Annotated in this window: 51 protein-coding genes and 1 pseudogene (1 of these 52 running past the window's edge); 29 read left to right on the forward strand and 23 right to left on the reverse strand. The window is 61.4% G+C overall.

All coding sequences use genetic code 11. From position 1 onward, the window contains the following. Nucleotides 1-211: 211 nt before the first annotated feature. Both DVT68_RS14690 and DVT68_RS14695 read right to left on the reverse strand, forming a co-directional pair. Nucleotides 212-1,750, reverse strand: a complete 1,539-nt coding sequence (locus DVT68_RS14690; RefSeq protein WP_114825864.1) for a DUF1254 domain-containing protein — start codon at nt 1,748-1,750, stop codon at nt 212-214. 232 nt (nt 1,751-1,982) lie between these two features. Beyond that, nucleotides 1,983-3,440 carry a DUF1254 domain-containing protein gene (locus DVT68_RS14695; protein WP_114825865.1) on the reverse strand — a complete coding sequence of 486 codons (1,458 nt, stop codon included), beginning with the start codon at nt 3,438-3,440 and terminating at the stop codon, nt 1,983-1,985. A 283-nt stretch (nt 3,441-3,723) separates the two neighbouring features. Here DVT68_RS14695 and DVT68_RS14700 point away from each other — a divergent pair, with 283 nt between their 5' ends. Continuing rightward, nucleotides 3,724-3,987 (forward strand): hypothetical protein, encoded by a 264-nt coding sequence (locus DVT68_RS14700; RefSeq protein WP_114825866.1) that lies wholly within the window; start codon nt 3,724-3,726, stop codon nt 3,985-3,987. A gap of 58 nt (nt 3,988-4,045) precedes the next feature. On the opposite strand, the gene DVT68_RS14705 is transcribed toward DVT68_RS14700, so the two are convergent. From DVT68_RS14705 to DVT68_RS14715, 4 genes are all read right to left on the reverse strand, one after another. Next, a complete protein-coding gene (locus DVT68_RS14705; protein ID WP_233523493.1) occupies nt 4,046-4,402 on the reverse strand; it encodes an AAA family ATPase in 357 nt (118 codons plus the stop codon). Nucleotides 4,403-4,571: 169 nt separating this feature from the next. Beyond that, a complete protein-coding gene (locus DVT68_RS20740; RefSeq protein WP_233523494.1) occupies nt 4,572-5,285 on the reverse strand; it encodes a chromate transporter in 714 nt (237 codons plus the stop codon). Next, entirely contained in the window at nt 5,267-5,797 is a 531-nt protein-coding gene (locus DVT68_RS20745; RefSeq protein ID WP_233523495.1) for a chromate transporter, read from the reverse strand. Before DVT68_RS20745 ends, DVT68_RS20740 begins: the two co-directional genes overlap by 19 nt. Then, nucleotides 5,794-7,272, reverse strand: a complete 1,479-nt coding sequence (locus DVT68_RS14715; protein WP_114825867.1) for a multicopper oxidase family protein — start codon at nt 7,270-7,272, stop codon at nt 5,794-5,796. The genes DVT68_RS20745 and DVT68_RS14715 overlap by 4 nt, the downstream gene beginning before the upstream one ends. A gap of 269 nt (nt 7,273-7,541) precedes the next feature. On the opposite strand from DVT68_RS14715, the gene DVT68_RS14720 reads away from it, so the two are divergent. The 6 genes from DVT68_RS14720 (at nt 7,542) to DVT68_RS14745 (ending at nt 12,410) form a co-directional block, all read left to right on the forward strand. Further along, nucleotides 7,542-7,919 carry a hypothetical protein gene (locus DVT68_RS14720; protein WP_114825868.1) on the forward strand — a complete coding sequence of 126 codons (378 nt, stop codon included), beginning with the start codon at nt 7,542-7,544 and terminating at the stop codon, nt 7,917-7,919. Nucleotides 7,920-8,144: 225 nt separating this feature from the next. Then, complete coding sequence (locus DVT68_RS14725) at nt 8,145-9,536, forward strand: cytochrome C (protein WP_114825869.1); 1,392 nt, start codon at nt 8,145-8,147, stop codon at nt 9,534-9,536. Next, nucleotides 9,472-10,155: a c-type cytochrome gene (locus DVT68_RS14730; protein ID WP_114825870.1), complete on the forward strand. Its 684-nt coding sequence runs from the start codon at nt 9,472-9,474 to the stop codon at nt 10,153-10,155. Before DVT68_RS14725 ends, DVT68_RS14730 begins: the two co-directional genes overlap by 65 nt. 263 nt (nt 10,156-10,418) lie before the next feature. Continuing rightward, entirely contained in the window at nt 10,419-10,958 is a 540-nt protein-coding gene (locus tag DVT68_RS14735) for a cytochrome b (protein ID WP_114825871.1), read from the forward strand. Between the two features lie 28 nt (nt 10,959-10,986). Then, on the forward strand, nt 10,987-11,682 hold the full coding sequence (locus DVT68_RS14740; protein ID WP_114825872.1) for a VIT1/CCC1 transporter family protein: 696 nt from the start codon (nt 10,987-10,989) through the stop codon (nt 11,680-11,682). Nucleotides 11,683-12,023: 341 nt separating this feature from the next. Then, nucleotides 12,024-12,410, forward strand: coding sequence for a DUF302 domain-containing protein (locus tag DVT68_RS14745; RefSeq protein WP_114825873.1), 387 nt, complete (start codon nt 12,024-12,026; stop codon nt 12,408-12,410). Nucleotides 12,411-12,480: 70 nt separating this feature from the next. Here DVT68_RS14745 and DVT68_RS20750 read toward each other — a convergent pair. The 10 genes and pseudogenes from DVT68_RS20750 to DVT68_RS14795 all read right to left on the reverse strand — a co-directional run. Beyond that, nucleotides 12,481-12,686 (reverse strand): annotated as a pseudogene (locus tag DVT68_RS20750) (transposase); the annotation flags it as partial. Nucleotides 12,687-12,873: 187 nt separating this feature from the next. Further along, entirely contained in the window at nt 12,874-13,986 is a 1,113-nt protein-coding gene (gene lptG, locus DVT68_RS14755) for an LPS export ABC transporter permease LptG (protein WP_233523496.1), read from the reverse strand. Continuing rightward, nucleotides 13,983-15,494 (reverse strand): ArnT family glycosyltransferase, encoded by a 1,512-nt coding sequence (locus tag DVT68_RS14760; RefSeq protein WP_114825875.1) that lies wholly within the window; start codon nt 15,492-15,494, stop codon nt 13,983-13,985. The genes lptG and DVT68_RS14760 overlap by 4 nt, the downstream gene beginning before the upstream one ends. Nucleotides 15,495-15,517: 23 nt before the next feature. Then, on the reverse strand, nt 15,518-17,419 hold the full coding sequence (gene asnB, locus DVT68_RS14765) for an asparagine synthase (glutamine-hydrolyzing) (RefSeq protein ID WP_114825876.1): 1,902 nt from the start codon (nt 17,417-17,419) through the stop codon (nt 15,518-15,520). 27 nt (nt 17,420-17,446) lie between these two features. Beyond that, nucleotides 17,447-18,976, reverse strand: a complete 1,530-nt coding sequence (locus DVT68_RS14770) for an ArnT family glycosyltransferase (RefSeq protein ID WP_114825877.1) — start codon at nt 18,974-18,976, stop codon at nt 17,447-17,449. Continuing rightward, nucleotides 18,973-19,302 (reverse strand): lipid-A-disaccharide synthase N-terminal domain-containing protein, encoded by a 330-nt coding sequence (locus tag DVT68_RS14775; RefSeq protein WP_114825878.1) that lies wholly within the window; start codon nt 19,300-19,302, stop codon nt 18,973-18,975. The genes DVT68_RS14770 and DVT68_RS14775 overlap by 4 nt, the downstream gene beginning before the upstream one ends. Next, on the reverse strand, nt 19,299-19,589 hold the full coding sequence (locus DVT68_RS14780; RefSeq protein ID WP_199536079.1) for a lipid-A-disaccharide synthase N-terminal domain-containing protein: 291 nt from the start codon (nt 19,587-19,589) through the stop codon (nt 19,299-19,301). The genes DVT68_RS14775 and DVT68_RS14780 overlap by 4 nt, the downstream gene beginning before the upstream one ends. Before the next feature lie 52 nt (nt 19,590-19,641). Beyond that, entirely contained in the window at nt 19,642-20,727 is a 1,086-nt protein-coding gene (locus tag DVT68_RS14785) for a glycosyltransferase family 9 protein (protein ID WP_147281742.1), read from the reverse strand. Between the two features lie 329 nt (nt 20,728-21,056). Beyond that, on the reverse strand, nt 21,057-21,554 hold the full coding sequence (locus DVT68_RS14790) for a type 2 periplasmic-binding domain-containing protein (protein ID WP_114825881.1): 498 nt from the start codon (nt 21,552-21,554) through the stop codon (nt 21,057-21,059). An 11-nt stretch (nt 21,555-21,565) separates the two neighbouring features. Then, complete coding sequence (locus DVT68_RS14795; protein WP_147281743.1) at nt 21,566-22,663, reverse strand: hypothetical protein; 1,098 nt, start codon at nt 22,661-22,663, stop codon at nt 21,566-21,568. Nucleotides 22,664-22,886: 223 nt separating this feature from the next. On the opposite strand from DVT68_RS14795, the gene DVT68_RS14800 reads away from it, so the two are divergent. Both DVT68_RS14800 and DVT68_RS14805 read left to right on the forward strand, forming a co-directional pair. Further along, nucleotides 22,887-24,635, forward strand: a complete 1,749-nt coding sequence (locus tag DVT68_RS14800) for a sensor histidine kinase (RefSeq protein WP_114825883.1) — start codon at nt 22,887-22,889, stop codon at nt 24,633-24,635. Further along, complete coding sequence (locus tag DVT68_RS14805; RefSeq protein ID WP_114825884.1) at nt 24,632-25,999, forward strand: sigma-54-dependent transcriptional regulator; 1,368 nt, start codon at nt 24,632-24,634, stop codon at nt 25,997-25,999. Before DVT68_RS14800 ends, DVT68_RS14805 begins: the two co-directional genes overlap by 4 nt. A 46-nt stretch (nt 26,000-26,045) precedes the next feature. Here DVT68_RS14805 and DVT68_RS14810 read toward each other — a convergent pair whose 3' ends face one another. Both DVT68_RS14810 and DVT68_RS14815 read right to left on the reverse strand, forming a co-directional pair. Beyond that, nucleotides 26,046-26,417, reverse strand: a complete 372-nt coding sequence (locus tag DVT68_RS14810) for a hypothetical protein (RefSeq protein ID WP_114825885.1) — start codon at nt 26,415-26,417, stop codon at nt 26,046-26,048. Between the two features lie 579 nt (nt 26,418-26,996). Then, nucleotides 26,997-27,617, reverse strand: a complete 621-nt coding sequence (locus tag DVT68_RS14815) for a phosphatase PAP2 family protein (protein ID WP_114825886.1) — start codon at nt 27,615-27,617, stop codon at nt 26,997-26,999. A gap of 1,453 nt (nt 27,618-29,070) precedes the next feature. On the opposite strand from DVT68_RS14815, the gene DVT68_RS20570 reads away from it, so the two are divergent. The 10 genes from DVT68_RS20570 to DVT68_RS14865 all read left to right on the forward strand — a co-directional run bounded on the left by DVT68_RS20570 (nt 29,071) and on the right by DVT68_RS14865 (nt 39,318). Next, nucleotides 29,071-29,337 (forward strand): hypothetical protein, encoded by a 267-nt coding sequence (locus tag DVT68_RS20570; RefSeq protein ID WP_199536080.1) that lies wholly within the window; start codon nt 29,071-29,073, stop codon nt 29,335-29,337. Between the two features lie 652 nt (nt 29,338-29,989). Further along, a complete protein-coding gene (locus DVT68_RS14825; RefSeq protein WP_147281744.1) occupies nt 29,990-31,093 on the forward strand; it encodes a site-specific integrase in 1,104 nt (367 codons plus the stop codon). Next, nucleotides 31,075-32,871, forward strand: coding sequence for a hypothetical protein (locus DVT68_RS14830; RefSeq protein ID WP_147281745.1), 1,797 nt, complete (start codon nt 31,075-31,077; stop codon nt 32,869-32,871). Before DVT68_RS14825 ends, DVT68_RS14830 begins: the two co-directional genes overlap by 19 nt. 341 nt (nt 32,872-33,212) lie before the next feature. Beyond that, entirely contained in the window at nt 33,213-34,631 is a 1,419-nt protein-coding gene (locus DVT68_RS14835; RefSeq protein ID WP_158543511.1) for a site-specific integrase, read from the forward strand. Then, nucleotides 34,621-35,211, forward strand: coding sequence for a hypothetical protein (locus DVT68_RS14840; protein ID WP_114825890.1), 591 nt, complete (start codon nt 34,621-34,623; stop codon nt 35,209-35,211). Before DVT68_RS14835 ends, DVT68_RS14840 begins: the two co-directional genes overlap by 11 nt. Before the next feature lie 153 nt (nt 35,212-35,364). After that, the gene (gene ssb / locus DVT68_RS14845) at nt 35,365-35,934 is read left to right on the forward strand and encodes a single-stranded DNA-binding protein (protein ID WP_114825891.1); all 570 of its coding nucleotides are present in this window, start codon (nt 35,365-35,367) and stop codon (nt 35,932-35,934) included. Between the two features lie 290 nt (nt 35,935-36,224). Further along, a complete protein-coding gene (locus tag DVT68_RS14850) occupies nt 36,225-36,644 on the forward strand; it encodes a type II 3-dehydroquinate dehydratase (RefSeq protein WP_158543512.1) in 420 nt (139 codons plus the stop codon). Nucleotides 36,645-36,746: 102 nt separating this feature from the next. Next, nucleotides 36,747-36,986, forward strand: coding sequence for a hypothetical protein (locus DVT68_RS14855; protein ID WP_114825893.1), 240 nt, complete (start codon nt 36,747-36,749; stop codon nt 36,984-36,986). Between the two features lie 80 nt (nt 36,987-37,066). Further along, nucleotides 37,067-38,551 carry a DUF4118 domain-containing protein gene (locus tag DVT68_RS14860; RefSeq protein WP_158543513.1) on the forward strand — a complete coding sequence of 495 codons (1,485 nt, stop codon included), beginning with the start codon at nt 37,067-37,069 and terminating at the stop codon, nt 38,549-38,551. Further along, nucleotides 38,548-39,318, forward strand: a complete 771-nt coding sequence (locus DVT68_RS14865) for a response regulator (RefSeq protein WP_114825895.1) — start codon at nt 38,548-38,550, stop codon at nt 39,316-39,318. The genes DVT68_RS14860 and DVT68_RS14865 overlap by 4 nt, the downstream gene beginning before the upstream one ends. Here DVT68_RS14865 and DVT68_RS14870 read toward each other — a convergent pair. The 5 genes from DVT68_RS14870 to DVT68_RS14890 form a co-directional block, all read right to left on the reverse strand. Continuing rightward, a complete protein-coding gene (locus DVT68_RS14870; RefSeq protein ID WP_158543514.1) occupies nt 39,283-40,077 on the reverse strand; it encodes a TorF family putative porin in 795 nt (264 codons plus the stop codon). The two genes, DVT68_RS14865 and DVT68_RS14870, sit on opposite strands and share 36 nt — an antisense overlap. A gap of 153 nt (nt 40,078-40,230) precedes the next feature. After that, entirely contained in the window at nt 40,231-41,946 is a 1,716-nt protein-coding gene (locus DVT68_RS14875; protein ID WP_114825897.1) for a hypothetical protein, read from the reverse strand. A gap of 11 nt (nt 41,947-41,957) precedes the next feature. After that, nucleotides 41,958-42,299, reverse strand: a complete 342-nt coding sequence (locus DVT68_RS14880) for a hypothetical protein (protein WP_114825898.1) — start codon at nt 42,297-42,299, stop codon at nt 41,958-41,960. Nucleotides 42,300-42,420: 121 nt separating this feature from the next. Continuing rightward, the gene (locus DVT68_RS14885) at nt 42,421-44,619 is read right to left on the reverse strand and encodes a toll/interleukin-1 receptor domain-containing protein (RefSeq protein WP_114825899.1); all 2,199 of its coding nucleotides are present in this window, start codon (nt 44,617-44,619) and stop codon (nt 42,421-42,423) included. Nucleotides 44,620-44,828: 209 nt separating this feature from the next. After that, nucleotides 44,829-45,302 carry a hypothetical protein gene (locus DVT68_RS14890; protein ID WP_147281747.1) on the reverse strand — a complete coding sequence of 158 codons (474 nt, stop codon included), beginning with the start codon at nt 45,300-45,302 and terminating at the stop codon, nt 44,829-44,831. Between DVT68_RS14890 and DVT68_RS20805 the strand changes: the two genes are divergently transcribed. The 10 genes from DVT68_RS20805 to DVT68_RS14935 form a co-directional block, all read left to right on the forward strand. Next, complete coding sequence (locus DVT68_RS20805; protein ID WP_267897420.1) at nt 45,301-45,435, forward strand: hypothetical protein; 135 nt, start codon at nt 45,301-45,303, stop codon at nt 45,433-45,435. The two genes, DVT68_RS14890 and DVT68_RS20805, sit on opposite strands and share 2 nt — an antisense overlap. Before the next feature lie 635 nt (nt 45,436-46,070). Then, nucleotides 46,071-47,111, forward strand: a complete 1,041-nt coding sequence (locus DVT68_RS14895; RefSeq protein ID WP_233523498.1) for an HAD family hydrolase — start codon at nt 46,071-46,073, stop codon at nt 47,109-47,111. 101 nt (nt 47,112-47,212) lie between these two features. Further along, entirely contained in the window at nt 47,213-48,883 is a 1,671-nt protein-coding gene (locus tag DVT68_RS14900) for an arylsulfatase (protein WP_114825902.1), read from the forward strand. Between the two features lie 127 nt (nt 48,884-49,010). Next, entirely contained in the window at nt 49,011-51,539 is a 2,529-nt protein-coding gene (locus DVT68_RS14905; protein WP_233523514.1) for a fused MFS/spermidine synthase, read from the forward strand. A gap of 164 nt (nt 51,540-51,703) precedes the next feature. Continuing rightward, nucleotides 51,704-52,684: an AAA family ATPase gene (locus DVT68_RS14910; protein WP_114825904.1), complete on the forward strand. Its 981-nt coding sequence runs from the start codon at nt 51,704-51,706 to the stop codon at nt 52,682-52,684. A gap of 9 nt (nt 52,685-52,693) precedes the next feature. After that, the gene (locus tag DVT68_RS14915) at nt 52,694-53,644 is read left to right on the forward strand and encodes a DUF58 domain-containing protein (RefSeq protein WP_114826125.1); all 951 of its coding nucleotides are present in this window, start codon (nt 52,694-52,696) and stop codon (nt 53,642-53,644) included. Nucleotides 53,645-53,647: 3 nt separating this feature from the next. Beyond that, nucleotides 53,648-54,154: a DUF4381 domain-containing protein gene (locus DVT68_RS14920; protein WP_114825905.1), complete on the forward strand. Its 507-nt coding sequence runs from the start codon at nt 53,648-53,650 to the stop codon at nt 54,152-54,154. Then, nucleotides 54,141-55,163: a VWA domain-containing protein gene (locus tag DVT68_RS14925; protein ID WP_114825906.1), complete on the forward strand. Its 1,023-nt coding sequence runs from the start codon at nt 54,141-54,143 to the stop codon at nt 55,161-55,163. Before DVT68_RS14920 ends, DVT68_RS14925 begins: the two co-directional genes overlap by 14 nt. A gap of 3 nt (nt 55,164-55,166) precedes the next feature. Continuing rightward, nucleotides 55,167-56,810 carry a VWA domain-containing protein gene (locus tag DVT68_RS14930; RefSeq protein WP_114825907.1) on the forward strand — a complete coding sequence of 548 codons (1,644 nt, stop codon included), beginning with the start codon at nt 55,167-55,169 and terminating at the stop codon, nt 56,808-56,810. Further along, nucleotides 56,807-57,671: the 5' portion of a BatD family protein gene (locus DVT68_RS14935; protein ID WP_158543515.1), read on the forward strand. It continues 491 nt past the right edge of the window; 865 of the gene's 1,356 nt are visible here — the first part of the coding sequence; its start codon is at nt 56,807-56,809; the stop codon falls past the right edge of the window. The genes DVT68_RS14930 and DVT68_RS14935 overlap by 4 nt, the downstream gene beginning before the upstream one ends.

Here is a 57,671-nt window from a genome sequence, read left to right on the forward strand (position 1 = left end):
TGTGCAGTCGACACGGACGCCAGAGCTAGGGGATGCTTGGCAAAGGGGAGGAGTCCATATACGGACCTAAACGGGAACAGATTCGTGTCGATCGATCACGAGGAAGCGGCACACTTGGCACCGCCTTTCTTGTTGGTTGGATGCACGAACCCATGCCGACAGCCGTTCGCTACGTCGGGATTCGCCCCGTCATCCAGGCTATGGGTGAGCCTCACTTCACTTTTTCAATATCGCCGGGCTTCCAAGAGCCATCAATGGCAGCTTGCTGCGGCAGGTACAGGCGAAGAATGACGAAATAGCCTTGGCCGGGTACGGTCGCCAGCCAATTGCCTTTGGCATCGGCCGGGGCTTTGGGCCCGAGATACAGGACGGTGCTGCCATCACCCTGTTGCGCCGGCTTATTGAGCTTGCCCAGCGAAGGGAACGGCTGTCCGTTCTGCACACCCGACGCGTTGGCGGCTTGGTAGAGCGTCACTGACCAGAAGAGATCGGCGGGAATATTCGGCGGCAGCTTCAATGTGTAGCTGTTCTCACCATTCAACGGACTGCCGGTGGAGTCCGAAAACGCGATCATGTAGTACGCGCCCTTGCCGGGTGTCATGGACACCATGCCCGGGCTGATCGAGTAATAGTCGGTAAAGAACCAGGCTCGGGCATCCAGGTCCCGGTAGCCGCTGCGCGTCATGAAGTCCAGCCCGATCGGGGTATTGGGCCAGCGAGCGGTGACGTTGTTGATCGGATTCACCCATTGGCGATCCTTGTAAACATGAAGGTCAGTCTTGCCCTGGGCGGTCTGTGTGCCAATGACACGGCTCGTGTTGTAAGCGGTCTTGGCTGCCGCACTCAGTATGGTTTGCGTGCGCGCGTCCGGCTCAAAGGGCTGGCCTTTGACAATGCCCAAGCCAGCGAGCATGCCAAGCCAGTCGGGGTCAGCAAGGTTGTCGCCCTCGCTATCAACCAGCCACTTCAATTCCTTGAACGCCGCGACATCCGTGCGGGGGAGCATTTCGTGAGGTTTACCCGAGGCGTCGTGAAACACCATCTTCTTCGCGCTGTCTTTCTTGCCTAGCGGGTAAAGCACGGACTTCTTCAGCACATCAGTGGCGGGTCCGATGTTGGAGAGGTCCTGATAAAACGAGCGGAGGAAAATGAAAACGTTGTTGGTGCCGGAGCGATAGACGTAATAGCCATCGGGCACATTGCCCTTGTACCCGGGCGGCAGGATCAGAAACTTGCCACCCGCTCCGGCGTCAGGCCCTGGAAGGCCAATGTCACCGAAGAATTTTCCGCTGCTCTCGGGGATGGGCCGCTGCCAGAAGTCCAGCAAGATACCCTGCAGTTTCGGCGGGGCTTCGAAGACAAGCGGGCCCGTGTCAGCCAAGTTGACAAAGACCATGCCATAGATCAAATCGGAATTGGGCGTGGTGATCCGGGTCTTTGCGTCAAGGCGCTTTTCCCAGATGGCCATCACGTTGTAACCCGTGCCGAACGCATCGGCGAATCCATCGCGCATGCCCACGGTGTTGAGTAGCGGTAGCGCCCAGAGATAAGTCTGGGAAGCGCGCTGAAACAGCAGTTCCTCCTTCAGCGCTTTTGCGGTATCCGGGGTCGCGCGGTTGTGATCTTCCGGCAGGTTCGCCAACGCTTCGTAGCGATCCTGTTGGGCGTGGGCCGCGCCGGGGAGCGCGCTGGTGGAAGCGACCATGGCGGCCAACAGGGCGGGCGCAACGCTTAGATGCAGGTGCTTCATGAAGCCTCCAGAGCGAATATGGATTAGTGGCCACCTGGAGATTGAGGCAGCCACGCGTCGCGCGCATCGGAAAAATGTTGGAGTTTTCTTGCGTAAAGCTACGTTATAGGTCTTAACCAGGAAGGCACTGTTGGCAATGATCGCCTCCGACCAATAGCGGACACTGCGAGTAGACAGGCCCGACACCGCGCATGGTCGGGAGACATAGTTGTCTGCCGACCATGCGACTGGCTCAGTTCACTTTCTCGAAATCCGGCAATGCCCAAGATTTGTCAAAGAAAGCTTGGGTTGGTCCATAGAAACGGAAGTAGGTAAACCAGCCTTTGCCCGGTAAGGTTTGTACCCAGTTCGCTTCCTTGCCTGCAGGAGCTTTCGGGCCAAAGTAGACATCGATGGAGCCATCGCTGTTCTTCACAAGATCTTCCTTTCGGGATGAAAGATCAGGGCGACCTTGTGGCGTCGCGATCATCCGACGGGTGTCTTCGTCGTAGTAAGTCACCGACCAGAACTGTGTCACCGGCGGGTTGGCCGGGACATGCAACTTGTAAGTGTTGCTGCCGTTGAGCCAGTGGCCATCCTTGTCTTGATAGCTGGCAATGTAACGCTGGCCAAAGCCTGGCGTTGTTGTCAGCATGCCGCGTGAAATGACGACAGCCTCGTAGAACCAGGCCGCGCGCTCGTCGAGTTGGTCGTAATTAGGCGCCCTCTGGTCGGTCGATACAACCAGCGCGTGCTTCCAGTGCGTCCCATTCCAGAACGGCGGCTCGACACGTTTGTCGGATGTGTTGGCCTTGGCCATGGCTTCACCCACGATCACGCCATCTTCGAGAATCTTCTTCTGTCGCGCATCGGGGTTGAAGGGCTTGCCCTTCTCGATGCCAAGGAACCGAAGTTGCGCAACAATCAGCCGATCACGCTCGTCGATGGGCTCACGCTGGATCACTTCGTTCAGGCTGTCCCAATAGGCCATTCCGCGCGGCGCCGCCTGGCTCCACGGCTTGTCGCCGGCAGGGCGAACCGGCATCGGCGTACCGGCGCCTTGGGGAGACCACGTATACGTCTTGATGAGGGGAACGAGGGTGGCGATTTCCTTCTGCTTGTCCGGGCCAAGTAGGCGAACGCCTGCGAGGACGTCGCGGCTGGTGGACTGCACGACGAAATAGCCTTTGGCGTCGACCTTGCCCTTGTAGCCAGGCGGCAAGATAAGATATTTGCCTCCCTTGCCCTTGTCGGGGCCGACGACGCCGAGATCTGAAAGGACACGCTGCCAGTCGTCGAGAATCATGCCCGCCATGAGACCCGGTGGCAGATCCACCACGATCGGACCGCTCTCCTGCAGATCAATGAACGTGGCGATGTATGGCGTCGTGAAGTTCGGCGTCAGGATCCCAAGCTTTTCCTTGAAATCCAGATAGGAAAGCATCTCGCCGTTCTTTCCGCCGAAGACGTTGTAGTGCGCCCTTCGCCATTCGTTGAGACCGACCGCGGGTATGCCCCAGATGTATGTCTGGCAGGCACGCTGAAAGTCCATCGTGTCGTAGAGCTTTTGGACGGTTTCGTGCGTTGGATAGCCACCGTTTTCGAAGGTGAGCTTGCCGATCGGCGTATCAATCGTCTCGTCTTTGTCGGCGGCCACAGCAACGGCAGGTGTGATGGCAGCAATCATGAGCGCAGCGGACAAGAGTTTCATGGAACCTCCGACTCAGATGAGAAGACGCGCCAACAGATATCAGCACACCCGTAGGTACGCGGCTTCGGTGGAACTTCGGGATTCACTTAGGTAAAACTACCTAGCAGCAGTGTCCGCTTCCGACCCGGAGCGGACCCTCGACAAGGGGGCGCTGGCCGTATCCAATGCGGGCGCTGGCTCAATCAAAAGGAAGGGGAATCAGATGCAGTGCTATGTTCACGGCGATGCAGCGGCCGTCGGCGTCTGCAAGTGTTGCGCTAAGGGTGTTTGCAAGAATTGTGGAATGCCGGTCACAAACGGCTTGGCGTGCTCTGAAGTCTGCAAGCCGACGGCGGAGGCGTTGTCCCAGCTTCAATTGACGTCGCTGAAAAACGCGAACATCTACAAAGCGCAGCGAAGCGTTCAACCCATCATGGCGGTTGGCCTTGCCGCAATGGGCGTGTCAATTCTCTACTCCGATGCACGGTCATTGATGGGATGGGTCGCGCTCGTTCTGGGCGGACTTTTGGCTCTGTCTTTGGTCGTCGCGTCGAGGCGAAAACAATAGGCCTGAGCGTCCGCTTCCGACCCGATATAGGTATTCCGCCCCGTTCTCAGTGACCATGTCACGGCGGCCAGGTAGCTGGTCGCGAGGGCGGGACTTGCACCGGCAACTGGAACGGCAGCCTTGCGTCGAAAGCGGTGCTTAGCGCATCTGCAGAAAGTCCGCCCTCTGGGATAGTCCCTCCCGGGAAGTCGTCGATGACCATCTCCCCTTTCTTTCCCGCATCCATCACGAGCTCGTAGGCCCGGAGAATGGAGCTCTTTCCTGTGTTGTTAGCACCGACCAGGACCACTATGTCGTCCAGTTCAATCTCCACCGGCTGCTTACCAATTGCACGAAAGTTTCGAATAGTGAGTTTGTGCATCCGTGCACGAGGCGCGACCGCATCGTCGGCTGCTGCCGGCTTCTTAGGTGCCATGACTTTCCCCTGTTCCTCTCGGAAACCGATGTCGATGTTCGTTGGGCATTCGCCCAATGTCTGTCAGAGAATGCCTACAACTGCCTATCTTTTAATGGGCTGAGTCCGCTTCGAGCCGAAAGCGAACGCGGTACTTAACTGCGCGCATCACCAGGAAGCGGCACTGCGGCTATGTGTTCATTAGAACGCAAAGCAGAGATGTAATTACGCACCACGCAACCGCTAGGAGCGGTGGCCACTTGGCCGCAACCAGCCCGACAAAAGCAACCAACGCGATGGCGAAATCCTTGCTCCCATGAATGGCGCTGACCCATACCGGATCATAAAGAGCAAAGGCTAAAAGGCCGACCACTGCCGCGTTGACGCCGGCTAACATCCGACCCGCCCGGGTGCGAGCAGCCAGTGCCCGCCAGAACGGCAATGCGCCGGACACCATAAGCAGCCCCGGCAGAAAGATGGCGAGCAGGCTCACCGTGGCACCCAGCGCCCCACCTTGTCCGCCGTGCAGCTCTCCGCCGAGGTAAGCCGCCAGCGTGAACATGGGGCCCGGAACGGCCTGGGCAGCTCCGTAGCCCGCTAGGAAGCGGTCGGCGCTGATCCAGCCTGGATCCACTACGGCCTGCTTCAACAAGGGAAGCACTACGTGGCCACCGCCAAAAACCAGGGCGCCGGTGCGATAGAAGGCGCTGGCGACCTGACCCAGCGGTGGCATGAAGGGGGTGGCGAGGAGCGAGATCGCCAGGAGTGCAATGTAGGCGACGAGAAAACCCGCGCCAGTGCGGGGCCCATAATGCAGGCCGAACGTCTCCCCGACCTTTGCCTCGACCTGGCGACAAGCCCAGGGGCCGAGCGCCGCGCCGCCGGCTACCAACAGCAATTGCATCCAAGCGCTTTGGCTGAGAGCAATGACGCCCACGTGGCTGCAGCCATGAGGGCGCGTGGTCGGTCCGGACAGAGCGTACGGGCCATACCCAGCACGCCCTGGGCGACCACCGCCACGGCGACCAGTTTGAGGCCATGGATTACTGCCTGACCCCACGGGCCAGCCAAGCGAGCGCTCGCCTCCGCAAAGGCGAACATCAACAGCGCCGAGGGCAGCGTGAAGCAAATAAAGGCCGCGAGAGCCCCCAACCAACCGGCCCGCAGCAGACCGATTGAGAAACCCAGCTGGCTGCTCGCCGGCCCGGGCAGGAACTGGCACAGGGCAAACAGCTGCCCGAAGTGTTGCTCATCCACCCAGCGTCGCCGCTCCACAAACTCCCGATGGAAATAGCCGATGTGCGCGATCGGGCCACCGAAGGAGGTCAATCCCAAGCGTAGAAATACGCGCGCCACTTCAAGGGCGTGGCCAGACGGATTGCGTGTGGTTGGAGCGTCCATCGTCGAAAGGTTCATGTGCAATCGAACAGCGCCATGAAACCGAAGTCCATGTGCAGTTGCATGTGGCAATGAAACAGTGACAGACCTCGCTGATCGGCGACGAAGTCCACCTCCATGGTTTGGTAGCCACCCAGCATCGCGACATCCTTGATGACGCCGCTGGCTGGCTGACCCGCGATGCGGGTGATCTCGAAGCTGTGGCGATGCAGGTGCATCGGGTGGATATCGTCGCTGGCGTTGTGCATGCGGAGCCGATAGCGCCGACCGTGGTGCAGTTGGAACATAGGTTTCATTGCCTTCATGTCGAAGGCAGCATCGTTGATCGTCCACCTGTTGAAGCCGCCGAGGGCAGCATTCTGCTTGGCGAACGTCATTTCTATGATCTCGTCGGGCTCCGGCGGACGGGCATCGGGTTTGGCGAATCGCCGGTAGTCCCAGCCAAAGGGTTTCGGCTTCTCCCAACGGGGCTTGCCATGCTGGCCGGCATACTCGACGACGACGCCCATGCCATTCTCGCGATCATCGTCGGCCAGGTCACCCATCACCCAGACACCCGGGTGCTTCATCTCAACGATGGCGCTGATGCGCTCTGCGGTACCCAGCCACAGCACCGGGACTTCGGTGGGATGTGGCACAGGATTGCCATCCAACGCGATCACCTTGAAGGTGTGACCGGGCAAGGCAAGGCTGCGGATCTCGGTGGCACTGCCGTTGATGACGTGGAACATCACGCGCTCGTCGGCCTTTACGCGGATCGGCTCACCGTGGCCCAGCATGCGGCCGTTGATGGCAAATGACTGATAGCCCACTTCATAGCCGTGAGCGGCGCCTTCGGCCAGCGAATGCCTCATGGCGGACTCGCCGCGCTCTTCTAGGGCAGGATCCCGGGCGCCCGGCTGCAGAAAGTCCATGGCCATGTCGCCACCCTTGCTGAAAAAAGGGTCGAACTCCTTGAGTACCAGGAACACTTCGCGATCAAAGGCACCGGGCTCCTGTCGCGGCTCGATGTAGATGGCGCCCACCTGACCGTTGTATTGGCCCAGAGAAAGGTCGCTGCCGGCCACCACATGGGTGTGATAGAAGCGCAACCCTGCCGGTCCCGGGGTGAACGATAAGCGCCTCATGCCGAACGGTGGAATGAAGGGGGTGCCTTCTTCCGCTGCGCCATCGACGTCGACAGGCACGGTGAGTCCATGCAGATGAAGTTGTTCAGGCACGTCTGTGTCGTTGTAGACGTCCACCACGACGGCTTTACCTTCTTTGAGGCGAAGGAGCGGCCCGGGGAACTGGCCGTTATAAGTTGTCGTGGAGACGATGCGGTTGGGCGCTAGCTCGACCAAACTCCTACCAATTCTGATGGTGTGGTCAGGCTGGGCCGGTAGCGGCGGAGTCGACGCGGGATCCAGCATGGCAAACGCTCGCGTCGAGGGAAAGACAGTTCCGCCCAGCACTCCCAATCCGCTTAATTGCAGGAAATCTCGCCGCTTCATGGTTGGACACCGGCTTGATGGACAAGAAAGGGGTACTTTGAACGACCACTACGCAGGGAGGTTTGCCCAGCGTGCCTGGCAAACTACTCGAAGTCTGTTAGGTAATGTTCGCATTGACCCGGGAGCGAATCTGGGGAAATGCGCCAAGGCAGCGACAGTCGGCTAGGTTACGCGAAGCTTTCGTCGCAGATTCCTGTCTCACCCTATCCTTCGTATAGCTTGTGATGCTTATCACGTCACAAGCAAACTCTCTCGCGAAGAGAGGGCGTATGCAGACCGACCGAACTCATGCGGTTACACAGGAGCTGATGGTGGCCCGTACCTGCGCGGAACTTGCCCAAGAGGCGGAGGCCAAAGGCAGCTTTCCAAGACATTTGGCCGCTTCTTTAGCGGGTGCCGCCAGCGATGCCGCGGCAAGCCTAAAGGTATTTCTCTCGAGTACTCGCGCAGATACGATGCCCCCTGATTTGGTGCACCGGTCCTTTCAAGCCCACTCGGATCTGGCAGCGATCGCCCAGTTCGCCGGGCTCGTGCTGACCTACACATCGACGCCGCGCGATGCCGCTTACCTTTCCAAGATAGTGCGTCACACGGCCAACCATGCCGTTGAGTGCCTCAACCACGTGGAAGAGGCGATCTATCGTTAAGTGGGACTGCTCATATATCCATTAAACGCGCGTGGGATCGAAAGCAGACACCATAGAGCTGTCCTCGCTGCTCAAAATGCCAGTGGCTGAGACGTTTCACCGCAGGCGAAATTGACGCCCCACATCATCCCCTCGCTCGGTCACCGTCATATAGTGAACCTGTAGCGGCAAGTCTTGCACTTCCGTTGGGGGTACGGGCGCCGCAGCTCTTCACAGGAGATGGTCATGCGACGCTCGGTCGGAAACCTGTGGATGTTTGCCGTCTGGATTGGCATGGCCTGGATGGCCTTGGTGTCGCCATCTCTGGCGGTGCCCGCCTACGCGAGGCAGACGGGACAAGCTTGCGTGGCCTGCCACGTGAGTTTTCCCGAACTGACGCCCTACGGGCGAAGGTTCAAGCTCAGTGGCTACACCATAGGCAAACGCCAAGATCTGCCGTTGGCGGTGATGGCACAGATGGGCTACACCGATGTGCGCAACAACAAGGACGACCAGGGCCAGCCCATTGTCCCCAAGACCGACCAGATCATCGGGTCGGCGGCCAGCCTGTTCGTCGCCGGCAAGATCAATGACCACATCGGTGGCTGGATCCAGTGGACCTACAACAACCTGTTCGTGAACAGCAACGGCCAGACGAAGGGCCATAGCGGCATCGACAACACCGATCTGCGCGTCACCGGAAGCTCGGCCGACGCCGACAGCACCGAACTTCGGTGGCTGTATGGCCTGACCGTCAATAACAACCCCACCTTGCAAGACGTGTGGAATAGCACGCCAGCGATGGGTTTTCCATTCACGCTTCCGCCCAACGGCATCTCCCAGATTGCGACGACGCTCATCGACGGCAAGCTGGCGCAGCAGGTGGCGGGCGTGGGCGGTTATGTGTTCTGGAACCAGCAGGTCTACGTGGAACTGTCCGGTTACCAGGCAGCCGACGGCTTCTTCTCGGTGCTGCGCAGGGGGCAACTGACCGATGAGCCCGGCGGTGTCAAGCGGCTGGACGGGTTCAATCCCTACTGGCGCGTCGCCTACAACCGCGAATGGGGCGCCAACTCGCTGATGGTGGGCACCTTCGGCGCGATCTTCCATGTGTACCCCGACAACACCATGCCGTTCACACCAACGGATCGTTTCCGCGACATCGCGTTTGACGCGCAGTGGCAGAACATCGGAGACCCCAATACATACACCATGCAATTCACGCACATCATTGAATCGCAGGACTATCGGGCGAGCTATCCCGCCACGCTGGAGGGGACGCCGATCGGTGTGGGCCCGACACCTGCCAATCATGGCGACACGCTGGTGACCGACAAGCTCAAGTTCACGTATTACTACGAGCGCAAGTACGGCGGCACGCTTCAGGTGAATCGTACGCATGGTTCCACCGACACCGGCCTGTACGCGCCCGGCTCGGTCACTGGAAGCCTCAACGGAAAGCCAGACACCACGTTCTTTGTGGCCGAGCTGGACTATCTTCCCATCCAGAACGTGCGCCTGATGTTGCAGTACTACGATTTCGTCAAATTCAACGGCGCCGGGAGCAACTACGATGGCTCAGGTCGAAACGCACACGACAACAACACGCTGTTCGCCAATGTCTGGGTGGCGTTCTGACATGCGCGCCGGGCACGTTCTCCATGCCAGCCTCGCCATGGCCGCTCTTGTGCTCGGCCCGTCAGTTGCACGGGCGGACAGCGCTGCCGATGAAGCGGCCACCAAGCTGGCCGTCCACGTCTGTGCAAGTTGTCACGGTCCGGGCGGAAACAGCACATCTCCAACGTTTCCTAAGCTTGCCGCGCAGCAGGAACCCTACCTCGTCGCCCAGATCAACGCGTTTAAGAGTGGCAAGCGTGGTGAAAAGGAAGCCCACGACTACATGCTCGGCATGACGACGCTCATCGACGATGCCACCGCGGCGGCGCTGGGCCGCTACTTCGCGCGTCAGCCGCCTGCGGCCGGCGAACCTGGGGACCCGCAGCAGGTGGCGCGTGGCAAGCAGCTGTTCGAGCAAGGCGCTGAGGGCAAGGTGGTGGCCTGCGCCACGTGTCATGGCGCCCACGCGGAAGGCAATGGCATCTTTCCGCGACTTGCGGGGCAACACGCGCCCTACGTGGTGAAGCAGCTCAAGGTGATCCAGAGCAACCTGCGCCAATCGCCAGTGATGCACGGCATCATCACAAAGCTCACTTCCGACGACATGGCGGACGTGGCCGCCTACGTGCAGTCCCTGTAGCCCAGGACTGCTTCAGCCTTCTTGTACGTGGCTTTAGGTCGTCCCAACTCATCGCTGTCACTCGCAAGTCGATACTCGCCTTGGCTAGCTCCACCGGGTGACCGCGTTGCCTCCCGGACCATCGTCCCCTGTCATCAGCGAAGTAAAACCCGAGCGGACACCCTGAGCGAGAACCATTTGCGGGAATGTCTGCAGACGCGAGTAAAGTTGAGACTTTGGCGCAGGTTGTTTCGTAGCCTGCCCCCCGTTCCAAGGACCTTTCGATGCCGTCGACCATTCCCAGCAGGTACGCACCAGCCTTGCGCTGGCTGCACTGGATTATCTTCCTGTTGGTGCTAGTTGCTTATGTTGCCGTCAATCTTCACGAAGTATTCCCCCGTGGCAGCAGTGTGCGAACCAACGTTTTGGCTACCCACTTTCTGGCCGGTATCGTGGTGTTAATGCTCGTGGTTCCTCGCTTGGCGATGCGTATCGCGCATACCGCTCCTCCGATATCGCCACCGCTGGGCAGAGCTAGCGAAGCGCTCAGCAAGGTCACACATCTTGCGCTCTACGTGTTCCTCATCGCACAGCCGCTTATGGGCATCATTACCCTGCAGATTGCGGGAAAAGCGGTCACATTGTTCGGTGTAACAATCGTGCCGGCCCTGCTTGGCGTGGGCAATCGCGAGCTTGCGCACCAATGGGAGGACATCCATGGGACTGTTGGCAACATCTTCTACTTCGTGATTGGGCTGCACATCCTGGCCGCACTTTGGCATCACTTCGGCCGCAAGGACGACACCCTACGACGCATGCTCTGAGTCATAGGGACGGAAAAGGAGTCGACAGATGCCGCACCGCCATCGCGAACGTCACGTCACCGAACGCATGGGTTGGCTCCGTGCAGCAGTGCTTGGAGCCAATGACGGCATCGTGTCGACTGCCAGCCTGATAATGGGCGTGGCGGCCGCTCGTGGAACCGAGTCGTCCATCCTGGTAGCTGGTATGGCGGGTCTGGTTGCCGGCGCCATGTCCATGGCAGCCGGTGAATATGTGTCGGTTCACTCCCAGGCGGACAGCGAACAAGCCGACTTGGCTCGCGAAGGCAAGGAGCTGGCGACCGACGTCGAAGGTGAACACAAAGAATTGGCGGCGATCTACGTCAAGCGTGGACTTGACCCTCAGCTCGCCCGCCAGGTTGCAGAGCAGTTGATGGCCCACGATGCGCTTGATGCCCACATGCGCGATGAGCTTGGCATCACCGAAGCACTCAAGGCGCGCCCCCTCCAGGCTGCGGCTGCTTCTGCGGTGAGCTTCGCTGCCGGAGCAGTTCTCCCTCTCCTGGTGGTCTTGCTTGCGCCCGAAAAAAGGCTGCTGGTGTGGGTCTTCGTCACCGCGCTGATTTTCCTAGCGGTCCTCGGAGGGATTGCCGCGCGCACGGGCGGCGCGAGCGTCCGCACCGGCGCACTACGGATAACCTTTTGGGGCGCGCTGGCAATGGCCATCACCACCGGTGTTGGCATGCTTTTCGGGGGCGCTTCCTGAGCAAGGCACGCCGTCTTGGGCCGCAGGCCACCTGCGCCCGCCTTCTCGCCTCAGAAGGCCCATTGAAATGGGCCCTATGGCCAGGTACTGGCAACCTGAGTAGTGCAGCCACACAGCGTCGAAGTGAAACGCTGCGGAACATTACTAATGAGATCGCGGCCGATCTGACCCGTTTAAGCGCATTAGCGCTCCATGTGCACGCTTCAACGCGTGGACCGCGCTTTTGCAAAAATTGACCCTTTTCGCCGATACGCGGCACCTACTTTCGTGACCCGCTACTAACAGCCGGGTCGCTACCATTTAGTCTCGCCTGTGAGTGGCGCTGATTGGTGGAGCCGATCATGTCTTATTACTTCGCGAAAAAACTGAACATGAAATTCGAGCAGGCGATCGAGCATGTTACGGAGGCACTGAAGAGCGAGGGCTTCGGCATCATCTCGACGATTGATGTGCAGGAAACGCTGAAGAAGAAGATCGACGTAGATTTTCGTCCATACCGCATTTTGGGAGCCTGCAACCCGAAGCTTGCTTATGAAGCTCTGTCGATCGAGGACAAGATCGGAACGATGCTGCCGTGCAATGTTGTGGTGCAGGCGCAAGAGGGCGGAATGGTCGAGGTCGCAGCTGTGGACCCGGTAGCATCCATGCAAGCCATCGCAAACTCGAAGCTCGAAGCGACAGCCGGTGGTGTCCGCGCCAAGCTGAAGAGAGTCGTGGATTCGCTCTAGTTCTGACACTCACTCAGCTGCAGCGACTCTGGAAGTAGTGGCGCCTGGCATAGGTAGGTATCGTCAAGGGGACGGCCTCAGCCAACATCTTCTTGAGATTCTCGTTCTCTGCCTCCAGCGTCTTCAGTCGCCTGGCGTCGGGTAGTTCCATGCCCGCAAGCTTCTCTCGCCACAACTGAAACGAGGCGGCGATGAAACCACGCTTGCGGACAGCCCCTTGACCGTTGCGCTGGCCGCTACTTGCTTGATTGGGGCGATGATCTGTTCGTCCCTAATACGCCCGTCTTTTAGGTCCGTCCTCGTCGTTGTGACGAACTCTACTTACATCGCTTTGGCCCGAAAACCGGGGGCAGTGCGTCCATTAGCTCCCCCCGCCGTTAGTGGACTCCGACAGCGACGTCTTCACTCGCCACTTGATGGCAATCCGCATCAAATAATGTCTGCAAATGGCTAGTCAAATGACTCAGGTAAGCTGCCGAAAATAGAGCAAAGCGAGCAGTATCGTCAGTATCGCCGGTAGCAGGTTTGCCAGCAGTGGTGGAGCGCCATACACCACACCAAAATTGACAATCACTTGTTGGCCGAAATGCCAGATGAGTGCTAGCAGCATGCCCATAAAAACGCGCCTGCCGGCACCGCCAGACCGCAATGCCCCAAAGGCGAACGGAATCGCGCTTAACATAAGCACGAGTGTATTCAATGGATAGAGAATGCGCCCCCAAAATGGCGTCGTATAGGCCACAGGATTCTCGTGATTGCGTTCGAGATACCGGATGTTGCGCAATTGGTCGCGCGTCGACAGGTACTGCGGCTGGATCATGGATTTCTCGAGAACGTTAGGATCCAGTTGCGACTGCCATCGATCGTTGGCGCGAAGGGTACTGTGCACGCCATCTTTATCAATAAAACTGCTTCGAACTTGGCCGAGTATCCATAGGTTGCCGACGTGCTCGGCGGTGTCGGCGTGATCGAACCGGCTCAGTTCCCCGTCAGTTGTCATGGTGAAGACTTTGACGTCCAACAACTGCACCCGAGCATGGCCATCGATGCCGCGAAGGACGGTTCGCGCGGCGTTGATGATGCGATCACCATCGCGTGCCCAAAGGCCACTTTGGCCGAGCCCAATCGCTCCCGTTCGCAAGCGCAACTGCATCGCTCGATCCTGCTGGTCACCCCATGGACCGATGGTTTCACCGATGATCACAACGCCAACCATCAATACCGTCACCACCCACGTCGCCGATATGGCGATGCGCAATGGTGATAGGCCGGCGGCGCGGAGTGCGGTCAGCTCACCCGTAGAGGCCAATCCACCCAACCCTAGCAGGCTGCCGATTAAGGCGGCAGACCCGTACATCTCGTACATGCGACGCGGGATGGTTACGGAAACATAGTACGCCGCATTGCTTACCGTGAAACCGTTCTGTCCGACGAAGCGAAGCTGGCGAAGGAACTGCAGCACGCTATCCAGGCCCACTAGGATGAACCAGGCTATCAGCACCCAGCCGAGCACTGTCAGCCCCACCAACAGGTCGACACGTTTGATCCATAGTCGCGTCGTGGGGTTCATGCTCATGGTGCAATCGCCACTCTCCGCAACAGCGCCACACGCGCCGTCGACAGTGAACCGAGTTCCACATGCTGTCGTCCCGGGCACTGCGCCAGCACTGCTGGCATGGTGGCGGCGCCTATGGAACCATCTACGACTAACAGCAACGATGAATGCCTATCGGATAGCCGGCAAATTTTCTGGGCCGCGTCCGGGTGCTTCCAAGCGATGGCATAGATGGGCTTGCCCAGGTAAAGGCGAATACCCCACGGCGTATGTTCTACCCTTTGCTCCGTGGATTCTACGGCCTCGACGAACGCAATGGCGGAGTAATCCGTCTGGCCAACCATCGACGCCAGCTGCCGGGCGATAGCTCGGTCATCTGAGAGAGGATGACCGTATAGCGCCGCACCACCCTTTATTCCGAGGAGTAGCACGACCCAAATGCCGAGCATGATGCGTTGACGCCATGAGGTAAGGTCGATCCGATCGCGCAAGGCAAGCGCGATCATCAACGCCATGGGCATAAATAGTGGCAGCACATACACCGGCAGCCTGGAGCGCGCGATGCAGAAGACGAGCAGCGAAAGGGCCAGCCACAACTCCAGAAAGAGCGCCGGCGATCGCTCGTGCCACCGGCGGCGCCAGTTTCGCGGCGAAAGGGCGGCCTTTAGTTCGGGCACCAACATGGGCCACCAAGGCAATGTCCCCAACACAAAGACTGGGACATAAGCTACCAGCCAGCCATACCACTGCGGGTTGCGATTGTGTGCCGAGGTGAATATCCGGCCGTAGAGCTCATATTTCAGGTAGTAGTCGAGCAACTGCGGATAGCGCAGAACGACGACGGCGTACCAGGTAAACCCGACGAGCGCGAACAACACCAGCCCCATCCACGGAAAGTAACGGCGAATCCCGCGCATGCCATCGCGTCGGGCAATAAAGACCACGATCGCCAGAAGCGGCATCAGACCTGGCGTCCCCTTGGTGAGAAATGCCAGTCCGAAACCAAACCACATCACCAGCACGGGAAGACGCTGCTGCGCATCGGCGGGGCCAAAGGCCGCCTGGAAGAATCCGCACATCGCAATCGCTTCACACAGGGTGAGCAGATCATCGGTGCTCACCACATTGCCTGCGATAAATGGTCCTGCTGTACAGGCGTAAACCAATCCTGGCAGCCAGGCCTTGTCGGGAAGCAGGTGCCTGCCCATGACGCACAACAGCAGGGAGGTCAACACGAAAGCCATGGCTGAGGGGATACGTACAGCCCAGGTGTTGGAGCCCATCACGTGGACGGTGGCGGCAATGGCCCAAAGCGTCAGCGGCGGCTTGGCGAAGTTCTTATGGTCGGCGTTGTAGGCTGGGGTCAGGAAGTTTCCTGAGTCCAGCATCTGCAGGGCATTGTCGACATAACGGCCTTCGTCGGTATTCCACAATGGACGTGTGCCCTGGAACGACATTCCCAGCGCAAGCAGCAACAAACTTAGCCAGACGTAGACAGCTGACCTCGGAATGTGGCCCATGAAACTCATCCATCCCTCCTTCAACAACGGGCCTATACGTCAACGAGGATGTCTGAGGGGCATTTCACGCTTTCCGCGCTAACAATCCCCCGAGCGTCCCTCAGCCATTCGAGCCATTCGGCCAGGACGATGAGATTCCACAACCCACGGGCATGGTCCCTTGACTTGCGTACGTGCTCGCTCAATAGCGCCAAGGCAGCTCCATTGTCGACGCCGGCGTCTGCCAAGGCGTGACTGCTGAGCTTCTCTTCAGCCCACTTCAGCAAGGGGCCTCGGAGCCATTGACCCAGAGGTACTGACAACCCTCGTTTGCGTCGGTGGATCGTTGAAGCCGAAAGGTAGCGGCGTGCGTAATTCTTCAGAAAGACTTTGGTGGTCAGCCTCCTTACCCGCTCGTTCAGTGGAAGCGTTGCAGCAAAGTCGATCACGGCCCTGTCCAGAAATGGCGCACGGATCTCAACCGCATGGCACATGCCGCCGCGATCCGCTTTGGCCAGAAGAGCGTCGGGAAGCGAGTGAGAAAAGTCGTAACTCTGGATCACGTCAATCAGTCTGGCCGCGTCATGCGTAGTGCAATCAGCCGGATAGTCGAAGCCGAGTTGTTCGATCCATTCGGCCGAGAGGTTGGCTGTCCAGCGCAGATGTCGGGCAAGGCCATCAAGCGATTGTCCCTCGACGAACCGCTTGAGAAGGAACGAGACGGTGACCTTTTGGTCGCTCACCGGAAGGCTGTTGATGAGTCGACGCAAAGCGGCACGAACCGCCTTGGGGAGGTGAGCATAGTGAGTGGCCAGTCTTGCCCCAAGGTAGGTGGGATAGCCGCCGAACAATTCGTCTGCGCCTTCCCCGGCAAGCAGCACCTTCACGTCTTGCGCGGCACGCTTGGTTACGATCGACAGCGGCAGCCACGCCGGATCGGCGAGCGGCTCACCCGTGGTGGCAATCAGCTGTTTCAACGTTACCGGAATGTCCGACGGTACGACTGTGACCGGCGTGAACTGACAGGCGAACTGCCTGGCAATAGCTTCTGCCTGGCATCCCTCATCAAAGGAGGACTCGCCGAAGCGGATACAGTAAGCGTTCAATGGCTGTTTGGGTCGAACGCTGCGGGTCACGGCCGTGATCAACGAGGAGTCGAGGCCGCCGCTCAGCAGCACCCCGAAGTCCACATCAATATCGGTCTGGCGTGCGATGGCGTTCCGGAAGCGCCTGTCAAATTCCTCCGCGTCTGGCGTGGCTTGCTCTGCTCGTCCCATCGGTGGCTGCCAATATCGAACGTGCCGCGTGCTTTGCCCTTCGAACACAATGGCTTCCCCGGGACAGACTTTGAAGTGGCGGGCAAGCAAAGTCCACTGCGACGGGCAGTAGCCAGATCGCAGATAGTTGGGGAGCGAATGGGAGTCGAGGTCGATTTGGTCAGGTGCACCAGCCACCATGGCGGCCAGCTCGGATGCAAAGGTGACTCCCTGCTCGCTCACCGAATAATACAGATGACGCTCGCCAGCCCGATCTCTTGCGAGGATCAATTGTTGCTTGCGGGCATCCCATAGGGCGATGGCATACACGCCTTCCAGATCGTCAAGGAAGGCGAGACCTTTCTCGAGGTAGAGCGGAGCGAGCACCGCAATGTCGCTGCTTTCCTCGATCACATGACCACAAGAGGCCAGCCATCGGCGCAACTCCCGATGGTTGTCGATTTCGCCGTTGCAGACAACGACAATGCCCGCTTCATGGGCAAACAGGGGCGGTTGCCTCTCATCGGTCCCCCGGATGGCAAGTCGGTTCGCCCCGAGAACGATGCCATGGCTCGCATACTCAGCCTGACCATCGGGTCCGCGATGACTCATCGCCGACAGCATGGTGTGAACCTGTCGCATGGCCTCATCCCGGGGCTGCGTTCGACTCTGCAACATGACGCCGCTAATCCCACACATTGCCGTTAACCTCGCTTGCTTCGGGCGTCAAAGGATTGGCTGCTGCGCAAGGACGAGCTCGTTGCTCCGCCAACGTTCAACGAGGTGTAAGGTCGGGCGGCAGCTACGGGTCATCGTTTCCAGTGCCGTCGCGGGCAATGCCTGGTTGACGACAATCAATGCTCTCCCTTGCGCCTGGATGGCCGCGCAAAGTTGTGCAGCGGCGTCGGGCGACCGTGCCGAGACTCCATAGACGGGCTTGTCGAGGTACAGGCGCACGCCCCATGGGGTTTGCTCCTCGACGGCATAGGAATCGAGGTTGTCTTCGAGGAAGATTACCGCAGCGTAATCGGCTCCAGCGGTCAGGCTGGCGATCTCGCCAGCCGCACGGCGGTTGTCGTCCTTGGCGCTGAGGCCGTAGGCCGCATATCCCTTGATCGACAGCAGCAGGATGACCCAGCCAAGCAATAACCCCCGGGTGCGGTTGCTGTGGATGTCGAACCCGGTTTCCAGCCGAGACGCCGAGAGCAAAGCCAACGGAACGAAAAGCGGCAGTAGATAGAGTGGGAGTCGGGACTGTGACAGACAAAAAATCAGAAGCGGAATGACGAGCCAAAGCGCGGCAAACAGCTGGATGGATCGTTCGTTGCGGAGCTTGCGAAGGCGCCCCGGACGGAAGAATTCTCCCAATGCTCCGCTCACGGCTGTCCACCAAGGAAACGTGCCAACGACAAGTACGGGCACGTAAATTTGGGCCCATCCGATCGCGCCGGCATGGCGACCGTGCATCGACGTGAAAATGCGTCCGTAGACTTCGTCGTGAAGGAAGTAGTGAATTAGCCACGGATAGCGCAGTGCGGCCATGGCGTACCAGCTGAAGCCGATGACCATGAAGAGCACAAAGCCAACAGGGTCGAATAGGCGGCGCACTGAGCGCCAATCACCGCAAAAGACGCTAAACGTGACGATTGGAAGAAGTGGAAGCAGCCCAGGTGGTCCTTTGGTAAGGAAAGCCAAGGCGAATCCGAGCCACATCAAACGCAGCCCTTGACGCCGGGGCAACTCGTGCACCGGCCACGTCGCCATGACGAAACCCAATACCGCAAGAGTCTCGAAGACCGTCAGGAGCACGTCTGTGCTGACGACGTTGGCTGTGAGAAAAGGAAATGCCGAGGTGGCGTAGACCAGTGAAGGTGCCCATGGCTTTCGCGGGCTCACGCGACGCCCGAAAAGGAACAACAACGCCAGGGTAGTTCCAAAAGAGAGCGCATACGGAATACGCGCAGCCCACGTGTTGTTTCCAAATAATTTCAGCGAAGCGGCGATCACCCAGTAGGTCATCGGCGGCTTCGAAAAGTTCAGCTCGGTAGGGCTGTAGGCTGGTGCCAGGAAATTTCCAGAGCCGAGCATCTGCAGGGCCGCGCCGACGTAACGCCCTTCATCGGGGCTCCAAAGTCCGCGAGAACCCTGAAGGATCAGCCCAGCACACAATCCAACCAACAAAATCACCCACACTGGTCGATTGGTCTTGACCCACCCGGTGTCCACAAGATGGCTTCGTTTATGGATCGCGCTCATAACGCGCCACGACCGTTGTCATCGAGGCCGGTGTCCGCAGGTGACGGGTTCTCCATAGGGGGCTTTCGGCTCAGCATTTGCAAGTTTCGGAGGAAAACGAGCAACGTCGTGGTTTCTCCGATGATGAAAACAGGGTCGCGGCGGTGGATCGCATAGGCCAGGATGATCGCGCCGGCCACTACACTGATCTGCCAGAAGATGCTGGGGAATCGGCTTTTCCCAACCTTCTCGCTGTGGATCCACTGAACGAGGAAGCGCGCGCCAAACAGCGCCTGTCCGACTAGTCCCGCGACCACCCATCCCGATGTCGTGTTGACGTCGATCATCTCGAACGACTCTCCATGGCCTGGCGGCTCTCGCGAAAGCGCAACTCGATGTTGCGCAGATACACAAATAGGCCGAATGCCTGGCCGACGAGAAACACCGGGTCGCGTCGATAGATGGCGTAGGCGAATAGAGTGGCTCCGCCAACGATGCTCGCGTACCAGAAGGACATAGGTATCGCACTTTCCCGGCGATATTCGCTGTAGATCCACTGCAGGACGAACCGGGCAGAAAATATGGCTTGACCGGTCATTCCAATAATCATCCAGATGGTGTTGGTGCTGCTCACAAAGTTGTCCTTGATCATCTTCCAATGAGATGGATGGGCTGCCTTGCCTGGGTTAATTACGTGCCACGGCCTCGACCAGTGGAAGTTGATCCTCGCCACCCGCCTCACGGGCGGGAAGGCCCAGCAATTCGCGGTTGTCGACCACGACGCGACAGGCGGCCTCGCGCGCCGACAAACCTTGGGTCTTCCAGGCCCGGTTCCCGGGCCCATACGGTTCATAGACCCCCGGATCGGTGACACAGAAGAGGCCGACGGTGGGTACGCGAGAGGCCACGGCCAAATGCATCACGCCGCAATCGGCAGTGATCAGCAGATCGAAGCCAGCCATCACAGCGGCCATTCGGCGAATTGCCGATGAGTAATACGCAGGCCACTCAGCGCCGAGCATGGAGTTCGCATGCATCGGAATCAGTTCGATGATGTTCGCTGCGGGACACAGGGTCTTGAACGTGTCAATGAATTCTCGCCACCAGTCCATCGGGTAACGCTTGGCGCCCGTGGCATTGGCGAAGATGCCGACTACGGGTTCAGATGTGTGCTGTCGTGGCGACGACAACAAGCCTGCAACAGTTTGGCGACCGTGCGCCAGCTCGATGCTGGTGAGGCGAATGTCGAGTGGGGGATAGCTGTCTTGGCCAGGCGCCGTCTGCCCAAGCGCTGAGCGCAACAAGTCAACCGGGCGCTTTGCCATGTGCTGCATAGCGACCTGCGACGGTATGGCATGGGTTAGGCCGGAGCGTTCAGCACGGTTACCGAAGCCGAGCTTGTAAGTGCCGTGGAGAAAGCGAGTTACCGCGCGACTGAAACCGGAACCGATGCATGGATCGATGATCAGGTCGTACCTTGTACGCCGAATCTTCAGCAGAAGGCGGAGGAAGGTGACCGGGTGTTTGAAGCCACGCCTCGGCAGGCAAAACACGTTCTTGATGCTGAAATGCGTGGAGAATACTTCGCGTGCAATATCCCCTTCGGAGATCACATCGATCTCCGCGCCCTTGTAACTACGCTCGAGTTCCGCAATTAGCGGTGTCAGGAGGAGTGTGTTCCCAAGGCGATGATTTGGGCGACAAACAAGGATGCGATAAATGCCCTTGGTGGGAAGGGATAGTCCGTACCTTAGAGAGCTGACGGAACTCAAGCGGCGCCACCGTGAGTCAATGGCAGCGTGAAAGCCGCGATCAGGTGTTGGCTCAGCCACACACACTTCCTCATGCCGCACTGGGATCCGTCCTGTCGGGTGCCCCCTTGCGGGATGACGCCAAGGCGTTTGAGGCGACGGACGAACTTGAAAGCTGGTAGCACGACGACACTCGCGGAGGTGGATAGCGAGCGCTCAGCGAATTTCATGCCAGCGGGATAAGTGACTGTTTTACCTGAGTGACAGTCGTTCAGTACGTCCTGTCTTGCTAGTCCATACCCTGCAGACTGCAAATATTGTCTGCAACGATTGGCAGGCCTTATCGCCGGTCAGGGGACGTGGTGCACCGTGCAATCGAAGATGTCGTCGGCAGTATGAGGTGGGAGGTTGATGAGCAGAGCGACACGCACGCTGGCATCGACATGACAGGTAGCGACATAACCGATGGCCCCCGGGGTGGTCGACACAAAGCGCACTACGGCGTCCTGTGAGCCCAGCACATAGGGTGGGCTCACGCCTTGGAAGTATTGGCGATCCCAATAGTCCTGAAGCTGAGTGCCATCCATTTCCAGGACGACGCGTGAGAAAGCCTCCCTGAGCGGCGCACTGCTGGGTAGGTTGACCGGAGTCAGCCGCTGACCTGATCCATCCACAAATATCTTTTTGAGGTATACGTTGCGCAGCGTGTTCTGATCAATCGTCAGCTGCGGCGGACTGGGCGCCGTGATGATGGCTACCTGAGGCTGCCCGGCCGACGACCCGCAGGCGAGCGTCAGCAGCCCCCAGCCGAAGGCCTGCTTGGTGAGTTGCCGCACGAGGGTGCGCATGCTCACGCTGCTCAGAACAGCACGGCAATCGAAGCCAGCCAACCGGTCGGCGCCAACAACTGGTTGTTGGTGCCGTCGCGATACTCCAACTTGAGCACAATGCCAGGGATCGGCTTGTAGTTGATGGCGGCGGTGTCGATAGTGGTGGTTTGCGCGGGCGTGGAGGAGCGATAGCGCTCGTACCGGCCAATTAGATACAGGCGCTGCCACACCGGCACTTCGACCTGGACGAATCCGCCGCGCTCGTCAGGTTCACCGCTCGTATCACTGCTTCGATAGATGCCCTCGCCCGTAAAGCTTGCGTAGCGGGTCGCCCAATTGAAGTCGATGCCAGTCAGTTGGTACTTCTGGCGCGGCGATGCCAACTCATAACTCAGAGCGGAGGCGCCGATATTCAGTGTGTCGCCAAGAAGGTGATAGAGAACTCGGCCGCCAAGGGCCTGGCGAAAGTTGTTGTGGAGCGTTTCGTTGGCGCCCACGTTGGCGTAGGCATTATCCTGCTCTTGGCCGAAACTGAGGTTTTTGCTGTCGTCGACGAACACCCAATAGTCCAGGTCGTTGCCCTGCGCAGTGACAGTTCCGAACATCATTGCGCCCGTCGCATGTCGAGCAAAGGCAGCTGACGTTGACAGCGGACGAGAGACTGTCCATGTCAGCGGATCCGCATGTACCAGGTTCCATTCGCCAACAGGTGTCAGGAATTTGCCAAAGCGAAAGCTGATGGATTGATTGGCGTGATAGTCGGCGTAGAGCCGCTCTATATCCAGCTCAGAATCGTCGTCGTCGCTCCGCCTATGGGTGTTGACGGGATTGCTCGCCTCGATTTCGGTAAACAGCTGCCATTGCGTGCCTAAGTCCTTGGTGATGAACAGACTCAGGTCGTGCACGTCGTACGTGGTGTTCGTGCCCTGCACATTGTAGAAGTTCACATCGGCGTAGCCGCCGATACGCAAGCCCTGTCCAGGAAAGTACAACCCCTGCCCCAGCGTGTAGGGTGCAGGCTGCCAGCCGCCGCTGCTGTCGGCGGCCCTGGCGCCCGTGTTCGAGGCCAGCCACAGCAGGACGGTGGCCACCCCGAGGTATAGCGAGCGGCGTGGTTGCCAGTTCATCGATAAAGTCTTGGATGGGGTAGCGGAAGGGCGCCCGTGGCATGGGATGCAGGCACGGGCGACCGGGATGGCTTCGGTACCGGGTGACCGGTGCTTTCATCGTTCGATGCCGGCGTCGATTCTGCGACACTGGGCGGGGCGCCGCAAAGCCGGGACGCCCAAGTGACCATCTGGCTTTTCCACCTAACATTGCCGCAGCCCGCCCTTGACCACACGATCGGCCTTGTTTCGCCTGCTGTTCTGGACCCTGCTCGGGACCGTCTTCGTGGTCGGCACCGTCTCGTTCTTTCAGTTCCGCAATGCGTTGCGTGCGGAAATCGCCGGCAACCTCCGTTTCGGGGCCAGCACCGTGATGCAGCGCATCGACACCCTGCTCTTCTCGCACGTGGAGAACATGCGCGTCTGGAGCCGATTGGAGGTGATGCAGGACATCCGCGTCAACGACGTCGATAAGCGCCTCTCACATTTTCTATCGGATCTCCACGCTGGCCAGGGAACAGCCTACGCCGCGTTGCTTGGCGCCAATGTCCAAGGTCGAGTGGTGGCAGCCAGCCAGCCCTTACTTATCGGTGGGCAGGCCCCTGTGGGTGATGCCTGGCGAGCAATCCCAGGCGCACGCCTCGGCGACGTCTCAATGGCCGAAACCCGGTCGACCGAGGGTTGGGGAGTCACGTTGAGGGCGCCCGTACCGAATGCATTTGGTACGGGTGAGATCGGTCACTTGTATGCCGTGCTGGATTGGCATGCCGTCGAGCAATTGCTCGACGAAGCCGTGGACCATGGTTCGCGCAACCTGCTCTTGGTGGATGAGCACGGAAATGTCATCGCTGCTTCGGCCGGCATCCGGGCCCGCGTTGGGGCGCGGAGCTTGAAGCTGGACTGGCGGCTGCCCAGACAGGGTGTTGTTTCCTACGTGCGCGACGGTGCGGCGCTTGGCTACGGCACGCTGCTGGTTGGCGCAGCAACCTCGGCCGGCTATCAGCAGTTTCAGGGACTCGGTTGGCATATCGTCATGATGGAGCCGACCGCCGTCTCGTTTGGACCGATCTGGCGCCTTCTCTGGTCCATGTTGGCCGCACTACTCCTGACCTTGTCAGCCAGCCTATGGATTTCCTCGCGATTGGCCAATCGCATCGCTCTCCCCATCGTGGCCCTCACCGACTTCACGCGCCGCTTTCGCCAGCGCGAGTCGGCTTTGCCACCGCCACCCACCACCCATATATATGAAGTGCAGGAGTTGCATCGGGCTTACGTGGAGATGATCGAGGCTTTGGCTCGCTCGCGTGAACAAGTCGTCCGAGCCGGCAAGCTCGCCGTCGTTGGCGAGATGGCGGCCATCATGGCGCACGAAGTGCGGACACCCATGGGAATCCTGCGTAGTTCAGCCCAGCTCCTGCAGCGCCAACCCCATCTGGGTGAGCGCGAACAGGAGCTTATCGGGTTCATTTTCAGCGAGACGGAGCGCCTTAATCGCCTGGTGACCCTCCTGCTGGAATGTGCCCGTCCGGCACCACCGGACTTTAGGCCGACCGATGTGCACGCCATCATCGACAGTGTGTTGGGGCTGCTGGCATCGCGTGCTGAAAAAGCTAGGGTGCCCCTGACACGCAGCTTTAGCGAAGCAGAGTTGATTCTCAATTGCGACCGCGAACAAATGATGCAAGTGCTTCTCAACCTCGTTCTGAACGCGTTGGCGTTCGTTGGAGAGCATGGTCGAGTCCAGATATCCACCAGCCAGGATACGTCCAATGTGTGGATCAACGTGGAGGATGATGGGCCGGGTATTCCCGAGCCCCTACGTCAGGCCATTTTTGATCCATTCTTCAGCCGTCGCGAAGGAGGAATTGGTCTTGGGCTGACCATCGTGCAACAGATCGTGCAGGTGCACGGTGGCGAAATTACGGTGGGCGAGAGCACCTGGGGTGGTGCATCCTTCACTCTTCACTTCAATTCAAATGGCCTCCGCAAATGAACGTCAAGCGCATACTCGTGGTGGACAACGAGGCGAAGATGCGCCGGATCCTCGAATTGTCGCTGCGGGCGCTTGGTCATTCAGTGGCAGAGGCCGTGGACGGTCTCGAAGCACTGGCCTCCATCGACGAGCAACCTGTGGACCTGGTGCTCACCGATTTGCGCATGCCTCGCATGGATGGCATCGCGCTGCTTGGCGCGTTGCGTGAGAGAGGCGACGACGTGCCGGTCATCGTGATGACGGCGTACGCCACCATCGAGACGGCAGTGGCGGCCATGAAGCTTGGCGCCGTCGACTACATCATCCGACCATTTGAGATGGAGACGATCGAAGTCGCGGTGACGCGCGCACTCGCAATGCAGGCCGTGCAGCGAGAGAATCGCTTCCTTCATGAGGAGATCTCGCGTGGCTGGGGTGAATTTATCGGCGCCAGCCCCGCCATGAGGACCCTTTATGAGCTGATCTCACAGGTAGCTCCCACCCGTAGCAACATTTTCATTGTTGGTGAAACCGGTACTGGCAAGGAATTGGTAGCTCGGGCCGTCCATGCCGCATCCGGCCGATCGGGGTTGTTTGTGCCGATCAATTGCGCGGCCATTCCCCCAGAGTTGCTGGAAAGCGAGCTCTTCGGTCACGTAAAAGGAGCGTTCACCGGGGCGCTGCGCGATCGCGTGGGCAAATGCGAGCTGGCCAGCGGCGGCACCATCTTCCTCGATGAAATCACCGAAATGCCGGTGAATCTTCAAGCCAAGCTGCTAAGGGTGCTTCAGGAAGGCTCCATCGAACGCCTCGGGGCAAACTCCAGCATTCCGGTGGATTTGCGAGTCGTCGCGGCGACCAATCGTGACCCGCTCCAGGCCGTGGAGGCCGGCCAGCTGAGGCGTGACCTGTACTTTCGCCTCAACGTGGTGCGCATCGACGTACCAAGGCTGCGTGATCGCCAAGGTGATCTACCAACGCTGGCAGACCACTTTCTCAAAAAGTACTCACTTGAGATCGGTCGGCCCCCGCCGCGCCTTCATCCATCGGTGCTTGAGCGGCTCGAGGTATACCCGTGGCCTGGCAATGTGCGCGAACTAGAGAATTTGATGGAGCGCGCCGTCGTTCTGTCCCGCGACAGTGAAGTAACGCTCTCGCATCTGCCGTCGGAACTCTCGCAACGTCCCTCTGCTCCCCCACCTGCCATCGCGGAGTCACCTGCTGCGGACGGGGCATTATGCTTGAAGGATCGCGTCGAAGCTCTCGAGCGGAGCCTAATTCAAGGCGCCCTCGCGCGCAGCGACAACAACAAGGCTGCGGCCGCTCGACTGCTCGGTGTGAGCGAACGTACGCTCTGGTACAAGCTAAAGAGCTACGGGATGTAGCTCGACTTCATGCTGGTTGGGGTTGGCCGAGAAGGCGTCGGCCAATCTAGGGCAACACCCACGCCGCGCGCATGAGGTTGTTGACCGACTTTTCAGCGGTGCAGCGTATCGCGTGCGCCAGGTAAATGGTCGTTGCCGGCTTAAGATCATGGGTCATGACAAGCGCCGCCAGGCTGGCGAGCGTTTCCAGGTCAATGATGCATTCCCGCGCACACTTGAATTGCGCGGGCAGCAAGCGTGGCCCAAACACTTCGACTGCCTCCTGAAGTGCGATTGCAGCCTCGGTTGCCGAGTGCGTCATGCTGGATGCTGTCGCTCTTGACAGGAGGCCATCCTCAGTTGCGGCACCCGACTGCTCCCACAGCGCCTTGGACGTGCAAATCGCCTGGGCAATGGCGTTGTCCGCATCGACCTTCATTGCGCCCCTCCTTCCTGACTTGGAAGAGTAATCGACAGGCCATGGCAAATCGTCACAAGACATAGATACGAGCAGCACTTGCGTATCGCTGCCGACGGTTTTGACCGATGTGAGTATGCGACTGAAATTATTTCGGTGAAATGAGAAAGGTGTGAGTTGAGCTGGTCCACCACTCAAAGTGGCGCCTGAGCCTCACGTCGACCAGCGATCAGGCCATACGATTCGTGCAGACAATTCTTGCGCACTGCAAGTTTTACGGGCTCTTCTGTCCCGCTGTTTCTAGGCTAAATCAACGGGCTTGTGGCTTGGCACGGATATCGCTTAGCTGTCGCTTTGGAGGTCCATGCCGGTCAGAGCTAGTTGGCGATGCTACTTGGACTATCGCCGAAGCAACGCGGCTCGGGAGGAGGGGAACAAAGCGCGCGGCATTTGAAAGCGTGGCGATGCCTAGTTATGGCCGTCGCCAGTGAAGGGCGCGAGTCCCAAGATGCCTACCTGGCTGGGCAGGCGAACGTCACGGGGTCGACGTCTCCCGGCTTATCGGCGCTTAAGTTGGCGGCATTGCTGGATGGGCGGCAGTTAGTCGAAGTGATGCACCCAGCCGACCTTGAAGCCGCCGGGCAGCAGGGAAATGATCCACGGCGAATCACGGCGGGTTGCCCAGATGCCGATGCCGGCGCCGATCGCAGCACCGAACACCACGTCGCTCTGCCAATGGCCATGAGTCTTTACGCGGGCTACCGCATCATAGGCGGGCAGCAGCGTCAGCAGGTACACCGATGGATGGTCGCTGCCGTAAGTGGCGATGAATGGCGTAACCGCCGCAGTGACAGCGGCGACCTCACCACTGGGAAAGCTCTGGGCATGCCAACCTTGAAACCACTTGTTCGGATTGTCGGTCTGCGAGGGGCGCTCGCGCTGGAAGGTCCACTTGAGGACCTGCGTGCCGGCGGCCGTGACGACCATCGAGTCAACCGATCGCCAGAACGTGTTGCCGAGCTGGTCGTTGTCGCCCAGCCAGAGCGCGCCGCCGGCTACCGTAACGATGGTGCCGTAGATCAGGATTTCCTGGTTGCTCCGCTTCCAGATTCCGCTGTCGTCATAGGCCACCAGGTGATCCATGCCGAGGATGCCGCTGCCGGCCCAGGTGGGCCCACTGGCAAGCGCGAGAGCCAATGCCACCGTCAGTCGAGTACGCATAGCGCCGCCCTCCCGAGTGCGAGTCGACCCGATCCAGACGATGGGACGCTACGCCGACCTGCTTTCTGTGTCCTTACAGGGATGGCGTCGGGCGCTTTGCCGTTGAACTTCTCCGCACGAGGACACGCACATGACCCTAAATCATCCTTTCGGCGCGTAGTCCCTGCGGTTGGGTTTCATGATTGCCGCAAGGGGACGCTGCGCACGGCTGAGTAGAAGAGCCGCACCCTCTACCGCTAGACACCTACCCAGGCATTTAACCCGGCGCAAATATCCAGTGCGAAGCGTTGTAGATGTTAGTTTCAGTGTGCGACTCATTTTGGACTCGCTCGATACCCGCCGCCACAACACGTAATTGCACCACGGAGTTGCCATCGTCCATGTCGAACAAGCGAATTTTTGGGCTTACGGTTGCCCTCGTGTTGTCGTCTTGTGCGTCAATGAACCCCTATACGGAGGCAAGCAAACAGATGCTTCAGCACCATGAGGCCACTTTTTGCTGGGCTCCAGAAAGTGCAAAAAAAGGGGTTGAATCTTGCGACAACGATGCGGCATCTCCGGCATTCAATGAATGCTTAGAGGAGCTTCGACCTACTGGGCACTGGTGGTATCCCGGCGTAAAAACCGCCGACGCCGATCTCGCGACTTGCATGGAGGAAGAGGGGTGGCAACGCCTGCCTATTTCACGTGCAGTTTATAGATGAAGTCGCTAGACGAAGTTAATCAACACTATGCACATAGTAGCTAAAGACGACGACCGTCCACACACCTGACATTGCAAACGAGGAAGGACGACGGATGTCGAACTCTGGACAGAACATTTCCGGAGGCCGGCGCGAATATTCGCTCTTTGCTGTTGCTGGCGATTAGCTATGCCCTGCATAGCCTCATGCACGTCTCAGTCGCCACCCACGACGGGGTTTCCCACTACGACTTTCGGCCTTGCCCGTGAGTGAGCGGGCGGGAAGACGTGCCCGATTGTTGATGACCTGGACAGTAAGCCATGCAGCTCCATCAAGCTTGGCGGGCACGACTGGAATTACAAGACCGGCAAACCCGCCTTATTTGCACCTGGGCAACACGTCATCGAATGCAGTTCGAAACTTGCAGTCAGCAAGCCTGTCGGCCACATCTACAGGATCAGATACAACCATCGATAACCATACCTCATGGTCCGCTTCCTACTCGGAGCGGCCATAAGGGTGTGGTGCCGATCGAGTTCTGAGCTGTCGCGATGCGTGACATTGGCCCGTGGTCTACTGCCCCCCATGAATTAGAGGGGTTGGCCATGAGGCTAATTCTAAGTAGCGTCTGTCAAGACATCGTACGACTCCACAGGCACCCCAGGGCGTGCGAATGCGGTAAGTGCTGGGGCTACTATCTCGAAGACGGTCTCAGGGCAGTCATTGGTGGTCCAGCGATCCCGCTTGGGTTTAGGAATGACGAGTTTGTAATGGCGCTGAGATCCCGCCCAATCGAGGGAATGGGTTCCCGTTTTGCCGCATTTGTAATCCCGCACATATGCGATACGGTCACGGTCGAAACCAAGCGCATTCGCACGAGCGCGACCGATCCACTGCGCATTGCGACGATTGATGCGCCAAATGGCGGCGCCATTGGCATCACGTTTGCGCCGGGGAAGCGGCAGCCGACCACGCCCGAGCCGCGACCGTGCGTGGCCATGGATCGCGCATCGGGATCGGTCAGCGAGAGCTGTTGATCCGGCGCTTGCCGCGTGCGCTCGCCTAATCCTTCGAGCTGCTGCATCTGCTCACGTACCGTGGCGAGCTTCTGCGTGAGGTGCGCCACGCGCGCTTCCGGTACAGAGACCGCCCGGCCAGCACGCAGCTCGCAGGGGATCTAGGTTGAAAATTATCGGGGACGTCTTGGGGACCTAATCCGGCTCGGGCTCCAAGGGTCGCTATCGACCCAGAGCGGACATGCGACATGCATCACGGGCATACGCGGTATGCAGTGAGTATGCAGTGAGTATGCAGTGAGTATGCAGCTAGTATGCAGCGAGTATGCAGCGAGTATGCAGCGCGGACATACGCGGTATGCGGCGCGCGCATGCGTCGTATGCCTGCCGTGCACTCCGAAATGTCACTTGACGCAAAGCATTTGCGGGGCATATTAAGCGCATTCGCCTTTCTGAAGGGTCTAATGCGCTCGATGCATTGGGAGCAGAGGCGGCCCAATTCTTTCGATTAGCACTTGGCAGTGCCGGCCATGGTGGCGCCGTCTTTCGAACCACCTCGTGCAGCTGATTCAAAGCATCATTGTCGCGTGCGCAACTCACGGTGCTGATCGACGCGCGATGGACCTCTCAGTGCTCTGTGTGTGATCAAAAAATGTTCGCAGAAGCGGGGACGATGATGAAGACTCGTTTTCTCTCGATGGTCGAGATTGGTGGCCGAATTTGCGAGCGATTCCCGTTGATCGTGTCTGACAATGGAGAGGCGGTTATCGATGTTATGCGCTACATGTTGTGCCTGTTCAATGAGGGCAATTCCTATCGATCTCTGGAGACGTACTCTGGACACTTGCGCGACTTCTTTGCGCAGTTGGCGGTCGATGGGCTTACACCTTCTTTGATGACGGTGGACTATTTGAATGGCTATAAGGAAGCCATCGGGAAGAGAGCCTCAACCCAATACGCAGCGCAGGTCCTGAGGACAGTGTTGAGCTTCCTGTTATGGATGGAAGAACAAAAGCTGTTCAGAGGGATAATTGGGGAAGACTGCCGGTGTGCCATAACAATAAAGCGGGCCCCGGGTGGGGCTATCCAGCATGCCCTGACCAAGGGGTCCGCATCTCCAAAGTCCAACCATTTCCCTTCCGACAAGGCCATCAGCGTCGTGAAGGCCAGAGGCCCGCGCGACTGCGATCTGGCGGACCGATACAAGCTTATGGTGGATTGGTGTCAAGTGAAGGGCTTGCGAGCTAAGGAAGTCTGTGGATTGTTACTGACAGAGGTGCCCGACCTCGTAACCATTGAGCGTGCCATCAGTGATGGGCGTGCGCTTGAAATTACTTTGACGGTAACCAAGGGCAGTAAACCACGCATTATCGAGGTCCATCCGTTGCTTCTTGCGCGCACGAGAACCTGGATCAGCACCGCAAGGCGGTTAATCGTGCGAAGAGCAGGAGAAAGGGCCCGCGTGGCTGGATGGGTCTATCGGGAGCCGTCCCAGGTGTTCCTGTCCCACACTGGCGCAGCAGCACTGTCTCCCCGGGCTTTTTCGAATTCGGTTCGCGCTGCATTTCTATCTGCAGTGGCGGATGGAGAACTCTCACTAGCAGATCGCACGTGGGCGCATGGTCTGCGCAAGGCGATGATCAATCGGGAGGTCAGAGCAAGAGGGCAGAAGGGAGCAAATCAACGAGAACATGCGTTGCGCCATGAGACCGGCCATGGGTCCCTCGCTAGCCTCGGGCGTTACGTGGTGACTGAGCAATGGCCCGACGACGAGTAGAGCGATGCCCCGTAACTCCCATTGGGGAGTCGGCGCCGACGAAGACGGTCGTCGGACATGCTCCGCTGCGTCCTTGGTTGGGGCATTCCCATATCGATCTGACCTTCCTGCAGGACTTCCCCGAGGCTTCTGCCATCGTGAAATGCTTGCTTGACCTGCACGGTGGCAAGCGCTCGGCTCACGCACTTGCAAGCAGGGTCCAGCGGTACCTCAGGTTCGTAGTCACAAAAGGCCTGGATCTGAGTGCCCAAAGCCTGACGGCATACCGCGATTCGCTGGATTCCGCCACAGATCTCGGAGGGCGGTCCAGGCAAGGCTACTACTCAATTGCTGCCAGCTTTGTCCGAGAACTTGGCGAACGAGGGATCGGTAAAGTCGAAAAGCTACCATTGGGCTTCCGTGACATCGCACATTCGCCGTACCCCACATTTACCGAGCTCGCCTCCAACTGGGATCACCTCAAGAAGAATCCTGAGTACGAAGCTCGCCTCGAATTACACAAGGCGCGGAATCTCGACAAGCTGAGCCGTGATGTCCTCGTAATCAGTGAATTGTGGATGGAAACGCTGGAGGATGCCGCCTGGGAGAGTGTGTGCATGCAGATAGATGATTGGTCATTGGCGGAATCCGTAGTGGAGCGATCGCGACACGTGACCTATGCGGATTTGTGGGATCAGCAACCCTCAATCGAGGCGGCACTCGGACTTCTTTACCAAACTTTCGGCAGATTCATTCCAACGAGTCCCCAGTGGCCACCACGAATCGTCGACTATTGCAAGGGACGAGGATGGCCGCCTACCCGACTCAAGGGCGCTTTCTTTCCGACGATAAAGTCCCTCAGTGCCTTTCTGGTTCTTGCGTTGGCTAACGGGATTTTGGCTCCCAATGTGGACTCCGTCGCGCGATACGCGTTTGTAGGTTGCGTGAGTCAATCGTCCGACAAGGACCAGGTGTTGGTCCGCTTGGGCAAATTTCGTGGCCATCCAATTGAACGACTCATCAACCCAAAGTCACGCGTGGTCGTTGCGCTGAAGGCCCTTGAGGCCACTGTCGTGAAAGCGTTGGATGACCTTGACAGGGTTCCTCCCAAGCTGAAGGAGGATGGAGGCGTTCCACTATTTCTACACTATTTTCCCGGGCGCGGTGGAAGTGAAGTACGCGTTGTCCCAAGGGACCACCCACCAGATATGGTGAGGAGATTCATCGCATCCTCGTCGACAAAGTATCCGGTACTTCAGCCCTTGGTGTCGGGGCCGACGGGCGTCAATTTCCGCTGCACTCACTTGCTTTGTCAACGCCTTCGCGGAGGTTCCATTTTTGATATTCAAAGTGGCGCTAATCACCGAAACGTCTCGACGACGGTGGGCTACCTGGAACGCGTAGAGGTCGCGGCGACGGCCAGGATGGTGCAATTTTCCTTTCAGGCCTATCTGGTATCCGAGGCAAGGGCGGCGCGACTTCGCAGGCTGGGCAATGGGTTTCACTGTGATCCCTCTCAGGCGCCACGCGAGAATTGCCTGCGCATGGACCTTTGCAGCGGATGCAAAGGGCGAAAAATCGTCTTCATCGCGTCGAGAATTGTGGCTGAGTGGTTGGCATGGAAAAGCCACATTGAGTTGCACGAAGACTATCTCAGGCAGCATCGGCCCGAGCGGTGGTCCAAGGTCTGGTCCATAAGGTTGGTGGAGTATCGAGTGCTGCTCGCAGAGGTTCCGAAGCGAGTTCTCCGAGAGGCGGAGAAATTCGTCGGCTCAGTTGGTCTCTTGCCACTGGAGTGAACGTGGGCACGTTGCGTCAAAGCCAGCAGTTGGTCACGCCAAAGGATCCAGCGCAGGGAACGTTGCTTCCATCTTGGCTTAGGGCGGAATCAACGCCGGAGTGCTGGCTCTTTCGGCCACTGGAAGGCGCCTATCCCCCGAGTCACTATACCGTCCGCTGGGTGCAATTGTCGGACACACCTGACATCGCGGGACGGATGGGCTACTGGACGGAGCTAGCGCAAAGAGCGGTGATAGCACGCGCTCAGTCGACCGATCAGCGAGCACTTCGTGTGACGTCGCTGGTCAACTTGGCCCGATCAATGCGGTCGTTCACCGACTGGCTTGGACGAGAGCGATGCGTGTATAGCCTTAGCACGCTGACGAAGAGCGACGTGCGCGCGTATGAGGACTACATCGAGGCACTTGAAGTGACAGTCAGCGCTGCGGAAAGCCGGCTTTCAGCCATTTCGCTCCTGTGGGATTTACGCACGGAGCTAGGTGAGGCGATGAACTTTCGACCCTACGGTTCGCGAGGATCACTCAGAAAATGCGCTCGGCGCATCGGGCGTGCAGATGGCCATACGCCAACGCTGAAACCCGAGTTCTTCTTCAAGCTACTTGACCACTCATTGGGTCTGGTTGCTGGTGGAGAGCGATGGGCGGAATTGGCGGATGCCTATCTGCAATGCAGATACTCCCAGACTGCGGCCAAACGCTTTTCGCGTCAGTTTGGAGTCGCTCCGAGGCAGCTCATCGCCCACTGCAGGATCCTGTACGGCGCTTGCGTGGTCGTCATGTTTTCCCTGCTTGGGCATCGCATTCATGAGCTGACACTTCTTTCGATTGCCAACGTAAGAGAGATGGAGGTCACCGACTCAAAATCGATCCGTGGACGTGTGACAAAGAGCTCGAACGGTTCGGGAGGCACAAAGACAGCCTCATCGGCACCGGCCGAGTTGAAAGCTGCGCTGAGGTTGGCTGCGCGTTTGGCAGGCGTGAGCTTCGACGAAGAGGGAAGCTTCTTCAGACCAATTCTTCTTGACCGAAACTTACAAGTGAAGCATCGGAAGTCCTTGGACGCTCACAAGGTCTACCGACTTATGGATCAAGTGGCGAGGTCCGATGGTATTCCCATTCGAACTCGTCCGCACATGTTCAGACGTGCGTACAGCATGATCTTTGTCTGGCGCTACGAGTTCGGAGACCTTGCCTATCTGCGCGAATTCCTTCACCACAACGACTTGCGCCATACCGTCACCTATACGCAGGGTGATGATGTTAGGGAGTTCCTATCAGAGGCGGAGCGAGATCTCTCAATGTCGATTATGGAGCGCGCGCTTCATGGTGGGGAGGTATTTGTGGGAGGGTTCGGTGTGGTGCTTAATCGAGTCGCGCGTCGGTTGCAATCTATGACAGTCGCGCTGCGGCCCGACCAGGTTTCGGAGTGGATTAATGCGCAGCACGAGCAGGGCAAGTTGACGATTCGTCCGGCCCCGCACGGTTATTGCGTGATTGTCGGCGATAGAGGCAAGCGTGCCGCCTGCTCCACGGATGGAAAGACCCCGAATTACGCGAATCGGGTCGATGCGCACTGTGTCCGATGCTTGAACTTCCTAACTCGCGAAAGCAGACGTTCCTACTGGGAGGAAAGCAAAGAGGCGCATTGGTCGGTATTCAAGACCGCAAAGGTGAAGGCTCTGAAGCAAGCCGCCAAGGCCGGATTTGAAATAGCGAAGCGGATGCTTAGGGCTTTATCCAGAGCGACTCATGGCAAGTAATCGACACATCTCCATCGTCAACTCCGAGCGCTTTGAGTTTGCGATCTCGCAGGCGCTAAAGGTAATGCTGGCCGCTCGAGCACCCTTCAAAGTCATAGATGTGATAAAGGCTGCACGCTACGAAGATGGATCAACAGTAGGCGAAACAACTCTGTATGCCAAAAACTCGGACGGCGCATTCGTGCATGGAAAATTGCTTTCAAAGATCAAGGCAGCGAGCCTGAGCTCGCGCTCGAAACGTATTCCACGCGGTGCGCGACGCAAAACACCGGTCTCCGGTGCGGCCCGCGAGTTATCTGGGGACGGCCCTCTCCAGCGGCAGCTCGTCGAGCAGGAGGTCGAGCTTCTCGGATTGCGTGCTGCTCTGGATCAATTAGGGTTGGTGGTGCTGCGTCGCCAGATGGACCTCTATACGATACTGACGGCGATGAATCTCCTTACTAGAGGATCCGTGCTGGACATCCAGCGATGGTTGCGAGAATTGGAGGCCGAGCTACCGTCCACAGTTGATATAGGCGAACTGAGGAGCACGGCCGCTGCGCTCGATGTGCAGTGCCGGGGGGTGATTCGCAAGGTGTGAGACAGTGATTCAGTCTCATGAGTCCCGCGACTGCCTGAGCGAGTCCGCTGGTATGATAAAAATTGCCCAAGTCATTACCCATAGTCGCTATCGATAGTGCTTTGCTGGCATAAGATGGCTAATTAGTTGAATATAAAGAGGAAATAGACCTATATGTCCAGCAGGGGCGTGAACAAAGTCATCATCGTCGGCAATCTCGGAGCGGATCCGGAAACCCGCTACACCGGCAACGGCACGGCCATCACCAGCATCCGTATCGCCACCTCCGAGAACTGGACCGACAAGCAGAGCGGCGAGAAGCAGGAGCGCACCGAGTGGCATCGCGTGAAGCTGTTCGGCCGCCTCGCTGAAATCGCCGGCGAATACCTGAAGAAGGGTCGCCAGGTCTACATCGAAGGCTCGCTGCGCACCGACAAGTACACCGACAAGGACGGCGTCGAGCGCTTCAGCACCGACATCATCGCCAATGAAATGCAGATGCTCGGCGGCGGCTCCGAAGGCGGCGCCGGTGGCGGCGGCGGTGGCAACTTCCAGCGCTCGCAGGGCGGCGGCCAGCAGCGCCAGGGTGGCGGTGGCGGCTACAGCGGCGGCCAGTCCCGCGGTGGCGGCGACAACTACGGTGGCGGCTCGCGCGGCGGCGACAACTACGGCAACCAGCAGCAGCGCCAGTCGGCGCCGCCGGTGCAGAACAACAGCTTCGACGACGACGACATTCCGTTCTGAGGTCTGTTCGCAACACGCGAAGCGTTATCCATGAAAGAGCCCCCGGCGGAAAACCGGGGGCTTATTTGATTCTGGACCGGGACGGATGGCCATCGCAGAACCAAGACGCGGGTGGTGCGTGAGCTTTCAAGTTCAACGAAGACAGGAGTCGCGCGTGCTGACGTGCGGTCTCCGCGCTGATCGCGCAAAACTTGCGAAGAATTTACGCGCAGGCCTTCGCCGCATGTAGTGCCTTTATCCGCAGTGCGCGCAGCATGACGCATCGACCACTGTCGGCCACGGTTAGGCACATGACTATCCTGATCCTGCAGGGACCACATCCTGGCCAGCGGCCGCTTGGCGAGGATATCTCCAACGGACTTCGGCAACTGGCGCGCGCCGCCGGGCGCACGCTGTCGATATCGCGTTGCGCCGGATTGCGCGAGTTGGTCGGTTCGATCCGTTCGGCTTCGCGCGCGGATACCGAGTTCATGCTGATCGATCCGGGTGAGTTGGCCGAGCAGGCGCGGGAGCATCCCGAGGAAGGCCTGCAGGATGCACTGGCCCAGCTCGACTCTCCGTACATCGATGTTCACGCCGACAGCGCCACCACGCTGGAAACGACCGAGCCGCAACACGGCGCGCCGCTCGCGACCATCGTGATCAACGGCGACCTTGCCACGAGTTACCGCATCGCCCTGGCCATCGCCTTGCGCCGGCTGGCGGCCTGAATCCGTGCGCCGGCGTTGCCTGCGGTGCGCTTTACGATATCTATACGCGCCCCGCGTCGGCGCATACCGCATCTTTATGCGGGCTGGCCGCACAATGCCGACATGAAGCCGATCACCACGCCGAAGCAAGCTGGCTGGCGCTATGCAGCCGCCTGCGCAACGGTCATCACGGGCGCGTCGTTTGCCTATGCGCTCGCCCAACTCATGGGTGGTCGCGCGGCTGAGGCCGGTCCGTGGCGATTCCTGTCCGTGGCTTCGCTGTATGCCTGCGTGCTGCTCGCGCGCCGTTGGTGGATTGCGACGGCGCGGCGCGCCCGTTCGCGGCAAGCGGCCCCCCGTTGACGTCCATGCGTGTCGCCTCTGCACCCTGGTCGCCCGGTTCCCCGGCGTCTGCCCCGTCCATCGCTCGTCGCGTGGCCGCGATGGCGTCGACGCATGGCCTGCTGCCGGCGTTGCTGGCCTGCGCGGTGGCGACGCTGGCGGCGGGCGTGCTGCTGCGCGTGTTCGACCTGTCCAACGTCGTGATCCTGTTCCTGTTCACCGTCGTGCTGGTGGCGCTGCGCTGGGGCAAGCTGGCGGGCGCGGTGGCGGCGCTGTTCGGCGTGGTCAGCTTCGACTTTTTCTTCGTGCCGCCGGTGTATTCGTTCCATCTGTCGGACACGCAATACCTGTTCACCTTCGCGTTGACGCTGGTGGTGGCGTTGGTGATCGGGCAACTCGCGGCGAGACTGCGCGAGGAGACCGCTTCGGCGATCGCCGGCGAACATCGCGCCACGGCATTGGCCAACGTGGCCGGCCTGCTCTCGGCGGCGGTCAGCACCGAGGAAATTGTCGACGAGTGCAACAACACCATTGCGCCGATGTTCGGCTCCCGCGGCTGGTTGCTGTTGCCGGATGCGCAAGGGCGGATCAACACGCAAGAGCCCATGCTCGATGGCGCAGTGGCGCAGTGGGTTTATGCGCGGGGGCGGGAAGCGGGCTGCGATCGTTCGGGCGAAGGTTCGCCGGTGAGATACACCCCGGTGGTGTCTCCGCTGGGAACGCGCGGCGTGCTGGCGCTGCAGGGCGTGGCGCCGTCGCCTTCCGCTGCGGGCGAGCAGCAGCGGTTGTTCGAGGCGTGCTGTGCGCTGATCGGACAGGCGCTGGAACGCATCCATTTCGCTGATCTTGCACGGGAGGCCGAAGTGCGCATCGAAGGCGAGCGGCTGCGCCATGCACTGCTGGCCGCGGTATCGCACGACCTGAAGACGCCGCTTACCGCCATCCGCGGCATGGCCGAGACGCTGGAGTCAGCGACCGGGTTGCCGCAGGCGGAGCGCGTGAGTGCGGTGCGCGCCATCCGCGACCAAAGCGATGCGCTGCACCGGCTGGTGGTGAACCTGCTGGACCTGGCGCGCATGCAGGAGCATGGCATCCATTTGAACCGGGAATGGCATGCGATCGGCGAAGTGGTCGAGGTGGCGCTGGCAGGGGCCGCCATGGCGCTGGGCGCCCGGCAAATCCATATCCATCTGGATGCCGACCTGCCACTGGTGGAACTCGATGCCTGCCTGTTCGAGCGCGTGCTGGCGAATCTGCTCGACAACGCCGCCAAGTACACGCAGGCGCGCGCCAATCTGTGGATCGGCGCACACGTCGGCGGCAACGGACTGCTGCTGCAGGTCGAAGACGATGGGCCGGGGCTGCCGTCCGATGTGCTGCCGGAAACGTTGTTTGCCCCTTTCGCGCGCGGCGTGCGTGAATCGGCCATCAGCGGCGTGGGTCTCGGTCTCACCTTGTGCCGCAGCATCGTGGAGGCGCACGGCGGCGCCTTGCACGCCTATCCGCGCCAACCGGTCGGCGCCCGCTTCGAGATACGTCTTCCGCTGCGCCAGCCGCCGTCGATCGAGCCGGAGCAAAACTTGTGACGCGTCAGCGCATTCTGTTGGTGGAGGATGAGGGCGATATCCGCCACTTCATCCGCGTCGCCCTCGAACGCGAGGGCATGACCGTATTCGAGGCGGCCAATGCGTGGGAGGCGCGCATCGCCGCGGCGAGCCGGCAACCGCAGCTGGTGATCATGGACCTGGGCTTGCCCGACGGCGACGGCAAGGACGTGATCCGCGACCTGCGCGGCTGGTCCAGCGCGCCGGTGCTCGTGCTTTCGGCGCGAGAACACGAGCAGGAGAAAGTGGCGGCGCTGGAGGCGGGCGCTGACGACTACCTTGCCAAGCCCTTCGGTGTGCCGGAATTGTTGGCGCGCGTTCGCGCGCACTTGCGGCGGGCGAATCTGATCGGCATGGGCGGCGCCACGCTTTCCATCGTGCGCTTTGGTGACGTGCAGGTCGACCTGGCCACCTACGAGGTTTCCCGCAACGGAGCCCCCGTGCACCTCACGCCGATCGAGTTCCGCCTGCTGGCCGCGTTGATCCGCGGGTACGGCAAGGTGATCACCTATCGGCAATTGCTGCTGGACGTGTGGGGCCCGGGTTATTCGGACCGGCCTCACTACGCGCGCGTCTACATGAACAATCTGCGGCAGAAGCTGGAAGAGGATCCGGCGCGGCCCCGTCATTTGGTCACCGAACTGCAGGTGGGGTACCGACTGGCCGGCATCTGTCGGGGCGAGGCGACCCTGTCGGCCGCCCCGCCCGTGCCGTCAGAACGTGGCCTTGAGACCCGCTATCAGGCGTGAGCCGTAGATGCTGCCCGAGGCATGCGTGTCGGTATCCCAATAGCGCAGGTCCAGCGACGTATGCGCATTGATCGCCCAGGTCACGCCGAGATTCCAGGTGTTGTAGGCAAACCGGGTGGTGCTGCCATCGGGGTGGCTCACGTCGTGCGCGATGGTCTGGCGGCCAAAGGCGGCTGAGGCTGTCCAGTCTGGATTGATCGCATAGGCCAGGTTCGCTTCGCCGTACCAGGCATGTCCGGCGTTGCCCGGAAAGCGTGGCGAATAGTAGGCCGACCCACCCAGGGTAAAGGCGCCCAGCGTTTTCGTGCCGCGCAGATAGGCTTCCTCGTACGACTCGCGCACCGCGCTTGGCTGGTTGAGGTAGCTGTAATGGATATAGCCAAGGTCCAGATTGATGGTGGCGATGGTGGGGCGCCAGCCGCCGTAAAGATCGATCTCCTGGCTGGTGCTGGTGTCGCCGGACGGTGAAAAATCCACGTTGGACGTCCACGTGCCCACATACCACTGGCTGCCATAGGCGACATCCAGGCCCGCAAAGCCGGAGGGGCGTTCATTGGTCTGGCTGATGCCGCGAAACGCGCAATCGGTCTGGGCGCCGAAGTTGAACGCTACCTGCCAGCCAGGGGATGGCGCGGCGGGCGGCAGGGGCGGCGCAACGAAGTCGTCCGACTGCGTCGGTCCTGCTGCGTCCTGTGCAAAGGCAAGGCTGGCCGGGCCGACAAGCAGGGCTGCCAGCGCGACGCAAAGCGTCTTTCTCATGGGGTTCATCCGCGTGGCGGTGCGCGAGTGGCTGACGGCGCACCTGGTGGAAACTGCCGCGAATGCTAGAAATAGCTGTCTAAAGACGGTGCTGAGTTTTCTGCGTGGATATCAAGGCCGCATCAAGGTGCACAGGCGCGGTGTCGCGTGGCGTCAGAACTTGCTGTGCTCCACATCGCGCTCGCGGTGCATCAGTGTCCATTCGGCGTGCTCGGTCAGCGCGGCTTCGCCAAGGGCGTGAAGGATCTCGCGCTGCTTGGTCGGGTCGTTGGTGCGATCGAGCGCGGATCGCGCACTGGCGAAAATGCGTTGCATGAAGCGGTACTGCCGGATCAGTTCCTTGTCGGCCTTGCGGTAGGCGTAAGCCTCGCGCACGGCGGCGACGATGGAGAGCACCGCCATCAGCAGCACCAGGCTGGCCTTGACCTCCGCCGGCAACTTGAGCGCGAAGGCGGCGAGGAAGACGCTGATGCTGATGCCGCCCCACAGGCTGATCAGGCCGATGGTTTCGGTAACGTGGTGCAAGCCCGTGCGCTCGAGGGTCTTGCGCTCGAAGTAATGCAGCTGGCCGCTCTTGCCGGACTCACCGACCCATTCATCGACCACGCTCGCCACCGCCTCGGGAGTGTGGTTGGTCGTCTCGTGGGAGGGCACGATGCCCGCCGCGCGCATCACGTGGCGGATCCAGCCAAGTTCGATGTTCTGCTTCTGGAGAAAGCCGTCCAGTGAGAACTCGTGCTCACCGCTCGCCGAAATGCCGGCGCGTCGCCAATACGACTGCACGCGCAGACCTTCGGCCAGAGCGCGGTAGTCCAGGTACTTGCGGTGCCACCCGCGATGCCTGGCCAGCAGCGCGACGATGCCGCCCAGGGCGAACAGTGACAGGAACATGTAGATCAGGAAATTCTGTTCGGACAGATGCGCATAGGCGGTAAAGGCAATGCCCATCAGCGCGGCGACAACATACGTCGTGCGCAGCGCCAACAGGACGCGCCGCTGGAAGTGCATGGCGAGCCAGTCGGAAGCCTGGAACATGCGGCCGATCACGCTGTTGGCATCAGCAGATGGGTCGGACTCCGGAGAAGACTCGGCGGCAATAGCTTCCGCATATTTGTCAACGTCGCCGTTGAATTCCGCCATATGGCCGAACATCACCCGAAATTCCGGAGGTGGCGCGCTGTCGTTGGTGGTGATGTCGCCCGAGCGCCACAACGTCTGCAGAGGCGCCAGGCCTGGGGCGACGTCGCCGTGCTCGTCCTCGCGCGAGCAGACGATGTGATACAGCAGGCGCTCGTCGCCGCTGCCGAGCACGTGGCGCGCTTCGCGGTGGCGCTCGGTGAGGCCGGGCAGGGCGCCGTTCAAGTGATAGTTGACCACCTGCGCCGTACCACCGAAGCGTCCGGTGTCCTTGCCGTTCCAGATCGCCAGCAGGATGTGGCAATGGCTGGCGATGAAGACGCCGGCCTTGGCATATTGGCGATCGCGTTCCGGCCCTGGCTCTTGGATCGCCTCCCGCGATACGCCGCGCAGGCGGGGTAGGCGCACCACCTCGGCACGCTCACAGAGCGCCTCGAAGTTGGCCCTGGCGACGGGGTTGGTGAAGTCGTCGAGGTAAAGATCCTTGGGCAGCGGCAAGGGCGCCACCAGGGTCGCGCCACAGTCCAGCGCCTCCTCAGCCACCAGTTGGTCACCGCCCTCGGCGAGGGCCGACAGCACCAGCAAGGGGAGGCCGGGGTACTCGGTGGCCATGCGTTGCAGAAAAGCCCGCACACGGACTCGAATCGGTTCGATCTCGTGTGCGGGAATGTTGCGGTGACTGGTCACGCCGATGACCAGAGGGGCGGCGATGGTCTGGAAGCGTTTCACCATGTCTGTGCGAGTCAGTTGTTCTTGATGGACGGGTTGCCCGCGCCGCCACCGATGCCTACGGCGTTTGAGCTGTAAGTCTGGCCACCCGACGTGACGGATATGATGTACAGGTAGGTAGCGGACGAGCCGTTGCTATCAGTGACGGTGATCTCGCCATCCGTCACGACTGGCGTGCCGAACGGATTGGGCGGCGTGTAATTTCCCGCCGGGATCGTCAGCCCGCTGAATGCGAAGCTCTGGTTGTCACCCGGTACCCACGTGATGGTCTCGTTGCCGTGGTTGACGTTATGAATTTCCGGGTTGACGGTCACTGGTGGAGTTTGCGTGGTATCGAGATAAACCTTGATGGTCATCGTCGTACTCCTTAGCGGAAGAAAAGAGGGTGATCGTCGATGCGCGCTTCTCCTTGCCCTGCCCGGTGCAGCCCTCCCAGGCCAATCCACATCCCGGGTGAATTCGCAGAGTGGTCGTGACTCAATTCATTCGAGTGGCCAACTCCTGGGTGAATGCGGCATTGACCGGATAGTCGATATGCGCGTGCCGCAGCACCTCGACCAGCGCCAGGTCACGGTAACCGGTGTTCCATAGTTTGCGGATGATGGGCTTTGCCTCGTCAGTACGGTCCAGGGCCAGTAGCGCCTGCACCTCCAGGGCGAGCAGGCGTGGGTCTTCTCGTCCACTGGTGACGGACTGGATGCGCTGCAATGCTTCTTCCGCGATGCGCTGCGCGTCCTGGCGATCCTCGGTCACCGAGGCAAGTACCCGCTTGGCGTTCGCTTCGGCCAACAGGGTCGCGCGATCGTGGGGTTGCTGGGCAAGCAGCGCGGCCAGCATCGCCTCGGCTTCACGAACCTGTCGCTGTGCAAGATCGGCCTGGCCCTTGCCGCGCGACTGCTCGGCCCGCTCGGTCTGTGCCTCGGCGAACTCGCGACGCCAGCCGCTGTTGTCCGGATCCTGCCTGGTCAGGGCGGTAAACATCTCCAGGGACTGGTCGAGCAAGCGGGTGGCACGCTCGCTGTCGCCCGCAAGCCGTCTGAGTCGCGCGAGTTGCGATGAATAAAGCGCGAAGTCCGCCCTGGCGTCCGCCCCCTGGCTATCGATCTTCATCAGTTGCACCGCGAGGTCGATGGCCTCCTGCAGTTGCCGGGAACCCGTCTCGACGTCACCCGTCAACGCCAGCGTGCGTCCAAGGATGGCGCGCGACGTCACGACGTTCTCCTTCTGGGAGTTGTCGCGGGGATTTTGCTCGGAAAGGCGGGTTTCGATGGCGTTGTCCGCCGCGTATTCGGTGATCGCCGTGGCGAGGTCGCCGCGCATCAGGGCGAGCTTGCCGAGGTTGTTATGCGCGCCGCCGAGTTGCACACCCCATTCGGAGTGGTTCGGATCGACCTTGACCAGTGCTTCGCATAGTTTCAGCACGTTGCGATAAGGGTCTTCGGCGAGATCGAGATGTCCCTGCGCCTCGAGCACATGACCGATATTGTTGTCGACCATCGCCAACTCGAACTGCAGCGTGTGGTCGTTCGCTGCATGTTGCCCGGCATCGGTGAGCACTAGCCTCGCCGACTCGAAGCTTGTCTTGGCGGCATCGAGGTCACCCTGGCGCCAGTGGGTCATGCCGATATAGGCGAGCAGCCGGGCGTACGCCAGTTGCCATGCCGTGTTGCCTGGGTTGCGTGCGGTGAGTTTGGCGTCGATGACGGATGCTGCCTGGAAGGCATCGAGCGCGGCCGGCAGGTGGCCCTGGTCCAGCCTTACGGCGCCGATCCTCTCCAAAGCCTTGGCGCGTTGCGCCAGGGCTTCGTCGTTCACGTCGTCCACCGGCAGCGAACGAAAGTAACGCATCGCCTGGTCATCAACGGACTCCATGATGTCCAGGCGCGACACCTCTTGCAGCTTGTCATTGAGATCGCCCAGCATGAAGTTGATCAGGTTCTCCGCCTGCTTCTGCCGCCGTTCGGCCGTCTTTGTGGCCACCACCGCGGCATTGCGGGCCACCACGGCGGCGATCGCCAGGATGCTGGTGGCGGCCATCACGATCAGGGAAAGCATGGCGACGGCGGTGAGCCGCCGCATGCGACGCTGCAGCTCGCGGCGCTTCAACGAGTCGTATCCCAGATCGAGCAGGCCGGCGATCAGCTTCAGCTTCGCGTTGGCCTTGCCGTCCTTGCCCGGGCGCGCGTCGGCGGCGATGGGTTCGGTCGGAACCGTGCCCAAGGCGCCGTCGGCATCGAGTTCAAAACGCAGCGCCGGCGCGAAGCACTCCTCGGCCTCTCGGCCGGCGAGCGTGCTCGCATTCGGCTCGCCGTCGACGATGAGGCAGAAGATTCGTTCGCCGCGCCCCAGTCGCTTGAAGGCAAGCACTTCCTCGTTGACCCAACGGGAAGCGGCCGACCGGGGCGAGCAGATCACGATGAGGTTGGCCGAAACCAGCAAGGCCTCGTTGACCTTGCGTCCAAGATCGGTCGCGCTGGCCAGCTCCTCGCGGTCGCGGAACACCGGCGCGAGGCGTCTCGGCACGGGACCCACGTCAGTTGCCTGGCCAACCAGTCGCCGTGGTACGCGGTAGGTTTCGAGCGCCTTGTGCAGCCAGTCAGCCCAGGTCTTGTCCTGATGGCTGTAGCTGATGAACGCGCGATACCGGAACTCCGGCAATACGGGACCCTGCGCCATGACAAGTCGCACTCCTGTACCAGCCAGTGCAATCCCTTGCCACGTCGTCCTTATTCATGGGCGGCAGTTCCGCTCTGCCAGCGCGCTCTGCGTCGCTGACTCCCCTTGCCGCCAAGCCTAGCACGCGATTCCGGGGAGGGGCTCTATGCCCTTTTGCCGGCTCGCGTGAGCGACGAAGGCGCCTCAGCGGCCTTCATGGCGCCTTCACGCTAGTTATTCTTGATTGAAGGGTTGCCCGTCATCATCGAAAGCAACTTGCCCCCGTCGACCGGCTCGGTACTTGCCGCTGGAACCGCGACCGTTGGATTGGTGGTGCCCTGGTATTGCGACAGGTAAAGAACGCCCTGGATGGTGGCGCTCAGGCGGTAGTACCAGACGCCGATGGTGTTGGGGTTTGCATTGTTGTTGGCCATCTTCATGACCCGCCTCGTGCCTTGGGCGTTGCCTGAAACGATGGGCCCACCAAAGATCCCCTCATTGGGTGTGCCGCCGATCCAGCTGAAGCCGGGGGCGAGGAGATCGTTCTGTGGATTGAATGACGCATCATTCAGGTCTTTGTCGAGCTCCCACATGACCGTGTGCTTTCCACGATCGAACTCGTTGGCTTTGTCGCCATCGTTGATCACCAGGTACTTCAGGCCGGCAGAGTTCGTGCCCAGGCTCACGATGATCGTTTTAGACATGACGAAACTCCTCTTCAGCGAGATGGATGGAGCGGATGCAGGTCATCTCTTGCTGTCGGGCGATGAGTCGTTCTTCGCGGCCATAACCATCGACGGCCGCGAGCGACCATGGCAGCGTGCCTGCCTGTCGTAAGGAAGATGCGAGGGCGCGGACGTACTGCGTGCTTGAGCCTTCGAGACGAGGCGCTGCATGCACACCGCGATGGCGAGTTGCGTGGTCATGAATGCCGCACTCCAGCGCAAGACCCAGCCATTCCTGGCTGCAAAGTCCTCGTAGCATCGGGCGGTGGTCACGTGTCGCCGGCAAGATCATGAGCGGCCGGCGTCCCCACGCCGCGCACCCTAGCACGCAGGGATTGGCATGACGCTAGGCCATATGGCGAGGTGGCGGCCGACATGTCCGGCACAGTGCTGCGCGCGGGCCATGTCGCCCAGGCACGCGCGCGACTCCACGCGCACGAAGCGAACACATGCGCGGTGATGGGTCGGCATGAGGGTCTTTGATGACGCGATAGGTGCTTCTCACGGCCTCTTCACAAAGGTCAACGGCGCGACACGGAAACGCGCCAAGTATGGGTTGCTACCGTAATTTTGCTTAGGCCTCCTAAGTAGAGCACCCGATTGTCACGCGCAGCGCGATGCACGACCTTTGCCTACGCTGCCTCTCTCTGGGTCGATGGCTCTGCCATGAGCCCAGGGGCGCGCGTCGCACTGTCGCCTTGATGGACGTCACGACCGCGCTGGCAAAGGAATCCAAGGAGCTGCTGCATGAGTGTCAAACGCCGGGTTGGATGCGTCCGTTTCCGTTTTGCGTCCTTGCAAGCGGCGCCTATGTGCATCCTGCTCGTGCTGCTGTGGTTGTGCAGTCAGGCCTGCCTCGCGGCGCAGGATCCATTGCCTTCATGGAACGATGGGCAGGTGAAGCAGCAGATCGTGACCTTCGTGACGAAGGCTACGACCGAAGCCGGGTCCGGCTACATCGCTCCGGATCGGCGCATCGCCGTGTTCGACAACGACGGTACGCTGTGGGCCGAGCAGCCCATCTATTTCCAGGTCTTCTTCGTGCTCGATCAGGTCAAGGCGCAGGCGCCCCAGCATCCGGAGTGGAAGACCACCGAGCCGTTCAAATCGGCGCTGGCCGGGGATCTCAAGGGACTGGCGGCATCGGGCGAACAAGGCGTGGCGCAGCTGATGGCCGCCACGCACGCGGGCATGACCACGGACGAGTTTGCCCGGCGGGTGAGTCTGTGGGCGTCCAGTGCGCGTCACCCCACGACGCATCGCATGTTCACCGAGATGGTCTATCAACCGATGCTGGAGCTGTTGCACTACCTGCGCGACAACGGCTTCAAGACCTACATCGTGACCGGCGGCGGCCAGGACTTCGTACGCGCGTGGGCGCAGGCCGTGTACGGCGTCCCACCCGAGCAAGTGATCGGCAGCGAGGGTGAGCTGAAGTTCGAGCTTCGCGATGGCCAGCCCGTGCTGATGAAGCAGGCCAAGGTCGCGCTGCTTGATGACGGGCCGGGCAAGCCCGTGGGCATCGAGCGATTCATCGGCCGCAAGCCGGTATTCGCCTTCGGCAACTCCGATGGTGACCAGCAGATGCTCGAGTGGACGGCTTCCGGAGACGGCGCGCACCTTGTTGGCCTTGTGCACCACACCGACGCCGCACGCGAATGGTCCTACGACCGCGACTCCCGAGTGGGGAAGCTGGACAAGGCATGGGATGAGGCCGCGGCCAAAGGATGGACCGTGGTCGACATGAAGCAGGACTGGAAGCAGATCTATCCGTCGGAGAAGCCATGACGTGAGGCGGGTGGCGGCGCTCCGGTCGGACACCGCCAAAAAATGACACGCGTGATCAATGCTGACTGCGTGGCGCAGTCATGCCTACCAGGAGGTCCCCCATGATACGCCCGTGGCAGCGCAATACCTTGTTGAAATCACTAGGCACGGTGGTGGCGACGGCCTTGCTCGTCGTTGGCGCCGTCACCATGCAACCGTCGACGGTGAAGGCGCAGCCGCCTGACCAGGACCAGCAGTCATCGGAACAGGACAACGGCAAGCCGAACATCCTCGTGATCTTCGGTGATGACGTGGGTCAGTCCAACATCAGCGCCTATTCGATGGGTCTGGCGGGCTATCGCACGCCCAACATCGACCGCATTGCCCGCGACGGCATGATCTTTACCGACTACTACGCCGAGAACAGCTGTACGGCGGGGCGGTCGACCTTCATCACCGGCCAGACCGTGCTGCGTACGGGCCTTTCCAAGGTCGGTGTGCCTGGCGCTCCGCAGGGCCTGCAGGATCGTGACGTGACCATTGCCCAGGTGCTCAAGGGCATGGGCTATGCCACCGGGCAGTTCGGCAAGAACCACCTGGGTGACCAGGATCGCTTCCTGCCGACCAAGCACGGCTTCGACGAGTACTTCGGCAACCTGTATCACCTCAACGCCGAAGAAGAGCCCGAGCGCCCCTACTGGCCGAAGAACAATCCGGCCTTCCTCAAGGCCTATAACCCGCGCGGCGTGCTGCATACGTTCTCGGACGGCAAGATCGAGGACACCGGTCCGCTGACCACCAAGCGCATGGAGACGATCGACGACGAGACCACCGGTTCGGCGATCTCCTACATCCAGAAGCAGGCCCAGGCCAAGCAGCCGTTCTTCGTGTGGATGAACTTCACCCGCATGCACATGTTTACCCACGTGCGCCCCGAGTACCGCGGCAAGGCGGGTCTCGGCGATGGGCATGAATATGCCGACGGTGTCTGGGAGATGGACCAGAACGTCGGAAAGCTGCTGAAGGCGCTGGATGATGCCGGTGTCACCAAGAACACCATCGTCATCTTCACCACCGACAACGGGCCCAACTTCTTCAGCTGGCCGGATGCCGCCAATTCGCCGTTCCGCAGCGAGAAGGACTCGAACTGGGAAGGCGCCTTCCGCGTTCCAGCGATGATTCGTTGGCCGGGCCACATCCGACCCAACACGGTCAGCAATGCGTTGATCTCCGGCCTCGACTGGTTCCCGACCCTGGCGGCGGCGGCCGGCGACGGCGACATCACCAACAAGCTTCTGAAGGGCGACAGCATCGGCGGAAAGAGCTTCAAGGTGCACCTGGACGGCTACAACTTCCTGCCCTACCTCACGGGCAAGACGAATGTCAGTCCGCGCGAGGAGTTCTTCTATTTCAACGATGACGCCCAGCTGGTCGCCGTTCGCTGGGATCCGATCAACCCGGGAGCCTCGCGTCCGGATGCGTTCAAGGTGGTCTTCTGCGAACAGCGCGCGCAGGGCGGCATGCAGATATGGATGGAGCCTTTCACCTGCCTGCGCACGCCGAAGCTCTACAACCTGCGCATGGATCCCTATGAGCGGGCGGATATCGGCCCGACCAACGGCTACTACAACTGGATCACCGAGAATGCCTACCTGGTCTTTGACGGTGGCCGCCGCGCGGGAGAATTCCTCCAGACATTCAAGGATTACCCGCCGAGTCAGACGCCGGGTTCGTTCAACATCGACCAATACATCGAAGCAATGAAGGCGCAACTGCAGAAGCAGGGCAAGTAAGCATCGGAAGCGTTGGGCGACAGGGACGTCGCCCCACCTTTCAGGTCACATCGCCGGCGTCCCGCATTTGCATGGGTGGCTGGCGATCACTTCATACTCGTAGGGAGTGCAGCCTCGCGTGAGTTCCATGCCTAGCGCCATGCAGCGCCGTCGCGCAGCGAAGCTTGTTCCTTCGGCCAGCCAGGTTGCGCCTGCCACGGCTCTCTGGCCGGCGCTGCTTTTATTTGGCTCGGGCGCCGCGTCGCTGGTCTATCAACTGTTGTGGATCAAGCAGCTCTCGCTGGTGGTGGGCGTGGAGGTATACGCCGTCACCATTGCGGTGAGCGCCTTTTTTGCCGGGCTCGCCATCGGCGGCGCCTGGCTGGGACGTGCGGCCGACCGGCTACAGCGTCCCTTGCGTCTGTATGCCTGGCTGGAAGGCGCGGTGGCGCTGCTGGGCGTGTCGGCGACGCTGCTGCTGGCGCATAGCGCCGCGCCGTTTGCCGTGCTCGAACGCAGCATCGGCTGGCTGGCCTGGCTGCTGCCGTTTGCGTTGGTGGGTATTCCCGCCATCGCGATGGGCGGCACGCTGCCGGTGTTGGTGCGCGCGAGCGTGCCCGATAGCGTGGCGCGCACAGGCGGGCGCTTGTATGCAGCCAACACGGCCGGGGCCATCGCGGGCGTGTTGCTCGCGCCCTTCGTGCTGCTGCCGGCTTTGGGCGTGCAGGGTTCGGCGATGGCGGCGGCCGCGATAAATCTGCTCGCGGCCAGCGTGGCGCTTGCGCTGGATCGCCGCGTCGTCGCGCCATCGCCTGTCGTGGAGCGTGACAACGTCGGAATGACACGGGAAGAGCGTCTGGCCCTGGTGCTCTATGCGGTCGCCGGCGGCGTCGCGCTGGGCTACGAGGTGGTGTGGTCGCAGACCGTGGTGCAGTTCATGAGCACCCGCGCCTTCGCCTTCGCCATGATGCTGGCGGTGTACCTGGCGGGCCTGATGATCGGCAGCGCGGTCTATGCCCGCTTCGCGGCGCGCGTGAAGGACGGCTGGGCCGCGTTTGGCGCCTTGATAGCGCTCGCCGGGCTGGTGGCGCTGCTGCAACTGAGTTGGCTCGGGAGTTGGCTGGGAGACTCGCAGGCAGCGATGGCGGCATGGGTTGGCGCCGCCACCGACAGCCGGCTGGCGGCCATGTGCGCGCGCTTTACCCTGGCCGCAGCGTCCCTGGTGCTGGCGCCGACCATCGTGCTGGGCGCAGCTTTCCCCGCGGTATTGCGCCTGTGTGCGCGACCGTCGCAAAGCGGGCGTGGCGTCGGCATGGCGCTGGCGCTCAATACGCTGGGTGGCATCGCCGGCACGGTGCTCACCGGCTTCGTGCTCGTGCCGCTGTTCGGCCTGGTGCATACACTGGCGCTGCTGGCGCTGCTGGCCGCCGCAGTTGGACTGGTCGCTGTATTTGTGGGCTCGCAGGGACGGAGCCGGTCGCGCTGGCTGGTAGTCGCGGTCGGTATGTGCTCGCTGGCGCTGGGCGTGCTGACGCCGGCGGACAAGCTCGCCGGCCTGCTGACGCAGGCGCGCGGCGGGCAGGTGACGTATTACCGGGAAAGCCGCGGCGGCGCCGTGGCGGTGCTCGCGCAAGGCGAGGGCGACAATGCATTTCACCGGCTGTATATCCAGGGCGTTTCCAATTCCGGCGACACGCTGCCGTCACAGCGTTACATGCGCCTGCAGGCGCTGCTGCCGCTGATCATCCATCGTGGCGAGCCGAAGTCAGCGCTGGTAATCGGATTCGGCACCGGCATTACGGCCGGCGCGCTGTCACAGTATCCCGGCCTGAAGACGCGGGTGTGCGCCGAGCTGCTGCCCGCGGTGGTGCAGGCGGCGGCGCAGTTCAAGGGCAACTATGGCGCAGGCACCGTCGATCATGGACTGGACATCCGCCTGCGCGACGGTCGCCGCGAACTGCTGCGCAGCGACCAGCGCTACGACATGATCACGCTGGAGCCGCCGCCGCCTTCCGCCGCGGGCGTGGTGAATCTGTATTCGCGCGATTTCTACCAGCTAGCCGCCTCCCGCTTGGCGCCGCATGGTGTGCTGGCGCAGTGGTGGCCGATCGCCACCCAGAATGACGAGGACTCGCGCGCCATGGTGCGCGCTTTCCTCGACGCGTTCCCGCACGCCACGTTGTGGACGACCGAGCTGCACGAGATGCTGCTGGTGGGATCGAACGATCCGATCGAGCTCGACGCGGCGCAAATCGAACGGCGCTTCGCGCAGCCCTCCGTCGCAGGCGCCCTCAGGGACGTGGGCATCGCCTCGCCCGGCGCGCTGCTGGCGACCTGGGTGGGTGACCGCGCTGCGCTGGAACGCTATGCCGGTGACACGCCGGCCGTGACCGACGACCGGCCCAGCATCGAGTACGCCACCTGGGTGCGGCGCGACGAGATCGTGCGCGTGTTGCCCGAGCTGATCGCCTTGCAGTCCGCGCCACCGGTTCGTGGCGCCAGTGCGGAACTGCTGGCGGACATGCAGCGGCAGCGCGATGTGCTGTTCACCTTCTACGCCTCGGGTCTGGCCGCGTACGAAGGTGATCGGGACCAGTGGGCTGACGCGCTGGGGCGTGTGATGGAAGCGGATGGCGCCAATCCTTACTACCGGTGGATTGCGCAGGGAGCGCAGTGACGGATGCGGCGCCCATCCGACGTCATGTCACCAGTCTGAGAGAACTGGTTTGACGCCGGGAACGATGATGTACCCAAGGCGCCAAAGAAAAAGGATGCCGGCCTCGCCGGGACGGTGGACAGGCATCCCGGGCAAGGGCGAAGCGAACGAAACGGCGAGGGATCATGAACGCTCGGGTAGCCATCACGGCGCTGCAATCACACATGGAAGCTTCGATCATCGGACAGCGGGAGCTGATCCGTCACATGATCATCGGCCTGCTGGCCAACGGCCATCTGTTGCTCGAGAGCCTGCCGGGCATGGCCAAGACGCGCGCGGTGAAGAGCATGGCCAGGGGGCTGGACGCGCAGATGCGCCGCATCCAGTTCACGCCTGACCTGTTGCCCTCGGATATCACCGGTACGGAGGTGTTGCATCAGCACGACGGCCAGAACGTGTTCCAGTTCCAGCCCGGACCGATCTTCGGCAACGTCATCCTCGCCGATGAGATCAATCGCGCGCCCGCCAAGGTGCAGGCCGCCTTGCTGGAGGCGATGGAGGAGCGGCAGATCACCGTGGCCGGCGCCACGCACCCCATGCCGGACCTCTTCATCGTGTTGGCTACGCAGAACCCGATCGAGCAGGAAGGCACTTATCCGCTGCCCGAAGCGCAGCTGGATCGCTTCCTGATGAAGGTATTGATCGACTATCCCGACAAGGAAAGCGAGATCGACGTGCTGAAGCTGGTGCGAGGCGAAGAGGTGTCATCTGGGCCGGGTGCGGCGGCAGCCACGGAGCAGCGCATCGACCCGGCGCAGGTGTTCGAGGCGCGCAAGCAGGTGCATGACATTCACGTGGCGCCGGCGATCGAGCAGTATGTGATGGCCTTGGTGGATGCCACGCGGCACCCCGATCGCTTCGACAAGACGCTGGCCGGCTGGATCCAGGTCGGCGCCAGCCCGCGTGGCGGCATCGCGCTGGATCGCACTTCGCGCGTCAACGCCTGGCTGGAAGGACGGGCGCATGTGACGCCCGACGATGTGCGCGCCGTGGTGCACGGCGTGCTGCGCCATCGCCTGATCCTTTCCTATGACGCAAGCGCCGAAGGCATCCGCGCCGACCAGGTGATCGACCGGATACTGGAGTTGGTGGCCCTACCGGCGTAGGAGATGGACATGGCCAAGGCGCCACCTGACGACATCGGTACCGTCTACGTGACCCCGGCGCACCTGGTGCGCATGGAGATGGACGCGAGCCGCCTCAACCTGGCGCCGCATCGGCCGCACCACAGCATCCTCAGCGGTCGCCACGCATCCAGGCTGCGCGGGCGCGGGCTCAACTTCGAGGAGATCCGCGCCTACGTGCCGGGCGACGACCTGCGCCGACTGGACTGGAAGGCCTCCCTTCGCGTGGGACGCGCCCTGGTGCGCTCGTACACCGAGGAGCGCGATCGCCCCGCGTTGTTCGTGGTCGACCAGCGCATCTCGATGTTCTACGGCACGCGCCGCGCGATGAAGTCGGTGGTGGCGGCGGAGATCGTCGCGCTGGGCGCCTGGATGGCTTTCCAGATGGGTGACCGCGCCGGCGCGGTGGTGTTCGACGACAGCCGCATCGAGAGCGTGCGTCCGCATCGCAGCCGCAGCCACGTGCAGATGTTGTTGGGCACGCTGGCGCGCCACAACCAGGCGCTGCGCGCAGACGATCCGGTGCGCAGCCAGCCACGCCAGCTCGATGCCGCGTTGCGAGCGGCCCTGCACCTGGCCACGCACGACTACCTGGTGCTGGTGGTCAGCGATTTCCTCGGCGCCGACGAGGAGACGCTGCAGCTGGTGCGCGAACTGGCCGCGCACAACGACGTGATCGCCGCGCTGGTATTCGATCCGTCGGCGCGGGCGATCCCCGATCGCGGCAAGATCGTGGTGACCGAAGGCGAACTGCAACTCGAGCTGGACTTTGAGCGCCGGACCGTCCGCGAACCGCTGGGCAGGATGTTCGATACGCGACTGCAGCAGACCGTGGCCCTGCTGCAGCGCTGCGGCGTGCCGCTGCTCGCGATGGATACCGAGCAGCCCACGGTGGCGCAGATGGCCCACCTGCTCGGTCACTTCGCACAACGCCGGGGCTAGGCCATGATCGTTGTTCCCGCCAAGGCTCCCGAAGCGGCCTCCATCGCCCAGCTCAAGGACATTGCGGATCCCTCGCCGGTGTCATGGGCGCCGCAAACCGCAGGTTGGTGGGTGTTGGCCGCGATCGTGCTGGTGCTGTTGTCATGGTGGGTGGTCCGTAGATGGCGTCGCTGGCGGCGGGACCGGTACCGCCGCGAAGCGCAGGCCGAGTTGGCCAGGATCGAGCGGGCGGTAGCCGATCCCTCGCAGCGCACGCAGGCCTTGCTGGCGTTGCCGGCACTGGTCAAGCGCACCGTGCTGGCCTGGGCGCCGCGCGCGCAGGTGGCGCCGTTGAGCGGCGCGGCGTGGCTGGCCTACCTGGACCGCACCTTTGCGGGTAACGTCTTCAGCGAAGGGCCGGGCAAGGTGCTGGGCACGCTGGCCTACGGCCTTGGCGAACCCCGCGCGGACGAAATCACGGCGCTGATGGCCTTGCTGCACCAGTGGATCGACGGCCATGTTCCAGCTTGAGCACCCGTGGCTGCTACTGATCCTGCCGTCGCCACTGCTGGTGTGGTGGCTATTGCCGCCCTACGGCGAGCGCACCCGTGCGATCCGCGTGCCGTTCTTCGACGATCTTTCGCGGATCACCGGGCAGACGCCATCACGCGGCGCGGTGATTCTGCGGGGCAACTGGCTGCGTCGCATTCTGGCGCCGATCTGCTGGGTGCTGGCGGTGCTGGCCCTTGCGGGGCCACAGTGGCTCGAGCCTCCGGTGGAACGCACGGAGTCGGCGCGCGACCTGCTGCTGGCGATCGATCTGTCCGGCTCCATGGCCACGCCGGATTTCGTCGACGAGCAAGGGCGGCGCACCGATCGCCTTACCGCCGTGAAGGGCGTGGTCGATGAGTTCATCCAGCGCCGCACCACCGATCGCATCGGGCTGATCGTGTTCGGGACCAATGCGTTTCCGCAGGCGCCGCTGACGCTGGACCACGTGGCGGTGCGCGAATTGCTGGACGAGCTGCGCGTGAACATGGCCGGGCCGCAGACGGCGATAGGCGACGCCATCGGCATGGCGGTGAAGATGACCGAACACTCTCAGCAGCGCGATCGCGTGCTGATCCTGCTGACCGACGGCAACGACACCGCCAGCCGCCTTCCACCGGAGAAGGCAGCCGCCATCGCCAGGGCGCATCACATCGTGATCCACACCATCGGTATCGGTGATCCCCATGCCACCGGCGAGGATCGGGTGGACCTGCAGGCGCTGCAGCGCATCGCCAAGGCCACGGGCGGGCAGAGCTATCGGGGCGAGAACCGCCAGCAGCTCGCGGGCATCTACGCCTTGCTGGATCGCATGACGCCGAGCAAGGTGAAGCACTCGGTGTACCGGCCCAAGGTGAAGCTCTACTACTACCCGCTGGGCGCCGCCCTGCTGCTGATGCTGGCCTACCACCTGCTGATGCTGGGCCTGTTGGCGCCGATCGCACGCCGACGCGCGGCCGAGTCGCTCACCGCCGAGCCGACGGAGGGCTGAGCGATGGAGCAGGGCTTCCATTTCATCCGTCCGCTATGGCTGCTGCTCGCGCCGATGGGGCCGCTGCTGCTGTGGTGGTGGAACCGGCGCAACGATCCGTTGCAGCGCTGGAAAGGCATGATCGCTCCGCATCTGCTCAAGCATCTGGTGGTGGGTGACCACGGAAGGTGGCGCACCCGCCCGATCCACCTGGTGTGTGCGGTGCTGGTGCTCGGGGCCATCGCCTGCGCCGGGCCGACCTGGGAGCTGGACCCGCCGCCGTTCGCAGAGGATCGGGCGCCGATGGTGGTGGCCCTCGACCTGTCGCCGGCGATGAACGCCATCGACGTGGCGCCCACGCGGCTGGAGCGCGCGAAGCAGAAGATCCGCGACCTCGTGGCGTTGCGCGCTGGCGGCCGCATCGGCCTGATCGTCTACACCAACACCGCGCACATGGTGCTGCCACCCACCGACGATCCGGCGCTGATGGAGCTGTTCCTGTCCGCCATTACCACCGACCTGTTGCCGGCGAGGGGACAGAACGCGGCCGCGGCGCTGGCCATGGCCGACCACCTGCTCGATGCCGAGAGCGATCCCGGCACCGTGGTGTTCTTCACCAGCGGTTTCGATGACACGCAAATAGCCGCGTTCGTGCAGCACCACCAGCATTCACGCCAGCAGGTGCTGATGCTCGCGGTGGGCACCACCAAGGGTGGCCCGCTGCGGGCGCCGTCGGGCGCGCTCGTGACCGGCGCGGAGGGTGGGCCGGTGCAGGCGAGGCTCGACGACGCGGCGCTGGAGCGGCTGTCCTCGCAGGCCCATGTGCCGCTGGCCAGCATCACCACCGACGATGCCGACATGCGCTGGGTACAGCGCGAGGCGCTGCATCACCTGGCCATCGTGCACGACAGCACCGCCACCATCCGCTGGAAGGAGTACGGCTACTACCTGTGCTATCCGCTGGTGTTGCTGGCCTTGCTGTGGTTCCGCCGCGGTTGGATGGTGCGTTGGGTATTCGTGCTCGGCGCGCTGGGACTGGGCGCCATGCCCGCGCCGGCCAGCGCGGCTGACCGGCACGTGGCCGACTGGTTCTTTACACCCGATCAGCAGGGGCGCTGGTACTACGAGCACCGCGATTTTGGTCGGGCAGCCGAGCATTTCCAGGATCCGTACTGGAAGGGCCTGGCCTTGTACCAGCATGGACGCTACGACGACGCGCGAAAGATCTTCGAAACGTTGCCCGGCGCCGACGCGCAATTCATGACCGGCAACTGCTATGCGCGGCGCATGGAGTACCAGGAGGCCAAGGACGCCTACAACCAGGCGCTGCGCACGCGCCATCCGTTCCCCCAGGCGCAGGACAACCTGGCGCTGATGACGCGACTGATCAAGCAGCGGGAAGAAGTGCCGCCTGAGACGCCGGACGAAGAACTGAAGCCCGACGAGGTGAAGTTCGACAAGGAAGGCAAGAAGGGCAATGCCACCGAAAAGATGATGGGCCCGCGGCCGTCCGAGTTGCCTGCCGATGTATGGATGCGCAACCTCAATGTCTCGCCGGCAGATTTCCTGCGCACAAAGTTCAATGTCGAAAGCGAGACTCCGGCGCGAACCGCTGCACCAGCCGCGGCCTCGACGGCGCCGGCGCCTCCGGCTCAGGCGCATCCATGAAGGCGTGGCTCCCCATGGCTTGCCTGCTGCTGGCTGGATGGGCGCACGCCCAGCAGCCCGCGCCTGCCGCGACGGTGGCGACTCCGCCGTCCACGCCGCCCCCGCTGCAGGTTCGTGTGCATCAGGAGCCTCCCGGCGCCCTGGTTGAGGGGGAGACGGCCACCATCAAGGTCGACATGCTGACGCCGGACTTCTTCAAGGAGGCGCCGGTGTTGCCCGAAGTGCATGTGGATGGCGCCTATCTGTCGCTTACCGACGAAACGCCGGGTCATCTGGTGGAGACCGTCAATGGAGCGACCTGGTCGGGCGTGTCGCGCACCTACCTGCTGACGCCGCTGGTGTCCGGCGCGCTCGAGATCCCTGCATTCGACGTGACGGCGAAAGTCGGCGCCCAGGGGAGTCCGGTGACGGTGCAGACCACGCCGCTCACGCTCCAGGTGCAGCCACTGGCGTTGCCTGCGGGGGTGACCCAGGCGCTGATTGCCAGTGCGGTCACGCTGACGCAGACGGTGACGCCCGAGAGCGGCGGCCTGCACGTGGGCGACGGCGTCACGCGCCGCATCGAGATCACCGCGGAGGGCGCCCCGGCGATGATGCTGCCGCCGACGGAATTCAAACCGGTGAAAGGGTTGGCGCTGTATGCGACGCCACCGGTCACGCGTGACATGGTGGGAAAGCAGGGCGGCTTTGTCGGCGGCAGCCGCGTTGACTCGGCCAGCTACGTGATCCAGCGGCGCGGCCATTACTCGCTGCCGCCAGTCACCGTGCGCTGGATGGACAGCCGCACGCGCACCTGGCGCGAGAGCAACGTGCCGGGCGTGAGCTTCCACGCCTGGTGGGGTGCGCCGTCCAGACCGCGCT

It is taken from the genome of Dyella solisilvae, from assembly GCF_003351225.1.
In the GTDB taxonomy this organism is placed as follows: domain Bacteria; phylum Pseudomonadota; class Gammaproteobacteria; order Xanthomonadales; family Rhodanobacteraceae; genus Dyella; species Dyella solisilvae.

Bases quoted from the DNA above. Each gene is read 5' to 3' on its own strand.
- DVT68_RS14775 (WP_114825878.1), bottom strand. From the start codon at position 19,302: ATGATCGACGTCAACACGACATCGGGATGGGTGGTCGCGGGACTAGTC.
- lptG (WP_233523496.1), bottom strand. From the start codon at position 13,986: ATGAGCATGAACCCCACGACGCGACTATGGATCAAACGTGTCGACCTG.
- DVT68_RS20745 (WP_233523495.1), bottom strand. From the start codon at position 5,797: ATGAACCTTTCGACGATGGACGCTCCAACCACACGCAATCCGTCTGGC.
- DVT68_RS14825 (WP_147281744.1), top strand. From the start codon at position 29,990: ATGATGAAGACTCGTTTTCTCTCGATGGTCGAGATTGGTGGCCGAATT.
- DVT68_RS14895 (WP_233523498.1), top strand. From the start codon at position 46,071: ATGAGTGTCAAACGCCGGGTTGGATGCGTCCGTTTCCGTTTTGCGTCC.
- DVT68_RS14830 (WP_147281745.1), top strand. From the start codon at position 31,075: ATGGCCCGACGACGAGTAGAGCGATGCCCCGTAACTCCCATTGGGGAG.
- DVT68_RS14860 (WP_158543513.1), top strand. From the start codon at position 37,067: ATGGCGTCGACGCATGGCCTGCTGCCGGCGTTGCTGGCCTGCGCGGTG.
- DVT68_RS14840 (WP_114825890.1), top strand. From the start codon at position 34,621: ATGGCAAGTAATCGACACATCTCCATCGTCAACTCCGAGCGCTTTGAG.
- DVT68_RS14915 (WP_114826125.1), top strand. From the start codon at position 52,694: ATGGCCAAGGCGCCACCTGACGACATCGGTACCGTCTACGTGACCCCG.
- DVT68_RS14790 (WP_114825881.1), bottom strand. From the start codon at position 21,554: ATGCGCACCCTCGTGCGGCAACTCACCAAGCAGGCCTTCGGCTGGGGG.
- DVT68_RS14735 (WP_114825871.1), top strand. From the start codon at position 10,419: ATGCCGTCGACCATTCCCAGCAGGTACGCACCAGCCTTGCGCTGGCTG.
- DVT68_RS14810 (WP_114825885.1), bottom strand. From the start codon at position 26,417: ATGAAGGTCGATGCGGACAACGCCATTGCCCAGGCGATTTGCACGTCC.
- DVT68_RS14760 (WP_114825875.1), bottom strand. From the start codon at position 15,494: ATGAGTTTCATGGGCCACATTCCGAGGTCAGCTGTCTACGTCTGGCTA.
- DVT68_RS14910 (WP_114825904.1), top strand. From the start codon at position 51,704: ATGAACGCTCGGGTAGCCATCACGGCGCTGCAATCACACATGGAAGCT.
- DVT68_RS14700 (WP_114825866.1), top strand. From the start codon at position 3,724: ATGCCGGTCACAAACGGCTTGGCGTGCTCTGAAGTCTGCAAGCCGACG.
- DVT68_RS14690 (WP_114825864.1), bottom strand. From the start codon at position 1,750: ATGAAGCACCTGCATCTAAGCGTTGCGCCCGCCCTGTTGGCCGCCATG.
- DVT68_RS14925 (WP_114825906.1), top strand. From the start codon at position 54,141: ATGTTCCAGCTTGAGCACCCGTGGCTGCTACTGATCCTGCCGTCGCCA.
- DVT68_RS14880 (WP_114825898.1), bottom strand. From the start codon at position 42,299: ATGACCATCAAGGTTTATCTCGATACCACGCAAACTCCACCAGTGACC.
- DVT68_RS14850 (WP_158543512.1), top strand. From the start codon at position 36,225: ATGACTATCCTGATCCTGCAGGGACCACATCCTGGCCAGCGGCCGCTT.
- DVT68_RS14900 (WP_114825902.1), top strand. From the start codon at position 47,213: ATGATACGCCCGTGGCAGCGCAATACCTTGTTGAAATCACTAGGCACG.
- DVT68_RS14715 (WP_114825867.1), bottom strand. From the start codon at position 7,272: ATGAAGCGGCGAGATTTCCTGCAATTAAGCGGATTGGGAGTGCTGGGC.
- DVT68_RS20570 (WP_199536080.1), top strand. From the start codon at position 29,071: ATGGCGCTGAGATCCCGCCCAATCGAGGGAATGGGTTCCCGTTTTGCC.
- DVT68_RS14930 (WP_114825907.1), top strand. From the start codon at position 55,167: ATGGAGCAGGGCTTCCATTTCATCCGTCCGCTATGGCTGCTGCTCGCG.
- ssb (WP_114825891.1), top strand. From the start codon at position 35,365: ATGTCCAGCAGGGGCGTGAACAAAGTCATCATCGTCGGCAATCTCGGA.
- DVT68_RS14905 (WP_233523514.1), top strand. From the start codon at position 49,011: ATGCCTAGCGCCATGCAGCGCCGTCGCGCAGCGAAGCTTGTTCCTTCG.
- DVT68_RS14720 (WP_114825868.1), top strand. From the start codon at position 7,542: ATGCAGACCGACCGAACTCATGCGGTTACACAGGAGCTGATGGTGGCC.
- DVT68_RS14890 (WP_147281747.1), bottom strand. From the start codon at position 45,302: ATGTCTAAAACGATCATCGTGAGCCTGGGCACGAACTCTGCCGGCCTG.
- DVT68_RS14920 (WP_114825905.1), top strand. From the start codon at position 53,648: ATGATCGTTGTTCCCGCCAAGGCTCCCGAAGCGGCCTCCATCGCCCAG.
- DVT68_RS14805 (WP_114825884.1), top strand. From the start codon at position 24,632: ATGAACGTCAAGCGCATACTCGTGGTGGACAACGAGGCGAAGATGCGC.
- DVT68_RS14885 (WP_114825899.1), bottom strand. From the start codon at position 44,619: ATGGCGCAGGGTCCCGTATTGCCGGAGTTCCGGTATCGCGCGTTCATC.
- DVT68_RS14725 (WP_114825869.1), top strand. From the start codon at position 8,145: ATGCGACGCTCGGTCGGAAACCTGTGGATGTTTGCCGTCTGGATTGGC.
- DVT68_RS14870 (WP_158543514.1), bottom strand. From the start codon at position 40,077: ATGAGAAAGACGCTTTGCGTCGCGCTGGCAGCCCTGCTTGTCGGCCCG.
- DVT68_RS14770 (WP_114825877.1), bottom strand. From the start codon at position 18,976: ATGAGCGCGATCCATAAACGAAGCCATCTTGTGGACACCGGGTGGGTC.
- DVT68_RS14855 (WP_114825893.1), top strand. From the start codon at position 36,747: ATGAAGCCGATCACCACGCCGAAGCAAGCTGGCTGGCGCTATGCAGCC.
- DVT68_RS14695 (WP_114825865.1), bottom strand. From the start codon at position 3,440: ATGAAACTCTTGTCCGCTGCGCTCATGATTGCTGCCATCACACCTGCC.
- DVT68_RS20805 (WP_267897420.1), top strand. From the start codon at position 45,301: ATGACGAAACTCCTCTTCAGCGAGATGGATGGAGCGGATGCAGGTCAT.
- asnB (WP_114825876.1), bottom strand. From the start codon at position 17,419: ATGTGTGGGATTAGCGGCGTCATGTTGCAGAGTCGAACGCAGCCCCGG.
- DVT68_RS20740 (WP_233523494.1), bottom strand. From the start codon at position 5,285: ATGCAATTGCTGTTGGTAGCCGGCGGCGCGGCGCTCGGCCCCTGGGCT.
- DVT68_RS14740 (WP_114825872.1), top strand. From the start codon at position 10,987: ATGCCGCACCGCCATCGCGAACGTCACGTCACCGAACGCATGGGTTGG.
- DVT68_RS14705 (WP_233523493.1), bottom strand. From the start codon at position 4,402: ATGGCACCTAAGAAGCCGGCAGCAGCCGACGATGCGGTCGCGCCTCGT.
- DVT68_RS14795 (WP_147281743.1), bottom strand. From the start codon at position 22,663: ATGAACTGGCAACCACGCCGCTCGCTATACCTCGGGGTGGCCACCGTC.
- DVT68_RS14875 (WP_114825897.1), bottom strand. From the start codon at position 41,946: ATGGTGAAACGCTTCCAGACCATCGCCGCCCCTCTGGTCATCGGCGTG.
- DVT68_RS14730 (WP_114825870.1), top strand. From the start codon at position 9,472: ATGGCTCAGGTCGAAACGCACACGACAACAACACGCTGTTCGCCAATG.
- DVT68_RS14815 (WP_114825886.1), bottom strand. From the start codon at position 27,617: ATGCGTACTCGACTGACGGTGGCATTGGCTCTCGCGCTTGCCAGTGGG.
- DVT68_RS14745 (WP_114825873.1), top strand. From the start codon at position 12,024: ATGTCTTATTACTTCGCGAAAAAACTGAACATGAAATTCGAGCAGGCG.